The sequence below is a fragment of the Enterobacter sp. 03-F-07-AD-ECC genome (assembly GCF_047530935.1).
In the GTDB taxonomy this organism is placed as follows: Bacteria; Pseudomonadota; Gammaproteobacteria; order Enterobacterales; family Enterobacteriaceae; genus Enterobacter; species Enterobacter cloacae.
The window spans coordinates 1-57,671 of the sequence record NZ_JBLKBZ010000012.1 but is presented as its reverse complement, the minus strand read 5'-3'; the positions used below and the strand labels follow the sequence as shown (position 1 = coordinate 57,671).

54 protein-coding genes (1 of these 54 running past the window's edge) are annotated in these 57,671 nt (G+C 54.5%); 23 read left to right on the top strand and 31 right to left on the bottom strand.

Annotated features, from left to right (window positions below):
- Positions 1-395: the end of a PLP-dependent cysteine synthase family protein gene (locus ACMWKA_RS17315; protein WP_013095867.1), read on the top strand. The gene continues 652 nt to the left of window position 1, outside the view; the window shows 395 of its 1,047 coding nt (coding positions 653-1,047); its start codon lies beyond the left edge, outside the window; the stop codon is at positions 393-395.
- A 41-nt stretch (positions 396-436) separates the two neighbouring features.
- Here ACMWKA_RS17315 and cof read toward each other — a convergent pair whose 3' ends face one another.
- Positions 437-1,255, bottom strand: coding sequence for an HMP-PP phosphatase (cof, locus tag ACMWKA_RS17310; protein WP_038418803.1), 819 nt, complete (start codon positions 1,253-1,255; stop codon positions 437-439).
- Positions 1,256-1,356: 101 nt separating this feature from the next.
- Here cof and ACMWKA_RS17305 point away from each other — a divergent pair, with 101 nt between their 5' ends.
- Positions 1,357-3,057, top strand: a complete 1,701-nt coding sequence (locus ACMWKA_RS17305; protein ID WP_414760454.1) for an SgrR family transcriptional regulator — start codon at positions 1,357-1,359, stop codon at positions 3,055-3,057.
- 66 nt (positions 3,058-3,123) lie between these two features.
- Positions 3,124-3,819: a 7-cyano-7-deazaguanine synthase QueC gene (queC, locus tag ACMWKA_RS17300; protein WP_023621392.1), complete on the top strand. Its 696-nt coding sequence runs from the start codon at positions 3,124-3,126 to the stop codon at positions 3,817-3,819.
- A gap of 2 nt (positions 3,820-3,821) precedes the next feature.
- On the opposite strand, the gene ACMWKA_RS17295 is transcribed toward queC, so the two are convergent.
- The 11 genes from ACMWKA_RS17295 to bolA form a co-directional block, all read right to left on the bottom strand.
- Entirely contained in the window at positions 3,822-4,151 is a 330-nt protein-coding gene (locus ACMWKA_RS17295; protein WP_013095863.1) for an addiction module antidote protein, read from the bottom strand.
- Positions 4,138-4,491 carry a type II toxin-antitoxin system RelE/ParE family toxin gene (locus ACMWKA_RS17290; RefSeq protein WP_020686128.1) on the bottom strand — a complete coding sequence of 118 codons (354 nt, stop codon included), beginning with the start codon at positions 4,489-4,491 and terminating at the stop codon, positions 4,138-4,140. Before ACMWKA_RS17290 ends, ACMWKA_RS17295 begins: the two co-directional genes overlap by 14 nt.
- Before the next feature lie 47 nt (positions 4,492-4,538).
- A complete protein-coding gene (locus ACMWKA_RS17285; protein WP_014830880.1) occupies positions 4,539-4,937 on the bottom strand; it encodes a YbgC/FadM family acyl-CoA thioesterase in 399 nt (132 codons plus the stop codon).
- 99 nt (positions 4,938-5,036) lie between these two features.
- A complete protein-coding gene (locus ACMWKA_RS17280) occupies positions 5,037-5,417 on the bottom strand; it encodes a helix-hairpin-helix domain-containing protein (RefSeq protein WP_108454100.1) in 381 nt (126 codons plus the stop codon).
- Between the two features lie 148 nt (positions 5,418-5,565).
- Entirely contained in the window at positions 5,566-7,437 is a 1,872-nt protein-coding gene (gene ppiD / locus ACMWKA_RS17275; protein WP_414760453.1) for a peptidylprolyl isomerase, read from the bottom strand.
- Positions 7,438-7,649: 212 nt separating this feature from the next.
- Complete coding sequence (gene hupB / locus ACMWKA_RS17270) at positions 7,650-7,922, bottom strand: nucleoid-associated protein HU-beta (protein WP_002444653.1); 273 nt, start codon at positions 7,920-7,922, stop codon at positions 7,650-7,652.
- 210 nt (positions 7,923-8,132) lie between these two features.
- Complete coding sequence (lon, locus tag ACMWKA_RS17265) at positions 8,133-10,487, bottom strand: endopeptidase La (protein ID WP_013095859.1); 2,355 nt, start codon at positions 10,485-10,487, stop codon at positions 8,133-8,135.
- Between the two features lie 184 nt (positions 10,488-10,671).
- Positions 10,672-11,946 carry an ATP-dependent protease ATP-binding subunit ClpX gene (clpX, locus tag ACMWKA_RS17260; RefSeq protein ID WP_414760452.1) on the bottom strand — a complete coding sequence of 425 codons (1,275 nt, stop codon included), beginning with the start codon at positions 11,944-11,946 and terminating at the stop codon, positions 10,672-10,674.
- A 127-nt stretch (positions 11,947-12,073) separates the two neighbouring features.
- Positions 12,074-12,697: an ATP-dependent Clp endopeptidase proteolytic subunit ClpP gene (gene clpP / locus ACMWKA_RS17255; protein WP_013095857.1), complete on the bottom strand. Its 624-nt coding sequence runs from the start codon at positions 12,695-12,697 to the stop codon at positions 12,074-12,076.
- Between the two features lie 258 nt (positions 12,698-12,955).
- A complete protein-coding gene (gene tig / locus ACMWKA_RS17250; RefSeq protein ID WP_013095856.1) occupies positions 12,956-14,254 on the bottom strand; it encodes a trigger factor in 1,299 nt (432 codons plus the stop codon).
- A 330-nt stretch (positions 14,255-14,584) separates the two neighbouring features.
- Complete coding sequence (bolA, locus tag ACMWKA_RS17245) at positions 14,585-14,902, bottom strand: transcriptional regulator BolA (protein WP_013095855.1); 318 nt, start codon at positions 14,900-14,902, stop codon at positions 14,585-14,587.
- Between the two features lie 305 nt (positions 14,903-15,207).
- Between bolA and ACMWKA_RS17240 the strand changes: the two genes are divergently transcribed.
- From ACMWKA_RS17240 to ACMWKA_RS17205, 8 genes are all read left to right on the top strand, one after another.
- Positions 15,208-15,786, top strand: a complete 579-nt coding sequence (locus ACMWKA_RS17240; RefSeq protein WP_013095854.1) for a lipoprotein — start codon at positions 15,208-15,210, stop codon at positions 15,784-15,786.
- A 45-nt stretch (positions 15,787-15,831) separates the two neighbouring features.
- Positions 15,832-17,307 (top strand): muropeptide MFS transporter AmpG, encoded by a 1,476-nt coding sequence (gene ampG / locus ACMWKA_RS17235; protein WP_414760451.1) that lies wholly within the window; start codon positions 15,832-15,834, stop codon positions 17,305-17,307.
- Between the two features lie 479 nt (positions 17,308-17,786).
- On the top strand, positions 17,787-18,734 hold the full coding sequence (gene cyoA, locus ACMWKA_RS17230; RefSeq protein WP_013095851.1) for a cytochrome o ubiquinol oxidase subunit II: 948 nt from the start codon (positions 17,787-17,789) through the stop codon (positions 18,732-18,734).
- A 16-nt stretch (positions 18,735-18,750) separates the two neighbouring features.
- Positions 18,751-20,742, top strand: coding sequence for a cytochrome o ubiquinol oxidase subunit I (cyoB, locus tag ACMWKA_RS17225; protein ID WP_013095850.1), 1,992 nt, complete (start codon positions 18,751-18,753; stop codon positions 20,740-20,742).
- Positions 20,732-21,346: a cytochrome o ubiquinol oxidase subunit III gene (locus ACMWKA_RS17220; protein WP_003859057.1), complete on the top strand. Its 615-nt coding sequence runs from the start codon at positions 20,732-20,734 to the stop codon at positions 21,344-21,346. Before cyoB ends, ACMWKA_RS17220 begins: the two co-directional genes overlap by 11 nt.
- Entirely contained in the window at positions 21,346-21,672 is a 327-nt protein-coding gene (locus ACMWKA_RS17215; protein ID WP_006176899.1) for a cytochrome o ubiquinol oxidase subunit IV, read from the top strand. Before ACMWKA_RS17220 ends, ACMWKA_RS17215 begins: the two co-directional genes overlap by 1 nt.
- A gap of 11 nt (positions 21,673-21,683) precedes the next feature.
- Complete coding sequence (gene cyoE, locus ACMWKA_RS17210) at positions 21,684-22,571, top strand: heme o synthase (RefSeq protein ID WP_013095848.1); 888 nt, start codon at positions 21,684-21,686, stop codon at positions 22,569-22,571.
- Positions 22,572-22,720: 149 nt separating this feature from the next.
- A complete protein-coding gene (locus tag ACMWKA_RS17205; protein ID WP_414760450.1) occupies positions 22,721-24,082 on the top strand; it encodes an MFS transporter in 1,362 nt (453 codons plus the stop codon).
- Positions 24,083-24,114: 32 nt separating this feature from the next.
- Here the strand turns inward: ACMWKA_RS17205 and ACMWKA_RS17200 are convergent, their stop codons facing one another.
- Positions 24,115-24,606, bottom strand: coding sequence for a YajQ family cyclic di-GMP-binding protein (locus ACMWKA_RS17200; RefSeq protein ID WP_008503327.1), 492 nt, complete (start codon positions 24,604-24,606; stop codon positions 24,115-24,117).
- A gap of 128 nt (positions 24,607-24,734) precedes the next feature.
- On the opposite strand from ACMWKA_RS17200, the gene panE reads away from it, so the two are divergent.
- Together panE and yajL are read left to right on the top strand one after the other, a co-directional pair.
- Entirely contained in the window at positions 24,735-25,646 is a 912-nt protein-coding gene (gene panE / locus ACMWKA_RS17195; RefSeq protein ID WP_414760449.1) for a 2-dehydropantoate 2-reductase, read from the top strand.
- Positions 25,609-26,202, top strand: a complete 594-nt coding sequence (gene yajL, locus ACMWKA_RS17190) for a protein deglycase YajL (RefSeq protein WP_013095845.1) — start codon at positions 25,609-25,611, stop codon at positions 26,200-26,202. Before panE ends, yajL begins: the two co-directional genes overlap by 38 nt.
- Positions 26,203-26,334: 132 nt before the next feature.
- Here the strand turns inward: yajL and thiI are convergent, their stop codons facing one another.
- Positions 26,335-27,783, bottom strand: coding sequence for a tRNA uracil 4-sulfurtransferase ThiI (gene thiI, locus ACMWKA_RS17185; RefSeq protein ID WP_013095844.1), 1,449 nt, complete (start codon positions 27,781-27,783; stop codon positions 26,335-26,337).
- A gap of 191 nt (positions 27,784-27,974) precedes the next feature.
- On the opposite strand from thiI, the gene xseB reads away from it, so the two are divergent.
- From xseB to ACMWKA_RS17165, 4 genes are all read left to right on the top strand, one after another.
- Positions 27,975-28,217 carry an exodeoxyribonuclease VII small subunit gene (xseB, locus tag ACMWKA_RS17180; protein ID WP_008503331.1) on the top strand — a complete coding sequence of 81 codons (243 nt, stop codon included), beginning with the start codon at positions 27,975-27,977 and terminating at the stop codon, positions 28,215-28,217.
- On the top strand, positions 28,218-29,117 hold the full coding sequence (gene ispA / locus ACMWKA_RS17175) for a (2E,6E)-farnesyl diphosphate synthase (protein WP_014830869.1): 900 nt from the start codon (positions 28,218-28,220) through the stop codon (positions 29,115-29,117).
- Between the two features lie 24 nt (positions 29,118-29,141).
- On the top strand, positions 29,142-31,004 hold the full coding sequence (gene dxs / locus ACMWKA_RS17170; protein WP_023622252.1) for a 1-deoxy-D-xylulose-5-phosphate synthase: 1,863 nt from the start codon (positions 29,142-29,144) through the stop codon (positions 31,002-31,004).
- 63 nt (positions 31,005-31,067) lie between these two features.
- Positions 31,068-32,042 (top strand): aldo/keto reductase, encoded by a 975-nt coding sequence (locus ACMWKA_RS17165; protein ID WP_097534043.1) that lies wholly within the window; start codon positions 31,068-31,070, stop codon positions 32,040-32,042.
- A 74-nt stretch (positions 32,043-32,116) separates the two neighbouring features.
- Here the strand turns inward: ACMWKA_RS17165 and thiL are convergent, their stop codons facing one another.
- The 5 genes from thiL to nrdR form a co-directional block, all read right to left on the bottom strand.
- Positions 32,117-33,088, bottom strand: a complete 972-nt coding sequence (thiL, locus tag ACMWKA_RS17160) for a thiamine-phosphate kinase (protein WP_013095840.1) — start codon at positions 33,086-33,088, stop codon at positions 32,117-32,119.
- A gap of 77 nt (positions 33,089-33,165) precedes the next feature.
- Positions 33,166-33,585: a transcription antitermination factor NusB gene (nusB, locus tag ACMWKA_RS17155; protein ID WP_006809908.1), complete on the bottom strand. Its 420-nt coding sequence runs from the start codon at positions 33,583-33,585 to the stop codon at positions 33,166-33,168.
- 21 nt (positions 33,586-33,606) lie between these two features.
- Positions 33,607-34,077 (bottom strand): 6,7-dimethyl-8-ribityllumazine synthase, encoded by a 471-nt coding sequence (gene ribE / locus ACMWKA_RS17150; RefSeq protein ID WP_003859098.1) that lies wholly within the window; start codon positions 34,075-34,077, stop codon positions 33,607-33,609.
- 87 nt (positions 34,078-34,164) lie between these two features.
- Positions 34,165-35,268 (bottom strand): bifunctional diaminohydroxyphosphoribosylaminopyrimidine deaminase/5-amino-6-(5-phosphoribosylamino)uracil reductase RibD, encoded by a 1,104-nt coding sequence (gene ribD, locus ACMWKA_RS17145; RefSeq protein WP_028028139.1) that lies wholly within the window; start codon positions 35,266-35,268, stop codon positions 34,165-34,167.
- A 4-nt stretch (positions 35,269-35,272) separates the two neighbouring features.
- Complete coding sequence (gene nrdR / locus ACMWKA_RS17140; protein ID WP_008503337.1) at positions 35,273-35,722, bottom strand: transcriptional regulator NrdR; 450 nt, start codon at positions 35,720-35,722, stop codon at positions 35,273-35,275.
- 152 nt (positions 35,723-35,874) lie between these two features.
- On the opposite strand from nrdR, the gene ACMWKA_RS17135 reads away from it, so the two are divergent.
- Both ACMWKA_RS17135 and ACMWKA_RS17130 read left to right on the top strand, forming a co-directional pair.
- The gene (locus ACMWKA_RS17135; RefSeq protein WP_014830864.1) at positions 35,875-36,414 is read left to right on the top strand and encodes a DUF3251 domain-containing protein; all 540 of its coding nucleotides are present in this window, start codon (positions 35,875-35,877) and stop codon (positions 36,412-36,414) included.
- A gap of 270 nt (positions 36,415-36,684) precedes the next feature.
- Entirely contained in the window at positions 36,685-37,569 is an 885-nt protein-coding gene (locus ACMWKA_RS17130; RefSeq protein ID WP_025756198.1) for a nucleoside-specific channel-forming protein Tsx, read from the top strand.
- Positions 37,570-37,647: 78 nt separating this feature from the next.
- Here ACMWKA_RS17130 and ACMWKA_RS17125 read toward each other — a convergent pair whose 3' ends face one another.
- From ACMWKA_RS17125 to queA, 7 genes are all read right to left on the bottom strand, one after another.
- Positions 37,648-38,328: a helix-turn-helix transcriptional regulator gene (locus ACMWKA_RS17125; protein ID WP_020686374.1), complete on the bottom strand. Its 681-nt coding sequence runs from the start codon at positions 38,326-38,328 to the stop codon at positions 37,648-37,650.
- A gap of 14 nt (positions 38,329-38,342) precedes the next feature.
- Entirely contained in the window at positions 38,343-38,708 is a 366-nt protein-coding gene (locus ACMWKA_RS17120) for a VOC family protein (RefSeq protein ID WP_414760448.1), read from the bottom strand.
- A gap of 138 nt (positions 38,709-38,846) precedes the next feature.
- Positions 38,847-39,818, bottom strand: coding sequence for a protein translocase subunit SecF (secF, locus tag ACMWKA_RS17115; protein WP_013095834.1), 972 nt, complete (start codon positions 39,816-39,818; stop codon positions 38,847-38,849).
- A 10-nt stretch (positions 39,819-39,828) separates the two neighbouring features.
- A complete protein-coding gene (secD, locus tag ACMWKA_RS17110; RefSeq protein ID WP_071830016.1) occupies positions 39,829-41,676 on the bottom strand; it encodes a protein translocase subunit SecD in 1,848 nt (615 codons plus the stop codon).
- Positions 41,677-41,703: 27 nt separating this feature from the next.
- A complete protein-coding gene (gene yajC, locus ACMWKA_RS17105) occupies positions 41,704-42,036 on the bottom strand; it encodes a preprotein translocase subunit YajC (RefSeq protein WP_000007630.1) in 333 nt (110 codons plus the stop codon).
- A 22-nt stretch (positions 42,037-42,058) separates the two neighbouring features.
- A complete protein-coding gene (gene tgt / locus ACMWKA_RS17100) occupies positions 42,059-43,186 on the bottom strand; it encodes a tRNA guanosine(34) transglycosylase Tgt (RefSeq protein WP_013095832.1) in 1,128 nt (375 codons plus the stop codon).
- Between the two features lie 55 nt (positions 43,187-43,241).
- Positions 43,242-44,312, bottom strand: coding sequence for a tRNA preQ1(34) S-adenosylmethionine ribosyltransferase-isomerase QueA (gene queA / locus ACMWKA_RS17095; protein ID WP_048970459.1), 1,071 nt, complete (start codon positions 44,310-44,312; stop codon positions 43,242-43,244).
- A gap of 92 nt (positions 44,313-44,404) precedes the next feature.
- On the opposite strand from queA, the gene acpH reads away from it, so the two are divergent.
- Together acpH and ACMWKA_RS17085 are read left to right on the top strand one after the other, a co-directional pair.
- Positions 44,405-44,986 (top strand): ACP phosphodiesterase, encoded by a 582-nt coding sequence (gene acpH, locus ACMWKA_RS17090; RefSeq protein WP_028028137.1) that lies wholly within the window; start codon positions 44,405-44,407, stop codon positions 44,984-44,986.
- 127 nt (positions 44,987-45,113) lie between these two features.
- A complete protein-coding gene (locus tag ACMWKA_RS17085; protein WP_013095829.1) occupies positions 45,114-45,716 on the top strand; it encodes a peroxiredoxin in 603 nt (200 codons plus the stop codon).
- 55 nt (positions 45,717-45,771) lie between these two features.
- Here ACMWKA_RS17085 and malZ read toward each other — a convergent pair whose 3' ends face one another.
- The 5 genes from malZ to phoB all read right to left on the bottom strand — a co-directional run bounded on the left by malZ (position 45,772) and on the right by phoB (position 52,915).
- A complete protein-coding gene (gene malZ / locus ACMWKA_RS17080; RefSeq protein WP_414760447.1) occupies positions 45,772-47,586 on the bottom strand; it encodes a maltodextrin glucosidase in 1,815 nt (604 codons plus the stop codon).
- Between the two features lie 138 nt (positions 47,587-47,724).
- Positions 47,725-49,098 (bottom strand): proline-specific permease ProY, encoded by a 1,374-nt coding sequence (gene proY / locus ACMWKA_RS17075; protein WP_013095827.1) that lies wholly within the window; start codon positions 49,096-49,098, stop codon positions 47,725-47,727.
- Between the two features lie 81 nt (positions 49,099-49,179).
- Positions 49,180-50,499 carry a branched-chain amino acid transporter carrier protein BrnQ gene (brnQ, locus tag ACMWKA_RS17070; RefSeq protein WP_414760446.1) on the bottom strand — a complete coding sequence of 440 codons (1,320 nt, stop codon included), beginning with the start codon at positions 50,497-50,499 and terminating at the stop codon, positions 49,180-49,182.
- Between the two features lie 409 nt (positions 50,500-50,908).
- Positions 50,909-52,204 carry a phosphate regulon sensor histidine kinase PhoR gene (gene phoR / locus ACMWKA_RS17065; protein ID WP_029883416.1) on the bottom strand — a complete coding sequence of 432 codons (1,296 nt, stop codon included), beginning with the start codon at positions 52,202-52,204 and terminating at the stop codon, positions 50,909-50,911.
- A 21-nt stretch (positions 52,205-52,225) separates the two neighbouring features.
- Positions 52,226-52,915, bottom strand: coding sequence for a phosphate response regulator transcription factor PhoB (gene phoB, locus ACMWKA_RS17060; protein ID WP_010428026.1), 690 nt, complete (start codon positions 52,913-52,915; stop codon positions 52,226-52,228).
- A gap of 186 nt (positions 52,916-53,101) precedes the next feature.
- Between phoB and sbcD the strand changes: the two genes are divergently transcribed.
- A complete protein-coding gene (gene sbcD, locus ACMWKA_RS17055; protein WP_020686366.1) occupies positions 53,102-54,307 on the top strand; it encodes an exonuclease subunit SbcD in 1,206 nt (401 codons plus the stop codon).
- Positions 54,304-57,435 (top strand): exonuclease subunit SbcC, encoded by a 3,132-nt coding sequence (gene sbcC / locus ACMWKA_RS17050; protein ID WP_414760445.1) that lies wholly within the window; start codon positions 54,304-54,306, stop codon positions 57,433-57,435. The genes sbcD and sbcC overlap by 4 nt, the downstream gene beginning before the upstream one ends.
- The last annotated feature ends 236 nt before the right edge of the window (positions 57,436-57,671 follow it).

The following is a 57,671-nucleotide window of genomic DNA, read 5'->3' as shown; positions in this document are numbered from 1 at the left end:
TATTCCTCGACTACTGGCAAAGCCGCAATGCCGACCTGCGCAGTCCGGTGGGCAGTAAAATTGAAGGGATTGGCCGCCCGCGTGTTGAGCCGTCGTTCATTCCTGATGTGGTGGATGAAATGCTCCGCGTACCGGATGCCGCCAGCGTCGCGACGGCGCACTGGCTGGAGACGCAGCTGGGCCGCAAGGTGGGTGCCTCTACCGGTACCAATATGTGGGGCGCGCTGCAGCTGGCAGCACGCATGCGTGAAGAGGGCCGCACGGGCTCTATCGTCACGCTGCTGTGCGACAGCGGGGAGCGCTACCTGGAAACCTATTACAACGCGGAGTGGGTGCAGGCAAACATCGGCGATATTGCGCCGTGGCAAGCGCAAATTGCACAGCTGGTGAAATAAAAAAAAGCCAGACCGAAGTCTGGCTTGCTGGAAGGGTCTCACTATTCGGGGGAATATGGGAGGGTGTTGTTGTCCAGCCAATGTGTTAAAAAATGGGACACCGCTTCATTACGGCAGTGTCCGATAACCGGCAGATGAGGAAGCGCAGAGATCAGCTGCGGCATAGCATTCCCCATAATCAAACCGCGCCCGACGCTGCCCAGCATCTCGCGGTCGTTCATGGCGTCACCAAACGCCATACACTCCTGCAGCGTCAAGCCCAGGTGGTCGCTCAGGACCGCCAGGGCAGAACCTTTGTTACACCCCACCGGCAACACTTCCAGACAATCCACCGCCGAAAAGGTCAGATGGGCCCGGTCGCCTAACGCCTCATTCAACTGAATACGTAAGCGGCAGAGATCGTCGTGATCGCCACAAAAACAGATCTTGGTCACCGCGTGGGCAGGTATGCGGCGCAGATCCATCAGCTGATAACGAAAACCGCTGTAGACATGCGCATGGAGAAGTTGAGGGATTTCACGCCCGGTAAACCAGCCGTTATCGTTAAAGACATGAACGCTGGCCTGGGTATCCCAGGTACTGTGCAGCACGATATCCGCCACTTCCGGGTTGAGATCCTGACGGTGCAGCACCTCCCCTTCGACCGAATGAATTCGTGTTCCGTTGCCGGTAATCAGAAATGCATCCAGGGAAAATGCGCCCAGCAGATGGCGCATCTCCAGCACATGACGGCCAGTGGCAAACGTCAGGGTTACATCACGCTCACGCAGGCGCTTAAGGGTGTTCAGGGTTTTCTCCCCTAAACGGTGATCCGGCATTAACAACGTGCCGTCCATATCAAATGCAGCGAGCCGAGCCATCATAACTCCCGAAATGTGATGCGATTAACTTGTGCATCAGTATTGCGTGAGATATACGGAAGTAATAGTGAATAGATGAGAATTATTGTTCCGGGTTTATTATGCGCCAGCTCAACCGCCTCAAACAGTATCAGCGCCTGTGGCAGCCCTCCGAAGGGGCACCGCAGCAGGTCACCATTGCGGAGCTCGCCAGCCGCTGTTTTTGCAGCGAGCGGCATGTTCGCACCCTGCTGCGTCAGGCGCAGGAGGCTGGCTGGCTGAACTGGCATGCGCAGTCTGGTCGCGGCAAGCGCGGCGAGCTCAGGTTTTATGTCAGCCCGGAATCACTGCGCAATACAATGATGGAAGAAGCGCTGAAGCATGGGCAGCAGCATAACGCCCTGGAGCTGGCCCAGCTTGCGCCGGAAGAGTTGCGGGAGTTGCTGCATCCCTTTTTGGGCGGACAGTGGCAAAACGATACGCCGACGCTGCGCATTCCCTATTACCGCTCGCTGGATGCCCTACAGCCTGGCTTTTTACCCGGCCGGGCGGAGCAGCACCTGGCAGGCCAGGTTTTCTCCGGGCTGACGCGCTTTAACGGTAACAGCAGCGAACCAACAGGCGATCTTGCCCATCACTGGGAAGTCACGGATGGCGGCCTGCGCTGGCATTTTTATATCCGCTCGACCCTGCACTGGCATAATGGCGACAAAATTGAGACAGCGCAGTTGCAGCGGAGCCTGAAGGCCCTGCTTATGCTGCCAGCCCTGCGCAAACTGTTCCAGAGCGTATTAGATATGGAGGTCACTCACCCGCAATGCCTGACGTTTACCCTGCATCAACCGGACTACTGGTTGCCCCATCGTCTGGCGACCTACTGTAGCCGTCTGGCCCACCCTGATCAGCCCATGACGGGCAGCGGCCCTTTCAGGCTGAGCGTGTTTGATTCCGAGCTGGTGCGTCTGGAAAGCCACGAGCAGTACCATCTTAGCCACCCGCTGATCAAGGCGATTGAATACTGGATCACGCCGACGCTATTCGATTACGGACTGGGGACCAGCTGTCGTCATCCGGTGCAGATTGCCATTGGCGAGCCTGATGAACTGGAGAGCCTGCGGCTGGTAAGTAACAGCACCAGCCTGGGCTTCTGTTATCTCACCCTGAAACAGAGCGACCGGATGAGTGAACTGCAGGCTAGACGGCTAATTAATATCATCCATCTCTCAACGCTGCTGCATACGCTCCCGCTGAACGAAGGGTTGATTACCCCAACAGAAGAGCTGCTTCCAGGCATGCCTATTCCCCGGTGGCCGGATTTAACGCACGTTCTTTTACCGGCAGCGTTAACCCTCGTCTACCATTTGCCCGTTGAGTTACACACCATGGCAAACCAGCTAAAACAGTACCTTGCGCAGCAGGGCTGCGAACTGACCGTTATCTTTCACGATGCGAAGACGTGGGACGGGTGTCCGCAGCTTGCCGATGCGGACATGATGATGGGAGACAGGCTGATTGGCGAAGCGCCGGAGTACACACTTGAACAGTGGCTTCGGTGCGATACCCTCTGGCCGCATCTGCTAAGCGCGCCGCAAGTTGCGCATCTGCAAGCCACGCTGGATGCCGTACAGACTCAGGCCGATGAGCAGGCAAGACACGCTGGCCTGAGGGCCATCTTTACCCGGCTGATGGATAATGCGGTGCTGACGCCGCTGTTTAACTACCAGTATCAAATTAGCGCGCCACCGGGGGTAAACGGAATACGACTGAATACCCGTGGCTGGTTTGATTTCACTGAAGCCTGGCTTCCAGCCCCCCGGTCGTGAAGAAGCTGGTCGTCGCCGAAGTCAGACGGTAACATAATGTTTTTACCGTAACTGTCGAGATGATTTATGAAACGTGCCGTCGTCGTGTTCAGCGGAGGACAAGATTCCACTACCTGCCTGGTTCAGGCGCTTCACCAGTACGATGAAGTGCATTGTGTCACTTTCGATTATGGCCAGCGCCATCGCGCTGAAATCGACGTTGCCCGCGAACTGGCGTTGAAACTGGGCGCACGCGCGCATAAGGTGCTGGACGTCACACTGTTAAACGAACTGGCCGTCAGCAGCCTCACCCGCGACAGTATTCCTGTTCCTGATTACACACCTGACGCCAGCGGTATTCCCAATACCTTTGTGCCGGGCCGTAATATTCTTTTTCTGACCCTGACGGCCATTTACGCCTACCAGGTGCAAGCCGAAGCGGTGATCACCGGCGTTTGCGAAACCGACTTCTCCGGTTACCCGGACTGCCGCGACGAGTTTGTAAAAGCGCTTAATCATGCGGTAAATCTGGGGATGGCCAAGGAGACGCGCTTTGAAACGCCGCTAATGTGGCTTGATAAAGCGGAAACCTGGGCACTGGCGGACTACTGGGGCAAGCTGGATCTGGTTCGCAGCGAAACCCTGACCTGCTACAACGGCATTAAGGGCGACGGATGTGGCCAGTGCGCCGCCTGTAACCTGCGTGCCAATGGCTTGAATCACTACCTGGCAGATAAAGCCGGTGTGATGGCCGCGATGCAGAAAAAAACCGGGCTGAAATAGGGTTATTTGACCGTGCTGTCGAACAGTTTTACACCGGCAGCACGCGTGACTTTCATTAGCGTAGTCAACGTTGGATTGCCATTATCAGACAAGGTTCGGTATAGCTGCTGACGGGAAAGACCTGCTTTGGCAGCAATTTCACCTATACCGCCGCGGGATTCGATGACCTGGCGGAGTGCAATGAGATAGGCAGGGATCCCCTGATCCTCATAAATTTCTTCCAGTGCTATTTGCAGGTAAAGTTGAGCATAGGAAGGATTCTCACGAAGCATTTTTACAACCGCATCGTGATGGTTAACAGAACTTGAATAGTGTCGTTTAGAAGTGCTCATCTGTTTTTCCTTTAGATAGATGATCTTTCAAGAAATCTACCGCCTGTTTAACATCTTGTTTTTGACTCTTCTTGTCACCACCGATGAGTAACAACAAGACCCTCTGATGCTCTACGGCAAAATAGATCCTGTAACCGGGACCACTATCAATTCGCATCTCCCAAACACCTTCTCTAAGGTATTTGTAATCACCAAAATTATGCTTTATTGCACGGTTAATACGCATAAGGATCCGTAAAACGGTCTCCGGATCCTTTCTACGCATCCTGGTTATCCACTCCTCAAACGGCACTTTGCCGTCACGGGTCCGATAACGCTCAACAACATAGTCCCTGTCCATTATTCTATCCCTGGAAAAACACTTTGTCTTTTATAAAAGACAAAAAATCACACGATCATCAACTCCAGCTTTTCCCGCAACTCCCCTTCCAGCGGCAGTGCTTTCTGCGTTTTCAGATCGATACAAACGAAGGTGATCAGCGCATCGGCTACCACCTGCCCTTCCGGATCCAGCGTCACGACCTGACTGAGCACGCCGCTCTTCCCGTTTAGCTGTTGTACCTGGCTGGTCACTGTAAGCACATCCCCCAGCACGGCCGGGCGACGGTAGTTGATATTGATGTTGACGACCACGAACGCGATGTTGTGCGCGGTCAGCCATTGGAAGCTTTCGCTGTTTTCCAGCCCATCCCAGCGCGCCTCTTCAAGAAATTCGAGATAGCGGGCGTTATTCACGTGCTGGTAAACATCAAGATGAAAACCGCGTACTTTGATTTTTGTCTGCATAGCGCAATAGCCTTTACTGTTGTTATAGGATAAGAGGTCAAGACTGGTATGACCTCTTTATCCTGGCAAACTTTTGCTGCTGTGCAAGTAAAACTGAAATTACAACGTCAGGTGTGAGAGGTTGCGCTCAACCAGTGAACTGCCCATCCCCGGAACCTGCCTGAGGTCGTCAACCGTTTTAAACGGGCCGTACTCTTCACGGTAGCTGACGATAGCCTGCGCTTTTTTTAGCCCTACGCCGTTCATCACGCGGGCGAGATCTTCAGCCGAGGCCGTATTAATGCTGACGCGTGTACCGTCGTCCTCTGTGCTTTTTCCAGGTTCAGCGGCTTTGGTTTGAGCAGATGCCTGTGCAGCGGGGTCAGTTTTACTCTGTACAGACTGCGTTTTGGCTGCGGGGGCCGCCGCCAGTGCGCCTGCGCTCATTCCGGTGGCGGCAATAGCCAGTGTGATTAGCAGTGCTTTGATTCCACATTTCATGCTGTTATCTCCTTGTTTGTTGACAGCCATGTCACCATAGCCGTCAGCCAAAGGAGGCTCAAATATGCATTTACAGAAATGGAAAAGGCCGCGAAAGCGGCCTTCAGGGTTTGCAGAGCGTTACGAAAATCTGCGAGCAGATACGTAATTATTGCTGCTGAGTGATGGCATCGCCCAGCTTGATTTTGGCTTCTTTACGCAGGTTGCTCATCATCGCTTCGAAAGCAATCTGGGCATTGTTCTGGGTGATACCCTGAACCATTGCTTTCTTTTGCGCTTCTGGCATGGTGCCGGCTTTCACTTCATCCAGCGCCAGCAGAACGACGTTCCCCTGCATGTCGGTTGTTGTCCCGAAGCTCGGTTTGTCTTTCGCTGGCAGGCTCAGACCAAACACAGCCTGGCTGATTGGGTCCTGACCGGTACGGCTCAGCGTTTTCGCGTCACCGAAGCTCAGACCCGCCGCTTTCAGGGCGTCTTCTTTACCGGCTTTCAGGTCAGCCAGGATCTTCTCAGCATCCAGTTTTGCCTGCTGTTCCGCTTTGCTATGTTTAACCTGCGCCACAACCTGATCTTTCACTTCCGCCAGCGGTTTTACCGCTTCAGGCTTGTGCTCGCTCACGCGCAGAACAAACGCACGGTCACCGTCAACGGTAATGATATCGGAGTTGCTGCCCGGCGTACCGTTCTCGCCCACCAGACCACCGTTAAAGATGGCATCCGAAACCGGTTTGAAGTTCAGATCTTCCGGCAGGTTGTCTCGGCCAAACCAGCCGGTCTCAACCGCTTTCACGCCAGCAGCCTGCTCTGCACCGGCCAGAGATTCGTTGTCGTTGCTCGCCGCATCGCTCACTTTCTGCTGCAGGGCATAGTACGCATCGAGCGCTTTTTCCTGCTTCACTTTGGCGGCGATATCATCACGCACCTCAGCCAGTGGTTTGGTTTTAGCGGCTTCGATATCATCCAGACGCGCAACCAGGAAACCAACGGACGATTTAATCACACCCGACAGCTGGCCCTTGTCTTTCAGACCGGCATTTTTCAGCTCATCCGGCGTAGTCGCCGCTTCCAGCCAGCCCATATCGCCGCCATTTTTGGCAGAGATGATGTCGGTGGATTTTGCTTTCGCAACGGTGGCGAAATCTGCGCCTTTGTTCAGCTCATCCAGCACCGCTTTGGCATCGGCTTCGGTTTTGGTCTGAATCACGCTGTAGCGGTTACGCTGCGGCTGAGTGAACTGATCCTGATGCTGATCGTAGTAAGACTGGATTTCTGCATCAGTCGCGGTTTCCTGCAACGCAGCAGCATCCAGCTTGATATAGCTCACGCGGAACTGCTCAGGTGCAACAAAGCTGTTTTTATTCTGCTCGTACCAGGCGTTAACCTCTGCGTCGCTCACCTGCTGCTTCGCCGCGAGCGCATTCACATCAATGGTCGCCTGACGCACAACACGCTGCTGTGCCACCAGGGCTGCCAGTTCGTCAGTTTCACCTTTGAGCATGAAATCAGTACCAACCACCGCATTGATGAGCTGTTGCGTCGTCAGCTGGTTACGCAGCGCCTGCGCGTATTGATCGGCCGTCATGCCCATCTGATTCACAATGCTGTTATAGCGAGCGTTGTCGAACTTGCCGTTAGACTGGAAAGCCTGAGTCGAGAAGATGGCTTTTTTAACCTGCTCATCGCTGATACCCAGCCCCAGTTTTTTGGCATATTGATCGAGGAGCGCTTCGTCAATCAGGCGATTCAGCGTCTGCTGGCGCAGGGTTTTCATGTATCCTTCGTTCGCAGCCAGCTCAGAGAATTGGTCGCCCAGCTGTTGCTGCATACGGTTACGTTCACCGGCAAACGCGTTCTCGAACTGACCGCGGCTGATTTCCTGGCCGTTCACTTTTGCGGCATAGTTTGCGCCACCGCCGATAAGGTAACTGCTCACGCCGGTCAATATGAACGACACGATAATGATACCGAAAATAATCTTGAGCACGAGACTGTTAGCAGCCGTGCGTAAGCTGTCCATCATGGTGTAACAACACTCCGCTGTAGGTGACTGGTTACCTGACGCTAACGGAAAATCCTGACCGTCGCGCGTAAAGGCGTATTGTGACAAGAAAACGGGGCGATTGTCAGCCCACAACTCGCATAAACTCGCACAAATCAGGTCTGGACAAATAAAAAAGGCACATCAAATGATGCGCCCTTGTACTTTTCGGCTTCCCTGAAACGGGAAAGCAATCAGTTTACTGCGTCTTTCAGCGCTTTACCTGCACGGAAACCCGGCACTTTAGCGGCAGCAATGGTGATCTCTTTACCGGTCTGAGGGTTGCGGCCAGTACGGGCAGCACGCTCTTTAACAGCAAAAGTACCGAAGCCTACCAGTGCAACGTCGTCCCCAGCCTGCAGAGATTCAGTAACAGAAGCAATTAATGCATCTAACGCACGTCCAGCTGCAGCTTTAGAAATATCAGCACCAGCAGCAATTTTGTCAATCAGTTGAGATTTATTCACTGTTCTCTTCCTCTCTTTATAATTTATATCGCGCCTGAATCCTTCACAACGCGACCGCGCAGCAGTTATATCAGGCCTGCCATGACCTTACAACACCCGTTGTTGATGGCTGACCTAATCAGCAATCTAAATTAGCTATACAAAAAAAGGCTGGCAAGTGCGAAATGACTTACCAGCCTTGTTTTTATTGACGCTCTTTGCGCGAGGTCACTATTTTGCGGTCACAACCTGCATTCCGGAGGGTTCATTCTGCAATGCGAGAGTAAGAACCTCCTCAATTCGCTTAACAGGATGGATCTGCAGATCGGCAATCACGTTGTCCGGAATCTCTTCCAGATCGCGTTTATTTTCGTAAGGAATCAATACGGTTTTGATCCCACCACGATGTGCCGCCAGCAGTTTTTCTTTTAACCCACCAATTGGCAGAACCTGACCACGCAGGGTAATTTCACCGGTCATTGCGACATCAGCACGCACCGGGTTCCCTGTGAGACAGGAGACCAGCGCGGTACACATCGCGATACCGGCGCTTGGGCCATCTTTCGGCGTTGCCCCTTCCGGGACGTGAACGTGGATGTCACGTTTTTCGTAGAAATCCGGGTTGATCCCCAGTTTCTCCGCACGTGCGCGAACCACAGTCAAGGCCGCCTGGATGGACTCCTGCATGACTTCACCCAAAGAACCGGTGTAGGTCAGCTTACCTTTACCTGGCACACAGGCGGTTTCGATGGTCAGCAGATCGCCGCCCACTTCCGTCCATGCCAGACCGGTGACCTGACCCACGCGGTTTTCGTTGTCCGCACGGCCATAGTCGAAACGCTGAACGCCCAGATAGGCATGCAGATTGTCGCCGTTAATGGTGATGTGCTTCAGGCTCTTATCCAGCAGCAGCTGTTTCACCGCTTTACGGCACAGTTTCGAGATTTCACGCTCAAGGCTACGCACGCCCGCTTCGCGAGTGTAGTAGCGAATGATGCCGATAATCGCGCTGTCCTCGACGGTCAGTTCGTTGGCTTTCAGTGCGTTACGCTCAATCTGTTTCGGCAGCAGATGCTGCTTCGCAATATTCAGCTTCTCGTCTTCGGTATAACCAGACAGACGGATCACTTCCATACGATCCAGCAGCGGAGCCGGAATGTTCATGGAGTTGGAGGTCGCCACGAACATCACATCGCTCAGATCGTAGTCCACTTCCAGGTAGTGATCGCTGAACGCCACGTTCTGTTCTGGATCAAGCACTTCCAGCAGAGCCGAGGCCGGATCGCCACGCATATCCGACGACATTTTGTCGATCTCATCGAGCAGGAACAGTGGGTTTTTAACCCCTACTTTCGCCATCTTCTGGATCAATTTACCCGGCATAGAACCGATGTAGGTACGACGGTGGCCGCGGATTTCCGCTTCGTCGCGTACGCCACCCAGCGCCATACGGATATATTTACGTCCGGTCGCTTTCGCAATGGACTGGCCCAGAGAGGTTTTACCTACCCCTGGCGGTCCAACCAGACAGAGGATTGGGCCTTTCAGTTTGTTTACACGGCTTTGTACCGCAAGGTACTCAAGGATGCGGTCTTTAACACGCTCCAGGCCGTAGTGGTCGGTATCCAGGATCTCCTGCGCCTGACGCAGGTCTTTTTTGACCTTGCTGCGGGCATTCCACGGCACCTGAACCATCCACTCGATGTAGCCACGCACCACCGTCGCTTCAGCCGACATCGGAGACATCATTTTCAGCTTCTGCAGTTCAGCTTCCGCTTTCTCTTTGGCCTCTTTCGGCATTTTTGCCGCGTCGATCTTACGCTTCAGCGCTTCGTTTTCGTCCGGCGCGTCGTCCATCTCGCCGAGTTCTTTCTGAATGGCTTTCATTTGCTCATTCAGATAGTACTCACGCTGCGATTTTTCCATCTGCTTTTTCACGCGGTTGCGAATACGCTTCTCAACCTGCAGCAGATCGATTTCAGACTCCATCATCGCCATCAGATATTCCAGACGTTCGTTAACGTCGGACATCTCCAGCACGGACTGTTTGTCCGCCAGCTTCAGCGGCATATGCGCTGCGATGGTGTCCGCCAGACGTGCGGGATCGTCGATGCTGTTCAGCGACGTCAGCACTTCTGGTGGAATTTTCTTGTTCAGCTTGATATAGCCTTCAAACTGGCTAATCGCGGTGCGCACCAGCACTTCCTGCTCGCGCTCATCAAGCTGAGGCGAATCAAGGTACTCTGCCTTGGCAGAGAAATGTTCGCCATTGTCAGACAGGGTGGTAATACGCGCACGCTGCAGGCCTTCTACCAGCACCTTAACGGTGCCGTCAGGCAGCTTCAGCATCTGCAAAATAGAGGCCACGGTCCCGACGGTGAAAAGATCGTTTACACCCGGCTCATCCGTCGAAGCTTCCTTCTGCGCAACCAACATGATTTTTTTATCATGATCCATGGCGGCTTCGAGGCAACGGATAGATTTTTCCCGCCCTACAAATAAGGGTATGACCATGTGCGGATAAACCACCACATCGCGCAACGGCAATACGGGGATTTCAATGCGTTCAGAACGCTCAGGATTCATAGAGCTCTCTCTTAGTTTAGTGTCCGCCAGGTAAACTGGTCATGTAACAGTGCTTCACACAACCATTAACATGTAATCCAGTATATGGGGATGTTTCCCACACATTCAACGCCATGAATACGGAAAAAGTAAAGGGGAGATAAAATCCCCCCTTTTTGATTAACTGCTTGTATGATTTGGTGAATTATTCGCCAGATGCCTGCTGCGCTTCCGGTTTCCCGTAAATCAGCAGCGGCTTGCTTTGACCACCGATAACGGACTCGTCGATAACCACTTTTTCGACATCTTCCATGGAAGGCAGGTCGTACATGGTATCAAGCAGCGCCGCTTCAACGATGGAACGCAGACCACGGGCACCGGTTTTACGGATCATCGCTTTCTTCGCAATCGCATCCAGCGCTTCATCACGGAATTCCAGCTCAACGCCTTCCAGGTTAAACAGCGCCTGATACTGCTTGGTCAGCGCGTTTTTCGGCTCTTTCAGGATCTGGATCAGGGCTTCTTCACTCAGTTCATTCAGCGTAGCCACAACCGGCAGACGCCCAATGAATTCTGGGATCAGACCAAACTTGATCAGATCTTCTGGTTCAACCTGAGACAGCAGTTCGCCTTCGTTCGCTTTCTCGGATTTGGCCTTCACCGTTGCGCCAAAACCAATGCCGGAGCCGGTTTCAACACGGTGGGAGATAACTTTATCCAGACCGGCGAAAGCACCGCCACAAATGAACAGGATCTTGGAGGTATCAACCTGCAGGAACTCCTGCTGCGGATGTTTACGGCCACCCTGCGGGGGCACTGCGGCAACGGTCCCTTCGATCAGCTTCAGCAATGCCTGCTGTACACCTTCCCCTGATACGTCACGGGTGATAGACGGGTTGTCTGATTTACGGGAGATCTTGTCGATCTCATCGATATAGACGATCCCGCGCTGGGCTTTCTGTATGTCGTAATCGCACTTCTGAAGCAGTTTCTGGATGATGTTTTCCACATCTTCACCCACGTAACCGGCCTCGGTCAGGGTGGTGGCATCCGCCATGGTGAACGGCACATCCAGCAGGCGTGCGAGCGTTTCAGCCAGCAGCGTTTTACCGGAACCGGTTGGGCCGATCAGCAGAATGTTACTTTTACCCAGCTCTACGCCATTGCTGGTATCACCGTTACGCAGGCGTTTGTAGTGGTTATATACCGCTACCGCCAGCACTTTCTTAGCCTGCTCCTGACCGATGACATAGTCGTCCAGATGATGACGAATTTCATGCGGTGTCGGCAGCGCGCTACGCTCGCGGTGAGGCGCTACTTCTTTAATCTCTTCGCGAATGATGTCATTACATAAATCAACACATTCGTCGCAGATATACACGGACGGCCCGGCAATCAGTTTACGCACTTCATGCTGGCTTTTGCCGCAAAAAGAGCAGTACAGCAGTTTGCCCGAACCATCTTTGCGTTTATCTGTCATGAGTCCAAACCTCTTTTTAAGTTCTTTGTGCCGCACATGACGACGCAAATGCCATTTTCAGACGCAAGCTGCTCTCAAGCAGAGTGCCGCTTTACCTTAGTATAGCGGCACACTCGCGTCGCGGGCATCAATTACGATGGGTCAAAATGGAGTCGACTAAGCCGTACTCAACTGCCTCTGAAGCAGAGAGGAAGCGATCGCGCTCGGTATCGCGCTCGATCTGCTCAAGAGATTGACCCGTATGCTGCGCCATAAGTTCATTCATGCGCGCTTTTACTTTCAGAATTTCGCGGGCGTGGATTTCGATATCCGTCGCCTGCCCCTGGTAACCACCCAGCGGCTGGTGAATCATCACGCGGGAATTCGGCAGGCAGAAACGTTTGCCTTTTGCCCCTGCGGTTAACAGGAAGGCACCCATAGATGCTGCCTGACCCATACAGATAGTGCTCACATCAGGCTTGATGAATTGCATGGTGTCATAAATGGACATACCTGCCGTAATCACGCCGCCTGGGGAGTTAATGTACAGGTAAATGTCTTTTTCCGGGTTTTCCGCTTCCAGAAACAGCATCTGCGCCACGATCAGGTTAGCCATGTGGTCTTCCACCTGGCCGGTCAGAAAGATAACGCGTTCCTTGAGAAGACGGGAATAGATATCAAAAGAACGCTCACCACGTGAGGTCTGTTCAATAACCATTGGCACCAGAGCCATATGGGGTGCAAAGTTATCTCGTTCGCCACTGTATGACATTTCCGTCTCCTGGATCAAAATTGAAAACACCTGCTGTACTGATTGTAACCTTACGGACGGATTATCAGCCAGTCTCATTCATCTGATTACACACTTATGGGGTTTACATTGCCCTATTTCAAGCATAACAACCTTTTGTTGTTACGCTAACACCGAAAGGGCGTTTTAGCACCCTTCCTGGGCTATTGGTGCGATAAAAAAAACCCGTTGCCGGAAGGCAACGGGTTTTTGTTCAAACTTTAAACCTTCGGGGCGAAATTACGCCTGCTGGTTCATCAGTTCGTTGAAAGAGGTCGCTTTTTCGGTCACTTTCGCTTTCGCCAGTACCGCTTCAACAGCCTGCTCTTCCAGGGCAACATTGCGCATGTTGTCCATCAGCTCTTTGTTCTTACCGTAGAACTCGATAACTTCTGATGGATCTTCGTATGCAGAAGCCATCTCTTCGATCAGGCCTTTCACACGCTCTTCGTCAGCTTTCAGCTCGTGGGTACGAATCACTTCGCCCAGCAGCAGACCAACAACAACGCGGCGTTTTGCCTGCTCTTCGAACAGCTCGCGTGGCAGTTCCATCGCTTGCTGCTGGTTGCCACCGAAACGCTGTGCAGCCTGACGACGCAGTACGTCGATTTCGCTGTCGATCAGCGCAGCTGGAACGTCGATTTCGTTCGCCTTCACCAGGCCTTCGATAGCCTGAGATTTCACACGGTTACGCACAGCACCGTTCAGCTCGCGTTCCATGTTTTTACGTACTTCGGTACGCAGACCAGCAACAGAACCATCTTCCACGCCGAAACGCTTGATGAATTCTTCAGTCAGTTCTGGCAGTTCGCGCTCTTCCACTTTCTTCAGGTTGATGACGAACTTCGCTGCTTTACCTTTCAGGTTTTCAGCGTGGTACTCTTCAGGGAAGGTCACGTCGATGGTGAACTCTTCGCCCGCTTTGTGGCCTTTGATACCGTCTTCGAAGCCCGGGATCATACGACCCTGACCCATTGCCAGTACGAAGTCAGTCGCTTTGCCGCCTTCGAACTCTTCGCCGTCTACAGAACCGGTGAAGTCGATGGTGACGCGGTCTTCAGCGTCAACAGCGCCTTCTTTCTCTTTCCAGTTAGCCTGCTGCTTACGCAGGGTATCCAGCATGCCGTCAACATCTTCGTCGGTCACGGAAACAATCGGTTTTTCAACTTCGATAGATTCCAGACCTTTCAGCTCTACTTCCGGATACACTTCAAACTCTACAGAGTAGGTGAAGTCTTCGCCCAGTTTGTATTCGCCTGGAACGTAGTTCGGCGCACCGGCCGGATTGATCTTTTCTTTGATGATCGCATCGATAAAGTTGCGGCTCATCAGTTCACCCAGCACATCCTGACGCACGGAAGCGCCATAACGCTGAGCAACAACATTCATTGGTACTTTGCCCTTACGGAAGCCGTCAATACGTACTTTTTTTGCTACGTTGACCAGCTCGCTTTTCACAGCAGTTTCGATGCTGTCAGCAGCGATAGTAATCGTTACACGGCGGCCAAGGCCTTGAGTGGTTTCAACTGAAACTTGCATCTTGTTACCTCAAAAAAATCACAGTGCTCGGTCAACTCTGAATCTGTCTGTTTTACCGGGATGCTCTCTTAGTGCAGATTCACATTCCCTGTCGCCAGAATCATCCCGAAGACATTCAATAAGACGCGGCATTATAGCGGCATCACTTAGGTGAGTCGAGAACGGTTGGGGCATGTTGCTGCGGCTTTTTTCACACTTTAAGGCTATTTTTAGCCTTAAAATCGCACCATCCGCTCAAAACTCAGACAAAACAAAACGGCCCGAAGGCCGTTTTGAGGAAATCTGTAAGCAACATACTGGAAAAACTCCAGCGGTTGCAAATCCGATTTATCAGGCGATGGTGCCTGCACCGCGACAAGGCGGGGATGCAAAAACCGTATCCTGCAAGCCTTCCCACTCCTTAATGGTGTAGGTATGCAATGCCAGCGCATGTACGGTTGTGGAGAGTTCTTCCGTCAAGGTGCTGTAGATCAAGCGGTGTCGGTTCAGGAAACGTTCTCCCGTGAAGCGATCGCTAACCAGAACCACTTTGAAGTGGCTTTCAGAACCTGCCGGCACGTTATGACGATAGCTTTCGTCGACGACTTCGAGGAACACAGGGTTGAACGCTGCCCTTAATTTATCTTCTATCTGCTCACGTATCATCATGAAATTACTCCTCCGACAACGCCAGGATGTCACCCATCCCTTTAAATGTTAGCCGCTTTTACCGGTTCCATTACAACAAGACAACAAATATTTAGCTTTCGTCTTATTTTCTCATTCAAACGAATGAAGTTCACTGTGAGGCTCATACGTTTTGTCACACACAGGTTGAGAAAAAGGGCGAACTGGTCAGTTTTCAGACAAGGCGATGAATTTACATGCGTTGACCACTTCCCCTGGCCGTTAGCGATGTTATGATGGCGGCAATTTTTCTCTCTATATGCTTACGATTCGTTGAGAACCCGAAAATGTTAAAAAAACTCTTCTTTCCGTTGGTAGCCCTCTTTATGCTGGCAGGCTGCGCTACCCCGCCAACAACTATTGATGTCTCACCAAAAATCACGCTGCCTCAGCAAGATCCAAGCCTGATGGGCGTGACCGTGAGCATTAACGGTGCCGATCAGCGTCAGGATCAGGCCCTGGCGAAAGTGACCCGCGACAACCAGCTGGTGACGTTGACCGCTTCCCGTGACCTGCGTTTCCTGCTGCAGGAAGTGCTGGAGAAACAGATGACCTCTCGTGGTTACATGATTGGCCCAAGCGGCGCGGTTGATCTGCAGATCATCGTTAACAACCTGTACGCTGACGTTTCCCAGGGTAACGTGCGCTACAACATCTCCACCAAAGCGGACATCGCCATCATCGCTACCGCGAAGAACGGCAACAAGATGACCAAAAACTATCGTGCCAGCTACTCCGTAGAAGGTGCTTTCCAGGCCTCTAACCAGAACATTGCTAACGCCGTAAACAGCGTGCTGACCGATACCATCGCCGATATGGCGCAGGACACCAGCATTCACGACTTTATCAAGCAAAACGCGCGTTAATCCTGCTGACTGACCCGGTGTTTTACCGGGTCAGTTTTTAAGAACATGGCCAGTCATTACTTACGCATTTTCCAGCAACCCAAATCAGCCATTCTGCTGATCCTTGGCTTTGCCTCCGGTTTACCCCTCGCGCTCACTTCCGGCACGTTGCAGGCCTGGATGACGGTTGAGAATATCGATCTCAAAACCATTGGCTTCTTCTCGCTCGTCGGCCAGGCGTATGTCTTTAAGTTCCTGTGGTCGCCGGTGATGGATCGCTACACCCCGCCGTTCCTGGGCCGTCGTCGTGGCTGGCTGGTAATGACGCAGGTCCTGCTGTTGCTGGCCATTGCCGCCATGGGATTCCTTGAGCCGTCGACACAGCTTCGCTGGATGGCGGGGCTTGCGGTGGTGATCGCCTTCTGTTCCGCGTCACAGGATATCGTGTTTGATGCCTGGAAAACGGACGTGTTACCCGCAGAAGAGCGTGGAGCCGGTGCGGCCATCAGCGTGCTGGGCTATCGCCTCGGCATGCTGGTATCTGGTGGGCTGGCGCTGTGGCTGGCTGACCGCTATCTGGGCTGGCAGGGCATGTACTGGCTGATGGCCGCCCTGCTGATCCCGTGCATTATTGCCACCCTCCTCGCCCCTGAACCGAGCGACGTGATCCCGGTCCCCCGTTCTCTGGAGCAGGCCGTTGCCGAACCGCTGCGTGATTTCTTTGGCCGCAACAATGCCTGGCTGATCCTGCTGCTCATCGTCCTTTATAAGCTGGGTGATGCCTTCGCGATGAGCCTGACCACCACGTTCCTGATCCGCGGCGTCGGGTTCGATGCCGGTGAAGTGGGAGTGGTTAACAAAACCCTCGGGCTGTTTGCCACTATCGTCGGCGCACTTTACGGCGGGGTGTTGATGCAGCGCCTGACCCTGTTCCGGGCGTTGCTGATCTTCGGCATTCTGCAGGGGGCGTCTAACGCGGGTTACTGGCTGCTGTCGATTACCGATAAACATATGATTAGCATGGCGGCAGCAGTGTTCTTTGAGAACCTGTGTGGCGGAATGGGTACCGCGGCGTTTGTCGCCCTGCTGATGACGCTGTGCAACAAGTCGTTTTCTGCAACGCAGTTCGCCCTGCTCTCGGCGCTTTCTGCCGTGGGCCGCGTATATGTGGGGCCGATTGCCGGTTGGTTTGTTGAAGCGCACGGTTGGCCAACGTTTTATCTCTTCTCCGTGGTTGCAGCCGTGCCAGGCATTTTATTGTTGCTGGTCTGCCGCCAGACGCTGGAATATACCCAGCGAACAGAACACTTTATGCCGCGAACGGAATATCAGCGCGCCTACCGTTTTGCGCTACGCCTGTTAATGGTGGGATGTCTGGCGCTGGGGTTATGGCTCGTGGTGCTCATTATCAATGCCACTACCCCCCTGGAGCTTCCTCTTGAAGCCCTTCTCCTTGATGTCGGCGCCCTGCTGGCGGTCGTCGGGATCCTGCTCGGTGGGCTGCTCGATTTTCTGGCTCTGCGTAAAACGCAGACAACCTGAAGATAAAAGCGAAAGGTTATTTCCCGTTGTAATCACCGGCCGAAATTATAACGGTGAAATAACCGACAAACGCTAAAAAAAATATTTGTTGTTTTGTGCGGGATAGGATTCGGAAATTATTGGAGCCATTTCTTTCAGGCTATTTTTCATTAAACGATTCAGCTTGGGAAAGATTGAATTTTCGTCTTTAAATTGTCTTTTTATTGATAATTAATTGTTAATTTTTTGTTTATTTTTAACAATGGTTATACCAATTGCCCCTTTTAGAGTATGCTTGGGGGTCCTTTCGTTATAAAGCCCATGCCATGCGGCTTCGGTCATAAAAACCGACATAATTTGCAACACTTGTGACATGTGCGGCAGAACCCGGTAACACCTTCCTGACACAGGCCTAATGATGTTTACAGTAATGTAACCTTCCCGTAAAATGCCCCCACACTTTAAACGCCACCAGACTCCCGTGGAATTGAGGTCGTTAAATGAGACTCAGGAAATACAATAAAAGTTTGGGATGGTTGTCATTATTCGCAGGCACTGTATTACTCAGTGGCTGCGATTCTGCACTACTTGACCCCAAAGGACAGATTGGACTGGAACAACGTTCACTGATACTGACGGCATTTGGCCTGATGTTGATTGTGGTTATTCCAGCCATTTTGATGGCTGTTGGTTTCGCCTGGAAGTATCGTGCGAGCAATAAAGATGCGAAGTATAGCCCTAACTGGTCACACTCCAATAAAGTGGAAGCTGTGGTCTGGACGGTTCCTATTCTGATCATCCTGTTCCTCGCTGTGCTGACCTGGAAAACCACTCACGCACTTGAGCCAAGCAAACCGCTGGTTCACGATGAAAAACCAATTACCATTGAAGTGGTCTCCATGGACTGGAAATGGTTCTTCATCTATCCAGAGCAGGGCATTGCTACCGTGAATGAAATCGCCTTCCCGGCGAACACTCCGGTTCAGTTCAAAGTGACCTCCAACTCCGTAATGAACTCCTTCTTCATCCCACGTCTGGGTAGCCAGATTTACGCGATGGCCGGTATGCAGACCAACCTGCACCTGATCGCGAATGAAGCAGGCACCTATGATGGTATCTCCGCCAGCTATAGCGGCCCGGGCTTCTCAGGTATGAAGTTCAAAGCTATTGCGACGCCGGACCGTGCCGCTTTCGACCAATGGGTTGCAAAAGCGAAGCAGTCTCCAAACACCATGTCTGACATGGCGGCGTTCGAAAAAGTGGCTGCACCTAGCGAATACAACAAGGTGGAGTACTTCTCTAACGTGAAACCTGATTTGTTCAAAGACGTTATTGGCAAATTTATGGATCACGGCAAGAGCATGGACATGACCCAGCCTGAAGGCGAGCATAGCGCGCATGAAGGTATGGAAGGCATGGACATGAGCCACGCGGAAACCGCTCACTAAGGGGCCGAGGAAGAAAATGTTCGGAAAATTGACACTGGATGCAGTGCCCTACCATGAACCGATTATCATGGTTACGGTGGCTGCCATTATCATCGGTGGCGCGGCCTTACTGGCCTTGATCACTTACTTCGGTAAGTGGAGCTACCTGTGGAACGAGTGGCTGACTTCGGTTGACCACAAAAAACTCGGTATCATGTACTGCATCGTCGGTATCGTCATGTTAATTCGTGGCTTTGCGGATGCGATCATGATGCGTAGCCAGCAGGCACTCGCGTCTGCGGGTGAAGCCGGCTTCCTGCCACCGCACCACTACGACCAGATCTTTACCGCTCACGGCGTTATCATGATCTTCTTCGTGGCGATGCCGCTGGTTATCGGTCTGATGAACGTTGTCGTTCCGCTGCAAATTGGCGCGCGCGACGTTGCGTTCCCGTTCCTGAACAACCTGAGCTTCTGGTTTACGGTTGTCGGCGTTATCCTGGTTAACCTGTCACTGGGCGTGGGCGAATTCGCTCAGACCGGTTGGCTGGCTTACCCACCGCTGTCAGGAATTGAATACAGTCCGGGCGTTGGCGTTGACTACTGGATTTGGGCGCTTCAGCTCTCCGGTGTCGGTACCACCCTGACCGGTATCAACTTCTTCGTGACCATCCTGAAGATGCGTGCACCTGGTATGACCATGTTCAAGATGCCGGTATTTACCTGGGCATCTCTGTGCGCCAACGTACTGATTATCGCATCCTTCCCAATTCTGACCGTCACCATCGCGCTGCTGACCCTGGACCGCTACCTGGGCACCCATTTCTTCACGAATGACATGGGTGGCAACATGATGATGTACATCAACCTGATTTGGGCCTGGGGTCACCCGGAAGTGTACATTCTGGTTCTGCCTGTCTTCGGTGTGTTCTCCGAAATCGCAGCAACCTTCTCGCGTAAACGTCTGTTTGGTTACACCTCTCTGGTGTGGGCAACCGTCTGTATTACCGTTCTGTCGTTCATCGTTTGGCTGCACCACTTCTTTACTATGGGTGCGGGCGCGAACGTAAACGCCTTCTTCGGTATTACCACCATGATTATCGCCATCCCTACCGGGGTGAAGATCTTCAACTGGCTGTTCACCATGTACCAGGGCCGTATCGTGTTCCACTCAGCGATGCTGTGGACCATCGGCTTCATCGTCACCTTCTCCGTAGGTGGGATGACCGGCGTACTGCTGGCGGTACCGGGTGCTGACTTCGTTCTGCACAACAGTCTGTTCCTGATTGCGCACTTCCATAACGTTATCATCGGTGGCGTGGTCTTCGGCTGCTTCGCTGGCGTAACCTACTGGTGGCCAAAAGCGTTCGGCTTCACGCTGAACGAGAAATGGGGTAAACGCGCGTTCTGGTTCTGGATCATTGGCTTCTTCGTAGCATTTATGCCGCTGTACGTGCTGGGCTTCATGGGTATGACCCGTCGTCTGAGCCAGCAGATCGATCCGCAGTTCCACCCAATGCTGATGGTTGCAGCGGGCGGTGCCGCGCTGATTGCCTGCGGTATCCTGTGCCAGCTGATTCAGTACTACGTGTCCATCCGTGACCGTAACCTGAACCGCGACCTGACCGGTGACCCATGGGGTGGCCGTACGCTGGAGTGGGCGACCTCTTCTCCACCTCCGTTCTATAACTTTGCCGTAGTGCCGCACATTCACGAACGTGATGCATTCTGGGAAATGAAAGAAAAAGGTGAAGCGTACAAGCAACCTGACCATTACGAAGAGATCCATATGCCGAAAAACAGCGCAGCGGGCATCGTGATTGCCGCTTTCGCAACGGTATTTGGTTTCGCAATGATCTGGCACATCTGGTGGATGGCGATTGTTGGCTTCGCTGGCATCGTAATCAGCTGGATTGTGAAGAGCTTTGACGAGGACGTGGACTACTACGTACCAGTCCGTGAAGTTGAAAAGCTGGAAAATCAGCATTTCGACGAGATTTCTAAAGCGGGGCTGAAAAATGGCAACTGATACTCTGGCGCACTCGACTGCCCACGCGCATGAACATGCGCACCACGATACAGGACCGACGAAAGTCTTCGGGTTCTGGATCTACCTGATGAGCGACTGCATTCTGTTCTGCTGTCTGTTCGCAACCTATGCCGTTCTGGTGAACGGCACAGCGGGCGGCCCGACCGGCAAGGACATTTTTGAACTGCCGTTCGTTCTGGTTGAAACCGCACTGCTGTTATTCAGCTCCATCACCTACGGCATGGCGGCTATCGCCATGTACAAAAACAACAAGAGCCAGGTTGTCTCCTGGCTGGCGTTGACCTGGTTGTTTGGTGCTGGATTCATCGGGATGGAAATCTATGAATTCCATCACCTGATTATGGAAGGCTTCGGGCCGGATCGTAGTGGCTTCCTGTCTGCGTTCTTCGCGCTGGTCGGTACCCACGGTCTGCACGTGACCTCCGGTCTGATCTGGATGGCGGTTCTGATGTTCCAGATCTCCCGTCGCGGCCTGACCAGCACTAACCGTACCCGTATCATGTGCCTGAGCCTGTTCTGGCACTTCCTGGACGTGGTGTGGATCTGTGTGTTCTCTGTTGTCTATCTGATGGGGGCGATGTAATGAGTCATTCAAACGATCATGGCGCTTCCCACGGTAGCGTAAAAACCTACATGACAGGTTTTATCCTGTCGATCATCCTGACGGTGATCCCGTTCTGGATGGTGATGAGCGGTTCTGCGTCTAAGCCGGTTATTCTGGGTGCAATCCTGGTGACCGCGGTGATTCAGATTCTGGTGCATCTGGTTTGCTTCCTGCACATGAACACCAAGTCCGATGAAGGCTGGAACATGACGGCTTTCATCTTTACCGTGATTATCATCGCTATCCTGGTAGTCGGTTCCATCTGGATTATGTGGAACCTTAACTACAACATGATGGTTCACTAAGAGCGGCGAGTATGTTTAAGCAATACCTGCAAGTAACGAAACCAGGCATCATCTTTGGCAACCTGATCTCCGTGATCGGAGGGTTCCTGCTGGCCTCCAAAGGCAGCATTGATTACACCCTCTTTATCTACACGCTGGTCGGTGTGTCACTGGTTGTTGCGTCCGGTTGTGTATTTAACAACTACATCGACATGGATATCGACAAGAAGATGGAAAGGACCAAAAATCGGGTGCTGGTGAAAGGCCTGATCGCCCCTTCCGTCTCGCTGGTGTACGCCACCTTGCTGGGTATTGCTGGCTTTATGCTGCTGTGGTTTGGTGCTAACCCGCTGGCCTGCTGGCTGGGGGTGATGGGGTTCGTGGTGTATGTGGGCGTTTACAGCCTGTATATGAAGCGTCACTCCGTCTACGGCACGCTGATTGGTTCTCTCTCCGGCGCTGCGCCGCCGGTGATTGGCTACTGCGCCGTCACGAACGAGTTCGACAGCGGTGCGCTGATCCTGCTGGCTATCTTTAGCCTGTGGCAGATGCCGCACTCCTATGCCATCGCGATTTTCCGCTTTAAGGATTATCAGGCAGCGAACATTCCGGTTCTGCCGGTCGTGAAAGGTATTTCCGTTGCCAAGAACCACATCACGCTGTACATCATCGCCTTTGCCGTGGCAACGCTGATGCTCTCGCTGGGGGGTTACGCCGGGTATAAATATCTGGCGGTGGCCGCAGCGGTAAGCGTCTGGTGGCTCGGTATGGCCCTGCGCGGTTACAAAGTGGAAGATGACAAAGTCTGGGCACGCAAACTGTTTGTGTTCTCGATTGTTGCCATCACCTCGCTGTCCGTGATGATGTCCGTGGACTTTATGGTGCCGGATTCGCATAACCTGCTGACTTACGTCTGGTAAGCCACAACAGGTGAATAAAGGGGTGCTTCGGCACCCTTTTTTATTCACTGAATCTATCAATAACGCATGTAATATTTGTTAAATAACCCTTTATTTACCCCGCCCCTTCCCCGCACTACACTATGGCCTGCTTTTGAATTGAGGTGGCAATGAACGATTATAAAATGACACCGGGCGAGCTGCGTGCGACCTGGGGTTTAGGGACTGTTTTCTCGCTACGGATGCTTGGCATGTTTATGGTCCTGCCTGTTCTGACCACATACGGCATGGCATTGCAGGGCGCCAGCGAAGCGCTGATTGGCCTGGCGATTGGTATTTATGGTCTGGCTCAGGCGGTATTCCAGATCCCGTTTGGTCTGCTCTCTGACCGCGTCGGCCGCAAGCCGCTCATTGTCGGTGGTTTGCTGGTTTTTGTGCTCGGTAGCATCATCGCCGCCCTCTCCCACTCCATCTGGGGAATTATTCTTGGCCGCGCCCTGCAGGGCTCCGGCGCGATTGCCGCCGCCGTGATGGCGCTGCTGTCGGATTTAACCCGTGAACAGAACCGTACCAAAGCGATGGCATTTATCGGCGTGAGCTTTGGCGTCACGTTTGCGATTGCGATGGTGCTCGGCCCCATTATTACCCACACGCTTGGCCTGCACGCCCTGTTCTGGATGATTGCCATGCTGGCGACCATCGGTATTGCCTTAACGCTGTGGGTGGTACCGGACAGCAAAAACCACGTCCTCAACCGTGAATCCGGGATGGTCAAAGGCTGCTTTAGCAAGGTACTGGTTGAGCCGCGCCTGTTGAAGCTTAACTTAGGCATTATGTGTCTGCACATTCTGTTGATGTCGACCTTTGTCGCCCTGCCCGGTCAGCTGGCTGCCGCAGGTTTCCCGGCGGCAGAACACTGGAAAATCTATCTGGTGACGATGGTGATTTCGTTCGTCTCGGTGGTACCGTTTATTATCTATGCCGAAGTAAAGCGCAAAATGAAGCGCGTTTTCATCGGCTGTGTGGCGGTATTGCTGATTGCCGAGATCGTGCTCTGGGGCGCTGGCCCCCACTTCTGGGAATTGATTGCCGGTGTGCAGCTCTTCTTCCTGGCGTTTAACCTGATGGAAGCCCTGCTGCCGTCACTAATCAGCAAAGAATCCCCTGCCGGTTATAAAGGCACGGCGATGGGGATTTACTCCACCAGCCAGTTCATCGGCGTGGCCATTGGCGGTGCCCTCGGCGGCTGGGTCGACGGCCTGTTTGATTCCCAAACCGTCTTCCTCGCAGGCGCACTGCTGGCGACGGTCTGGCTGCTGGTTGCCGGTACCATGAAAGAGCCGCGCTACGTCAGTAGCCTGCGGGTAGAAATTCCTGACGACGTTGAGATCAACGATGCGCTGAAACAGCGTCTTGCATCGACAGAGGGCGTGAGTGAAGTGCTTCTCGCGGCAGAAGAGCGCAGCGCGTATGTCAAAATAGACAGTAAGGTGACAAACCGCTTTGAAGTTGAACAGGCGCTGAAAGCCTGAAAAAAAGCCCGGTTAAACCGGGCTTTTTCGTTTTAATCGCGGAAGTTTTTAAACTGGAACGGTTGTCCCAGATCGCCGCCGCGCACCAGCGCCATGACGGACTGCAGATCATCACGGGATTTTCCGGTAACACGAATTTCTTCACCCTGGATCTGTGCCTGAACCTTCAGCTTGCTGTCTTTGATGAGCTTAACGATTTTCTTCTGAACCGCGCTCTCAATGCCCTGCTTCAGTTTGGCTTCAACAAACCAGGTTTTACCGCTGTGCACGAACTCTTCCGGTACATCCAGCGAGGTCCCTTCAATGCCGCGTTTTAACAGCTTGGCACGCAGAATATCGAGCAACTGGTTGACCTGGAAATCAGATTCGCTCAGCACCTTAATGGTCTTATTGGCATCGTTCAGCTCAAACGAGGCTTCAACGCCACGAAAATCGAAACGTGACTCAACTTCGCGGGTTGCGTTTTCTACGCCGTTGCGAACTTCCTGGATATCAACTTCGGAAACAATATCGAAAGATGGCATCTTTTCTTCTCCCTTCATTTTTGTTGCGTTGCATAATACCCGCTACGAGGCATAACTCAACAGAAGCTTAGCTGACGGCGCTATACTTAGGCCGTAACACCTGGCGCAGTTGCAGGTGAGGAGGAACAATGAAAATTACAGTGCTCGGATGCGGAGCCCTTGGTCAGCTCTGGCTGACCGCACTATGCAAGCACGGACACGAAGTTCAGGGCTGGCTGCGCGTACCTCAGCCCTATTGCAGTGTAAACCTGATTGGTGAAGACGGAAGTATCTTTAACGAATCCCTCATCGCGAACGATCCTGATTTCCTGGCGCATAGCGACCTGCTGCTGGTGACGCTCAAAGCGTGGCAAGTTTCAGATGCAGTAAAAGCGCTGGCCGCCCAGCTTCCCTCCACGTCGCCCGTTTTATTGCTGCATAACGGCATGGGGACGATTGATGAACTGAAAAGCATTGTGCAGCCGCTGCTGATGGCCACCACCACGCATGCCGCGCGCCGTGACAGCAATATCATTGTGCATGTGGCCAGCGGCGTCACGCATATTGGACCTGCCCGGGACCAGGATGGCGACTACAGTTATCTGGCAGACACCCTGCAAACGGTGCTTCCGGACGTGGCCTGGCACAACAACATTCGCCCTCAGCTGTGGCGTAAGCTGGCCGTTAACTGTGTGATCAATCCGCTGACGGCGCTGTGGGACTGCCCGAACGGGGAACTGAAGCACCATCCGCAGGAGGTTGCCACCCTCTGTGCCGAGGTCGCCTCGGTGATCGAGCGTGAAGGCTTACACACATCGGCGGATGATTTACGCTATTATGTCGAGCAGGTTATTGATAGTACGGCAGAAAATATCTCATCCATGTTGCAGGATGTTCGGGCGCTACGCCACACGGAAATCGACTACATCACCGGCTATCTGCTAAAACGCGCCCGCGCACACGGTATCACTGTGCCGGAAAACGCCCGCCTGTATGACCTGGTAAAACGTAAGGAGAGTGAATATGAGCGCGTCGGCACTGGTTTGCCTCGCCCCTGGTAGCGAAGAGACAGAAGCGGTCACCACCATCGATATCATGGTGCGTGGCGGCATTCAGGTCACCACCGCCAGCGTCGCCAGCGATGGCAACCTGGCTATTACCTGCTCCCGAGGAGTGAAACTCCTCGCGGATGCGCCACTGGTACAGGTGGCCGACGGGGACTATGACATCATCGTGCTGCCCGGCGGCCTGAAAGGGGCGGAGTATTTTCGCGACAGCACTCTGTTAGTCGAAACCGTCAGACAGTTTCATCTGTCGGGACGTATCGTTGCTGCCATTTGTGCCGCCGCCGGTACCGTGCTGGTTCCGCATAATATCTTTCCCATCGGTAACATGACCGGTTTCCCGGGGCTGAAAGAGACCATCCCGGAAGAGCAGTGGGTGGATAAACGCGTCGTCTGGGATCCGCGCGTCAACCTGCTCACCAGCCAGGGGCCTGGTACCGCGATAGACTTTGGCTTAAAGATTGTTGACCTGCTGGTCGGGCGGGAGAAAGCCTACGAAGTCGCCTCCACGCTGGTGATGGCGGCGGGGATTTATAACTACTATGAAGAGTAGTGCAAAGAAAAGCCGGGTGGCGGTAGGTAAAAGCAAAACGGCAACCTCAGGTTGCCGTTTTTAATGTTTGCACCCTCTCCCCTTGGGAGAGGGTCTGGGTGAGGGCATCAAGCCACACACCCCCGCAAAAAACTACGGACGATACACCTTCACATTCGCAAAGCCCTGCTCACGCAGGTACAGCGCCTGCAGGCGACTCATCACCCCACGCTCACACCACAGCAGGTATGTTTTGCTCTGGTCGAGGTCGCCAAATTTGGTGCTCAGCTTATAGAACGGCAGAGAAACCACTTCCACCCCTTCCACCTGTAGCGGCTTGTCGTCCTGCTCATCAACGGAGCGGATATCCAGAATCGCGTCGTTGGCACCGAAACCGCTCACGGTTTCAACTTCAACCACTTCCTGCTCGGTCTGCTGGGCAATCTCACGGATGTCGATGTTGGAGGCTTCTTCCACCACTTTATCCAGAATGCTGAAATCGAAGTGCTCTTCTTCCGCTTCGATCTTCGCTTTTACCGCTTTGACCGTCGGGCTCTTCGAAATCACGCCGCAGTACTCTGGCATGGTACGGGCAAAATCTTCAGTGCCGATTTCGCGCGCCAGATCGATAATGTGCTCTTTGTCGTGAGAGATCAGCGGACGCAGGATCAGGGTGTCAGAGACATTGTCGATGAGACGCAGGTTGGTCAGCGTCTGGCTGGAAACCTGACCCAGCGCTTCACCGGTGACCAGCGCCTGCACACCATAGCGTTCCGCTACTTTAGAGGCCGCACGGACCATCATACGCTTGAGGACCACGCCCATCTGACCGTCGTCCACTTTCTCCAGGATTTCGCCAACCACTGGCTCGAAGTTGATCGCCACAAAGCGCACGCGGTGCGAGCTGCCAAAGCGATTCCACAGATAGTGTGCCACCTGACGCACGCCGATTTCATGCGCCGCGCCGCCCAGATTAAAGAAGCAGTAATGCACACGGCAGCCGCGACGCATCAGCATGTAGCTGGAGACGCCAGAGTCGAAACCACCGGAAATCAGGGACAGCACATCTTCCTGGGTACCGATTGGGAAGCCGCCGATACCTTCGTAACGCCCTTTCACCAGCAGCAGGCGATCGTTTTCGATCTCCAGGTTCACGGTGACATCCGGGTTGGTCAGACGCACGCGCGCCGTTTCAACATGCTGGTTCAGACCGCCGCCAACGTAACGTTCCACCTCGATAGAGCTGAATTCGTGCTTGCCGCGACGCTTCACGCGCACGCAGAAGGTTTTGCCTTCGATCTGGTCGCGATACTGCACCAGCGCTTTTTCGAAGATGTCATGCAGGGAAGTGAACGGAACATCTTCCACTTCCAGAATATGGTGAATACCCGGAATACGGGTCAGCGCGTCGCGAATGTCCTGACGTTTGTTTTCATCTTTCGCGCGAACTTCAACGTGATCCCAGTGGCGCACCACGGCGAGGGTTTCGTCGTAGTGTTTTAAAACGTTACGAATGTTCCCGGTGAGAATTTTAATAAAGCGCAAACGCACAGATTGGCTTTTGATGGTGATTTCAGGGAACAATTTAATGATAAACTTCATGGCGGCAATGTTTCTTAGGCAAGCGTATTAAGGCTTGTAATGGAAAATAATATTACAGCCCACACCCGTGGCTGCATCCAGGCGCGCAAGTATACCACCATCGCGCCGTTCCTGTGCACATTGCGCGTTATTTGATAATTGCCCCGAGTCCGTTACCATGTCGGGGCTGAGAATATAAGAGTCAATTCACTATGCCGAAGAAGAACGACGCACCGGCCAGTTTTGAAACTGCGCTGAGTGAACTGGAGCAGATCGTCACCCGCCTTGAGAGCGGTGATTTACCGCTGGAAGAGGCGCTCAACGAATTCGAGCGTGGCGTGCAGCTGGCGCGCCAGGGGCAGGTTAAACTGCAGCAGGCCGAGCAGCGTGTGCAGATCCTGCTTTCCGATAGCGAAGACGCTAAGACAACGCCTTTCACACCGGACGCCGAGTAAATGGATTTTGCTAACGAGCTTCAGGCGCGAGTCATACGCGCCAACGACGCCCTGCGCCGTTTTATTGCGCCACAACCTTTTCAGAACACTCCACTGGTTGAAGCCATGCACTATGGTGCACTCTTGGGTGGAAAGCGCCTGCGCCCGTTCCTCGTCTACGCCACAGGCAATATGTTTGGTATCAGCGATACTACGCTGGACGCCCCGGCTGCCGCCGTTGAGTGCATCCATGCCTACTCGCTGATCCACGATGATTTACCGGCGATGGATGATGACGATCTGCGTCGCGGTCAGCCAACCTGCCATATTAAGTTTGGCGAAGCGAATGCCATCCTGGCGGGGGATGCTCTGCAAACGCTGGCATTCTCTATTCTGAGCGATGCGCCGATGGCAGAAGTCAGCGATCGCGACCGTCTGGCAATGGTTTCCGAGCTGGCGATGGCCAGCGGCGTTGCCGGCATGTGCGGTGGGCAAGCGCTGGATCTGGAGGCAGAAGGACGTCAGGTTAATCTGGAACAGCTGGAGCGTATTCACCGGCATAAAACGGGCGCACTCATTCGTGCCGCCGTTCGCCTGGGCGCACTGAGCGCGGGTGAACAGGGGCGCAAAGCCCTGCCGATTCTGGACAGATACGCAGAAAGTATCGGTCTGGCGTTCCAGGTTCAGGATGACATTCTGGATGTGGTGGGCGATACTGCAACATTGGGTAAACGTCAGGGTGCGGATCAGCAGCTTGGCAAAAGTACCTACCCCGCCCTGCTGGGTCTTGAGCAAGCCCAGCGTAAAGCCCGGGATCTGATAGAGGAAGCCCGCCAGTCGCTGAATGAACTGGCCGCGCAGTCTCTCGATACCTCGGCACTGGAAGCGCTAGCGGACTATATAATCCAGCGTGATAAATAAACACACTATCTCGATGAGCCTTTGATGAGTTTTGATATTGCCAAATACCCGACACTGGCGTTAGTTGACTCCACCCAGGAGTTGCGTCTGTTGCCGAAAGAGAACCTGCCGAAGCTGTGCGACGAGCTGCGTCGCTATCTGCTCGACAGCGTAAGCCGTTCCAGCGGACATTTCGCCTCCGGGCTTGGCACGGTCGAGCTGACCGTTGCGCTGCACTACGTCTACAACACCCCGTTCGATCAGCTCATCTGGGACGTGGGCCATCAGGCCTATCCACATAAAATTCTGACGGGTCGTCGCGATCAAATTGGCACGATCCGCCAGAAAGGCGGCCTGCATCCGTTCCCGTGGCGCGGTGAGAGTGAGTACGATGTTTTAAGCGTCGGCCACTCCTCCACCTCCATCTCTGCGGGTATCGGTATTGCCGTGGCCGCCGAAAAAGAGAACAAGCAGCGCCGCACCGTCTGCGTGATCGGCGACGGCGCCATCACCGCCGGGATGGCCTTTGAGGCCATGAACCACGCGGGCGATATCAAGCCGGACATGCTGGTTATCCTGAACGATAACGAAATGTCGATTTCCGAGAACGTCGGCGCGCTGAATAACCATCTGGCACAGCTGCTCTCCGGCAAGCTTTACTCCACGCTGCGCGAAGGCGGCAAGAAAGTCTTCTCTGGCGTACCGCCAATCAAAGAGCTGCTCAAGCGCACCGAAGAACACATCAAAGGCATGGTCGTGCCGGGCACACTCTTTGAAGAGCTGGGCTTTAACTATATCGGCCCGGTTGATGGGCACGACGTGCTGGGGCTGGTCACCACGCTCAAGAACATGCGCGACCTGAAAGGCCCGCAGTTCCTGCACATCATGACGAAGAAAGGCCGTGGTTACGAACCAGCGGAAAAAGATCCGATCACTTTCCACGCGGTACCTAAATTCGATCCGACCAGCGGTTGTTTGCCAAAAAGCAGCGGCGGTATGCCGAGCTATTCCAAAATCTTCGGCGACTGGTTATGTGAAACCGCGGCGAAAGACAACAAGCTGATGGCGATCACCCCGGCTATGCGAGAAGGTTCCGGCATGGTCGAGTTCTCCAAAAAATACCCTGACCAGTATTTTGACGTGGCGATTGCCGAGCAGCACGCAGTCACCTTCGCGGCGGGTCTGGCGATTGGTGGATACAAACCGGTGGTGGCGATCTACTCCACCTTCCTGCAACGCGCCTACGATCAGGTGATCCATGACGTTGCCATCCAGAAGCTGCCGGTGCTGTTTGCTATCGACCGCGCAGGCATCGTGGGTGCTGACGGCCAGACGCACCAGGGTGCATTCGATCTTTCGTTCCTGCGCTGCATCCCGGACATGGTTATCATGACGCCAAGTGACGAAAACGAATGTCGTCAGATGCTGTATACCGGCTATCACTACCAGGATGGTCCAAGCGCGGTTCGCTATCCACGCGGTAACGCGGTGGGCGTTGAGCTGCAACCGCTGGAAAAACTGGCGATAGGTAAAGGTCTGGTGAAACGTCGCGGTGAGAAAGTGGCAATTCTGAACTTTGGTACCCTGATGCCAGAGGCCGCTAAGGTCGCTGAAGCGCTGAATGCCACTCTGGTGGATATGCGCTTTGTGAAACCGCTCGATGAATCCCTGATCCTGGAAATGGCAGAAACCCATGAGGTGCTGGTGACGCTGGAAGAAAATGCCATCATGGGCGGCGCAGGCAGCGGCGTGAACGAGGTGCTGATGGCGAACCGTAAAGCCGTTCCGGTACTGAACCTTGGTCTGCCGGATCACTTCATTCCGCAAGGTACTCAGGACGAAGCCCGCGCGGCAATTGGCCTGGACGCCGCAGGTATTGAAGCCAAAATTCGTAGCTGGCTTGCCTGATCCTTCCCCTTTTCCGCTCCTGCTATGCTTAAACGTATTGTTTAAAAAAGCAGGAGTGGAACCATGCAATACACGACATTAGGAAAAACGGATCTTAACGTTTCCCGACTTTGCCTGGGCTGTATGACCTTTGGCGAGCCTGACCGGGGTAATCACGCCTGGACGCTGCCGGAAGAGAGCAGCCGCCCTATCATCAAACGCGCCATTGAAGGTGGCATTAACTTCTTTGACACCGCCAACAGCTACTCCGACGGCAGCAGTGAAGAGATCGTTGGCCGAGCCCTGCGCGATTTTGCGCGTCGTGATGAAATCGTCGTCGCCACCAAGGTCTATTACCCGGTGGGCGATCTGGCTGAGGGGCTCTCTCGCGCCCAGATCCTGCGTTCCATTGACGACAGCCTTCGACGCCTGAACATGGACTATGTCGACCTGCTGCAAATTCACCGCTGGGATTACAATACTCCCATTGAGGAAACGCTTGAAGCGCTCAACGATGTGGTGAAAGCCGGTAAAGCGCGCTACATCGGCGCATCGTCTATGCACGCGTCGCAGTTTGCCCAGGCGCTGGCTCTGCAGGCGCAACATGGCTGGGCGCGCTTCGTCACCATGCAGGATCACTACAACCTGATCTATCGCGAAGAAGAACGCGAGATGCTACCGCTCTGCTATCAGGAAGGCGTGGCGGTGATCCCGTGGAGCCCGCTGGCACGTGGTCGCCTGACCCGTCCGTGGGGGGAAACCACGGCCCGCCTGGTATCGGATGAAGTAGGAAAAAATCTTTATTCCAGTACAGAAGCCAGCGATGCGTTAATTGCCGAACGGTTAGCCGGGATCGCCGACGATACCGGAGCAACCCGCGCCCAGGTCGCGCTGGCATGGCTGCTGAGTAAACGCGGCGTCGCGGCACCGATTATTGGCACTTCGCGGGAAGAGCAGCTTGATGAACTGCTGAATGCGGTGGATATCACGCTGACGCCGGAGCAGATTGCCGAGCTGGAGACACCGTATCAGCAGCATCCGGTGGTAGGGTTTAAGTAATCCCTCTCCCTAACCCTCAAATACGTAAGCCGGGTAAGGCGAAGCCGCCACCCGGCAGTACAGATCGCACAACATCACCCGAAGTGATCGTACCCTTTCCAGTCCAGCGTAACGGGCGCACCATCTTTCACAAACTTCAGCCCTTCACTCTCCGGCATGATCTGGCCGATACAGGTAAACTTCGCGCCAAGATGCGCTAACGCCACGTCCAGCGTCCCACGGTTGAGCTCAGGCACGGTAAAGCACAGCTCATAATCTTCTCCACCGGAGAGCGCCCAGCGCAGCGCCTGCTCAGGCTCGACGTGTCGAAGCAGCTGCTCTGATAGCGGGAACAGATCCAGGTCAACGCGCGCGCCGACACCGCTGGCCTTCAGAATATGACCGAGGTCTGAGATTAACCCGTCCGAGAGATCGATAGCTGAGCTTGCCCTTTCGCGTAGCGCCTGGCCGTGAAGAATACGCGGCGTTGGCCGCAGATGGCGTTTGACCAGATATGCCGCGTCGTCAGTATCGTTCACGGTTAAGCGATCCTGGAGGATCGCCAGTCCCGCTGCGCTGTCGCCCGGCGTACCGGTGACGTAGATCCAGTCGCCAGGTTTCGCCCCGGAGCGTTTCAGCGCGCGTCCAGCCGGCACATAACCGTGGATCGCGAGCGTCATCGATAGCGGCCCCGCCGTGGTATCGCCGCCAATCAACTGCATGTCGTAGTAGTTAAGCTGCTCAAACAGAGCGTCACTAAAGGCTTCAAGCCAGGGTTCATCGACCTCTGGCAGCGTCAGGGCCAGCGTTAACCACGCCGGATCGGCCCCCATCGCGGCCAGATCGCTCACGTTGACCGCCAGCGCTTTATACGCCAGATCGGCAGGATCGATATCAGGTAAGAAATGGCGCCCGCACACTAAGGTGTCGGTGCTGATTGCCAGCGTCTGTTTTTCGGGAATATTGAGAAGTGCACAGTCATCGCCAATGCCGGTTTCAACATCAAGACGAGAGGTTCTGACACGGTCGAAATAACGGGCAATCAGGGAGAATTCGCCGCATGCCATACGTTATGCCTCAGCAAATAAAAGAAAAAACCGGAGCCGCACTGCCCGTCAGGCAATGCAGAGCTCCGGTTTGCGGATCACTTTTTGTGGGGACGGATCGCAGGTGCTGCTTTATCAAGAACGCCGTTTACAAACTTGTGGCTGTCTTCCGCGCCGAAGGTTTTCGCCAGTTCGATCGCTTCGTTGATGGCCACTTTGTACGGCACATCATCACGTTTAGACAGCTCAAACAGCGCAATGCGCAGCACTGCTTTTTCTACCTGACCCAGCTCTTCGAGCAGACGGGAGAGATAGGGTTTCATCAGACCATCGAGATACGCGCTATTAGTCGCCACTCCCGACAGCAGTTCACGGAAGTACAGAACGTCAACATCTTTCACGTCCTGTTCTGACAGGAACTGGTATTCAACATCAGCGATGTCGTTCTGGGACAACTGCCAGGAGTAAAGTGCCTGAACGGCACATTCACGGGCGCGGCGACGAGCAGCAGGTTTCACGGAATTCCCCTTACAAAAAAATCAGGCCTTGATGGCTTTCAATACATTGATCATTTCAAGCGCGGTGAGTGCAGCTTCTGCACCTTTGTTACCGGCTTTAGTGCCAGCACGTTCGATGGCTTGTTCAATACTTTCGGTGGTCAGCACGCCGAACGCGACAGGAATTTCAGCGTCCTGTGCAACGTGCGCCAGACCATTGCTTGCACCGCCCGCAACGTATTCGAAGTGCGCAGTGCCGCCACGAATAACGGTACCCAGCGCAATCACCGCGTCGTATTTACCGGTTTTCGCCAGCGCACCCGCTGCCAGTGGCAGTTCGTAAGCACCTGGAACCCACACAACGGTAATGTTGTCATCTTTAACCTGGCCGATACGTTTCAGGGCGTCAACCGCACCTTCCAGCAGGCTATCGTTGATGAAGTTGTTGAAACGCGCAATGGTGATGGCGACGCGAGCGTCCGGGGTAGCTACAGCAGCTTCAATAATGTTCATACTCTTCCTTTACGGGTTCATTTGGCCCCGCAGGGGGGCGGATTTTATCATAATACTTTGCGCACTGCTTCCCTATTTCAGGAGCAATTACGCTGTCGTTAAATGGAGGCAAACATCCGGACCCACCGGACGAATCTCGCTAAATTTGAGTTGTGGTGCATCGGCCAGTTTTTCAAGGCCGGGCAGCACAAACAGGCCACGCGCGTCGCTACCCAGCAGTTTAGGCGCAACGTAGACAATCAGTTCATCGACCAGACCTGCCTGGAGCAGTGCGCCTGCCAGCGTCGGGCCGGCTTCCACCCAGATGCTGTTCACCTGCTGCTTACCCAGCAGCATCATCAGCACCACGAGATCCAGATGACCGTTGTGCTCCGGCACCATAATGCTGCGCACGCTTTCCGGCCAGTCGCGTGAATCTTCCTTTGTGCGGGCAATCCAGGTTTCACCGGGCTGCTGCACAATGCGGTGTTCAGGCGTGACGCGGTTCTGGCTATCAATGACAATACGCAGCGGCTGACGCAGGTTTTCCTGCGGATACAGCGCCTGGGTATCGGCATTCAGTTCGTTCCAGCGCACGGTCATGGCCGGATCGTCCGCGAGAACCGTTTCACTGCTGGTGAGGATAGCATGGCTTTGCGCACGCAGACGTTGCACATCGCGCCTTGCCTGCGGCGAGGTGATCCACTGACTTTCGCCGTTCGCCATCGCCGTGCGGCCATCCAGTGAGGCGCCCAGCTTAAGCTGAATATACGGGAACCCGGTACGCATACGTTTCAGGAAGCCTTTGTTAATCGCTTCCGCGTCCTGCATCATCAGGCCGTGGCTAACATCGATCCCTTCCTGCTGCAGACGGTACAGACCACGTCCGGCCACCTGGGGATTAGGATCCTGCATCGCAGCGACAACGCGTGACACTCCCGCCGCAATCAGCGCTTCACAGCATGGCGGTGTGCGCCCGTGATGGCTGCACGGCTCAAGCGTCACGTAGGCCGTAGCTCCGCGCGCTTTTTCACCCGCCATACGCAGGGCATGCACCTCAGCATGGGGCTCGCCCGCGCGGTAGTGGAAACCTTCGCCCACGATCTCGCCATCTTTAACAATGACGCATCCGACGTTGGGGTTAGGATGGGTGGTAAATCGACCGCGCTGCGCCAGCTTCATGGCGCGCGCCATGTACATCTCATCCTGCATGGACTCAATCCTGTAAGCGGGCGATCTCTTCGCCAAACTCTTTGATATCTTCGAAACTGCGGTAGACAGAGGCGAAGCGGATATAGGCAACCTTATCGAGCTTTTTCAACTGCTCCATCACCAGATTGCCGATCATCTTGCTGGGCACTTCACGTTCACCCAGACCACGAAGGTAAGATTTAATGTGGTTTAACGCCATTTCCACGTCATCCGCGCTGACGGGGCGTTTTTCCAGCGCTTTGAGCATTCCGCTGCGCAGCTTCTCTTCGTTAAACGGCTCGCGCACATCGTTACTTTTTACCACGCGCGGCATGACCAGCTCTGCCACCTCAAAGGTCGTGAAACGCTCGTTACATACCAGACACTGCCGACGGCGGCGTACGGAAGACCCTTCGCCCACAAGACGAGAATCGATGACTTTGGTATCCACAGCGGAGCAGAATGGGCAATGCATACGGTATCCCTGTTATCTGGTTAACTGACTTTCATTTTACCCTGAACTGGCCTGACAACAAAGGAAGAGCTTTTTGAGACAAAGGATCTATGTCTGTCGGGATGATGCTGGCTACCATTACGGTGATCCGTTATTTCAAGGAATTAAACGCAATGACAAGACGTTACCTGAAAATTCTGCTGGTGGGGAGCCTCTTCACCCTTAGTGCCTGTGCACAGCAAACCGAAGTCCGCCAGATGAAACAGAGCGTGAATACGCTCAATACGGCAATGGACAAACTGAACAAAGAGACCGTGAAGATCACCCAGCAAAACGCGCTGAATGCAAAATCCACCAGCGGAGTATATTTGCTGCCGGGGGCCAACACCCCTGCCCGTCTCAACAGCCAGGTTGGCACGTTAAAAATGTCGCTGGTGAATGTGGCGGCAAATGCGGATGGTACTCGCGCAACATTACGCATTCAGGGTGAGTCCAACGATCCGCTGCCAGCCTTTAGCGGCACCGTCGAGTGGGGCCAGATCCAGGGCACCACCGAGAATTACCAGGAGGTGAACGTGAAGAATCAGCTCTTCACCGCCCCGGCCAGTGTTTTAGCGCCGAGTGATGTGGATATTCCGCTGCAGTTAAGCGGCCTTACGCCCGATCAGTTAGGCTTTATCCGTATTCACGACATCCAACCCGCCGCGCAGTAATCCCCCTCCTTTTGAGCGGAGTGAAATGTCACTCCGCTAACATTTACATTTCGTATGGATTGGCAACATAAATGATTGCCGCTACAATCCCGGCCGTTTAAAGTACGCAAACGTGAACGCAATCGATTACGCGTGTGAGAGATATGTGAAACAACACATATTTTTGTGAGCAAGGATTCCTATAATAGGCTCCGCAGAAACACGAAATATTTAGAAACGCAATTCGCGCATTTTCACTCCCGGAAGGGAATTTCAATCAGTGGCATGATTATGAAAAAAACATTACTCGCAGCCGGCGCCGTGCTGGCATTGTCCTCCTCTTTCACTGTTAACGCAGCGGAAAACGATAAACCACAATACCTCTCCGACTGGTGGCACCAGAGCGTTAACGTGGTCGGCAGCTACCACACCCGTTTCGGACCTCAGATCCGTAACGATACCTACCTGGAGTACGAAGCGTTCGCCAAGAAAGACTGGTTTGATTTCTACGGCTATATGGATGCACCGGTCTTCTTCGGTGGTAACACCGACGCAAAAGGTATCTGGAACCACGGTTCCCCACTGTTCATGGAGATCGAACCGCGCTTCTCTATTGATAAACTGACTGGTACCAGCCTGGCGTTTGGTCCGTTCAAAGAGTGGTATTTCGCGAACAACTATATCTACGACATGGGCCGTAACAAGTCCGGTCGCCAGAGCACCTGGTATATGGGTCTGGGTACCGACATCGACACGGGCCTGCCAATGAGCCTGTCTCTGAACGTGTACGCTAAGTATCAATGGCAGAACTACGGTGCCGCGAACGAAAACGAGTGGGATGGTTACCGTTTCAAAGTGAAATACTTTGTGCCAATCACCCAGCTGTGGGGCGGCAACCTGAGCTATATCGGCTTCACCAACTTTGACTGGGGTTCCGATCTGGGCGACAACGACTTCCGCGATCTGAACGGTAAGAAAGCGCGCACCAACGACTCCATCGCCTCCAGCCACATCCTGGCGCTGAACTACGATCACTGGCACTACTCTGTTGTTGCGCGTTACTGGCACAACGGTGGACAGTGGAACGACGACGCCAGCCTGAACTTCGGCAACGGCGACTTCAGCGTCCGTTCTACCGGTTGGGGTGGTTACCTGGTAGTGGGTTACAACTTCTAATCGTGTGATTGTTGCCGGGTGGCGCTGACGCTTACCCGGCCTACAAAACCTGTGCGGGCTGCCTCTCCCCGTGACTTGTTACTGCTTCACCTTGCGCAAAAAATCCGCCAGCGATCGGTCTGCACTCTCACTAAAGCGCCTTTCCGTAAGGACAATTTTGAGGCATCTGTCGAGACGGAAACAGCGATAGTCATCGCGCAGTTCACACCATGACGCCAGTAACCAGCGTTCTCCCCAGAAAAACAGCCCCAGCGGCTGAACCTCACGCGTTGAAAATTGCCCCGCTTCGTCACGATAATGCAGCACGAGCACGCGCTGGGCCGAGATCGCCTGATGTATGACATCAAAATCACTGCGGGAGTGGCTTTTCATGCCAAAATCCGGGGCGTAGATCCGCGTCTGTTCTGCCTTTCGGCGGCTCTCTTCGGGCAGGATCGCGAGCACTTTCTCCTGTGCCGACTCCAGTTCGCGCGACAGCGACTCCCCGCCCCAGGTGGTAAGCAGGCGAATAGCCACAATCAGCGCCTCAGACTCCTTGTTTGTCAGCATCAGCGGCGGCAGGTCAAACCCCGACATCAGCCGGTAACCGCTCCCCGCTTCGCCCTCCACCGGCACGCCGGAAAGCGACAGGTCGCGGATATCGCGGTACACCGTGCGCTCAGAAACGCCCAGCCGGTCCGCAAGATGCGCTGCCGTTGTCAGACGTCGGCCCCGCAGGATCTGTACTATCTGAAACAAACGGTCAGCGCGTCGGGTCATTTTTGCTTACGTTCTCAGGCAGGTTGATGAAGGCCGACGCGATTACCTTCGCTGTCGGTAAATAAAGCAATAGTACCATTACCGCGCGGTAACTCCAGCGGGCCAAACACGCACTCGCCGCCCGCAGAGGCAATGCGATCGAGCGTTGCTGTCAGATTGTCAGTATGCAGGTAGATAATGGCCCCCTGCACCGAGGGAATAATCCCCTCAAATTTTGCCAGCGCGCCGCCGGTGGCCGGATCCTCATGCGGGAATACCGCCAGATCGGCGCTGTCCATTTTCTCGCGCCTCAGTGAAACCTGCATCACCGGCTCATAAAATTTGATGGCGCGATCCATATCCGCGACCGGAATTTCAAACCAGTTAATCACACTTTTCATACATCCTCCTGCCTCTTGTTTGGGTTCAACAGGAGTCTACGACAGGGCTCCTGACAGCATACTGTCAGGAGTGTTTGTCAGGAGCAGATAAAAAAATCCCGGTCAACAGACCGGGATTTCGATAACGCGATAAACGTCTTACGGCAGAATAGACGGCTGATCCGCCCCTTCTTTCTCGACTTTCTGCTGGAGCAGGTGCTCGCGCTTCATGCCAAGTTTCAGTGCCAGAGCGGACGCCACGTAGATTGACGACGCGGTACCGATAGACACACCGATCAGCATGGTCAGCGAGAAGCCTTCCAGCACCGGACCACCGAAGAGATACAGCATCAGGATCACCATCAAGGTGGTACCGGATGTGATCAAGGTACGGTGCAGGGTCTGGGTCAACGACACGTTAAAGATTTCGTACGGCGTACCGCGACGGATCTTACGGAAGTTTTCACGAATACGGTCAGATACCACGATACTGTCGTTCAGGGAGTAACCGATAACGGACATCAGGGATGCCACAATTGTCAGGTCAATCTCAATATGGAACAGAGACAGTACGCCCATGGTGATCACCACGTCGTGCGCCAGTGCGATAACCACACCCGCCGCCAGTCGCCACTCAAAGCGGAAACCGACGTACACCAGGATGGAGATCAGCGCCACCAGCAGCGCCATCGCACCGGTTTGCGCCAGGTCCGCACCCACGCTCGGGCCGACGAACTCAATACGCTTAACCGTGGCGTTCTGGCTGGTTGTTTCGTTAATCACGCTAACAACCTTGCTGCCCAGTTCCTGACTGCCGTTGGCATCGTGTACCGGCGGCATACGCACCATGATGTCGCGGCTGCTGCCGAAGTTCTGCAGCAGCGGCTCTTCAAAGCCCGCTTTCTGCAGTGACTGACGCATCTGGTCCATATCGACCGGTTTTTCCAGGGTGATTTCAATCACCGTACCACCGGTGAAATCCAGACCCCAGTTAAAGCCTTTTACGCCCATAACGACGATGGACAGAATCAGCAGTAAACCTGAAATGCCGAAGGCCCAGTAGTCCCAGCGCATAAAGTCCCAGACTTTACGGCCGTGGTTCAATTGTTCAACAGTATATTCCTGTGCCACAACGCACTCCTCAGATAGACAGCTTTTTGACGCGCTTGCCGCCGTACAGCAGGTTCACGATGGCACGGGTGCCGACAATAGCAGTAAACATTGACGTTGCAACACCGATACCGGTGGTAATCGCAAAGCCTTTGATTGCGCCAGTCCCCACTGCATACAGGATAAGAACCTTGATCAGTGTTGTTACGTTCGCATCGAAGATGGAGCTGAACGCGCCTTTATAGCCTTCATCAATCGCCTGCTGAACAGAGCGACCGTTGCTCAACTCTTCTTTGATACGTTCGTTAATCAGTACGTTGGCGTCGACTGCCACCGCAAGGGTCAGAACGATACCCGCAATCCCCGGCATGGTCAGCGTCGCCCCTGGCAGCAGGGACATAATGCCGATGATCAGCACCAGGTTCGCGATCAGCGCGGAGGTGGCAATCAGACCAAACTTCTTATAGAAGAAGATCATGAAGAGGATAGAGACCGCCAGACCGGCCAGACATGCTTCCAGCCCCTGCTGGATGTTTTGCATACCCAGAGTTGGACCAATGGTACGTTCTTCAACAATCTGAATTGGCGCAATCAGCGCACCGGCACGCAGCAGCAGAGAGAGCTGACGCGCTTCGTTCGGGTTGTTGATACCAGTGATACGGAAGCTGTTACCCAGACGAGACTGGATATTGGCGATGTTAATCACCTCTTCCTCTTTCACCAGCACCGCACGGCCGTTAGCGTCTTTCTTACCGCTGTCTTTGTACTCCACGAACAAGGTTGCCATCGGTTTACCGATGTTGTCCTTGGTGAAGTTAGACATGATGTTACCACCCGCGCTGTCCAGCGAGATGTTAACCTGCGGCTGGTTGTACTCGTCCTGGCTGGAGGTGGAGTCGGTGATATGGTCACCGGTCAGGATCACGCGTTTGTACAGCACAACGGGCTGACCTTCGCGGGTCTCTTTCACTTCCGAGTCACCCGGAATACGGCCAGAAGCGGCAGCAGACTGGTCAACGTTGGTGTTCACCAGACGGAATTCCAGCGTTGCAGTGGCGCCCAGAATCTCTTTCGCGCGCGCGGTGTCCTGAATACCCGGCAGTTCTACAACGATACGGTCAGCACCCTGACGCTGCACCAGCGGTTCAGCCACGCCCAGTTGGTTTACACGGTTGCGCAGAATGTTGATGTTCTGCTGAACGGCATATTCACGCGCTTCTTTCAGACGGGCGTCGGTCATTACCGCGCGCAGCTGGTTGCTGCCCTGAGCGGTGATCACCAGGTCACGGTGACGTTGGGTCAGGTAATCTACAGCCTGATCGCGCGCCGCACTGTCGCGGAACGTGATGCTCATACCGTAGTTATCTTCTTTACGAACGGTGGTATACGCGATGCCTTTTTCACGCAGATCGCTGCGCAGGCTATCGATATTCTGTTCCTGCAGTTTGCCCAGCGCGGTATCCATATCCACTTCCATCAGGAAGTGTACGCCGCCACGGAGGTCAAGACCGAGTTTCATTGGCTCTGCGCTCAGCGCAGCCAGCCAACGTGGGGTAGCAGGAGCAAGGTTAAGCGCCACGACGTATTTATCACCCAGCACGCCCATCAGCGCTTCACGAGCGCGGAGCTGCGTGTCGGTGGTGTCGAAGCGAGCAAGAATTGCGCCCTCTTCCAGAGCCACAGACTTAGCGGTAATTTTTTCTTCTTGTAACGTTTTCTGGACCTGGATCAGCGTTTGCTCACTGGCGGCGACACCGCGCGCGCCAGTGATTTGAACAGCCGGATCCTCACCATACAGGTTGGGAAGCGCGTACAGCAGGCCGACGAGAATCACGACGACCAGCATGATGTACTTCCACAAAGGATAACGGTTTAACACGGCAGTTCCCTTTGGGAAAAGTTGGGATTACAGCGCCTTCATGGTGCCTTTCGGCAGAACGGCAGCTACGAAGTCACGTTTGATAACCACTTCAGTGGTGTCGTTCAGGGCGATAGCAATGTAGCCACTTTCAGCCACTTTGGTTACGCGACCGACCAGGCCACCGTTAGTCAGGACTTCATCACCTTTCGCGATGGAGTCCATCAGCTTTTTGTGCTCTTTGGTACGCTTCTGCTGTGGGCGCAGGATCATGAAGTAGAAGATCAGACCGAACACAACCAGCATCAGAATCAGAGACATCGGGCTGCCCTGCGCTGGAGCACCTGTTGCCGCTACCGCATCAGAAATAAAAAAGCTCATTCAAATTCCCTCATTATTAATATTAATCAACGTTCAAAGGTGGAACGGTTCGACCCTGACGTTGGTAAAAATCGGTCACGAAGCTCTCTAATTTACCCTCTTCGATAGCCTTGCGTAAACCAGCCATTAAGCGCTGATAATAGCGAAGGTTATGAATGGTATTGAGACGCGCGCCCAAAATCTCATTGCAACGATCGAGATGATGCAAATACGCGCGAGAATAATTGCGACAGGTGTAGCAATCGCACTCGGCATCGAGCGGACTGGTGTCACTCTTATGCTTCGCGTTACGGATTTTCACCACGCCATCGGTAACAAACAGATGACCGTTACGTGCGTTACGGGTTGGCATGACGCAGTCGAACATATCGATGCCGCGGCGCACACCTTCAACCAGATCTTCTGGCTTACCCACACCCATCAGGTAACGGGGTTTATCCGCCGGGATTTGCGGGCAGACATGTTCCAGAATACGGTGCATGTCTTCCTTCGGCTCACCCACAGCTAAACCGCCGACAGCGTAGCCATCAAAACCTATCTCTACCAGACCTTTAACAGAGATATCGCGTAAATCTTCGTAAACACTGCCCTGGATAATGCCGAACAGCGCATTTTTGTTCTGCAGGGAGTCAAAACGGTCGCGGCTACGCTTCGCCCAGCGCAGCGACATCTCCATGGAACGTTTAGCGTAATCCCAGTCCGCCGGGTATGGCGTACATTCGTCGAAGATCATCACGATGTCAGAGCCGAGATCGTACTGAATCTCCATAGACTTTTCAGGATCGAGGAAAATCGGATCGCCGTTGATCGGGTTACGGAAGTGGACGCCCTCCTCGGTGATCTTGCGAATATCACCCAGGCTGAAGACCTGGAAACCGCCAGAATCGGTCAGGATCGGGCCTTTCCACTGCATGAAGTCATGCAGATCGCCGTGAAGCTTCATGATCTCCTGACCAGGACGCAGCCACAGGTGGAAGGTATTACCGAGGATAATCTGGGCGCCAGTGGCTTCTACTTCTTCCGGCGTCATCCCTTTTACGGTGCCGTAAGTCCCCACAGGCATAAACGCGGGGGTTTCCACCACGCCGCGATCAAACACCAGGCGACCGCGACGCGCGCGGCCATCGGTGGTATCGAGTTCAAATTTCATTTTTATTCCTCTGTGCCAGAAAAACAGTCCAACACATTATTCCGGTGCCGCGGACTTATTCCCCGACACGCTCATTCAAAGCCAGCGGATTGTACGTGATAAACATCGCGTCCCCGTAGCTAAAAAAGCGATATTTTTGTTCTACCGCAGACTTGTATGCCGCCATGGTGTGCTGATACCCCGCAAAGGCGGAGACCAGCATAATCAGCGTTGATTCAGGCAGATGGAAATTGGTCACCAGTGCATCGATGACTTTGTACTGATAGCCCGGATAGATAAAGATCTGCGTATCGCCAAAGAATGGCTCGATCAGATCTTTTTGAGCCGCCTGGGCAGCGCTCTCCAGTGAACGTACGGAGGTGGTGCCTACCGCAACAATGCGGCTGCCGCGCGCTTTTGCCGCCAGAACCGCATCAACAACCTCCTGCGGCACTTCAGCATACTCAGAGTGCATGATGTGATCTTCAATGCTGTCTACCCGCACCGGCTGGAAGGTGCCCGCGCCGACGTGCAGCGTCACAAACGCCATCTCCACGCCTTTTGCGCGTAATTTTTCCAGCAGCGGTTCGTCAAAGTGCAGACCCGCCGTCGGCGCCGCTACCGCGCCAGGCTTCTGGCTGTAGACGGTCTGGTAGAGCTCACGATCGGCCTCTTCATCCGGGCGCTCAATGTACGGCGGCAAAGGCATGTGGCCGATGGCGTTGAGAATATCCAGCACCGTGCGCTCATCGTTGAACTCCACTTCAAACAGCGCGTCGTGGCGCGCGGTCATGGTTGCTTTGATACTCTCGTCATCGCCCAGCAGCAGTTCGGCACCCGGTTTAGGTGCTTTAGAGGCGCGAATATGTGCCAGAATACGTTTATCATCGAGCATACGTTCGACCAGCACTTCAATCTTGCCGCCGCTGGCCTTGCGGCCAAACAGACGCGCCGGGATCACGCGGGTATTGTTAAAGACCAGCAGATCGCCAGGGTTGAGCTTGTCGAGCAGATCGGTGAAAGTACCGTGCGTCAGCTCGCCCGTTGGCCCGTCCAGTGACAGCAAGCGACAGCTACTGCGCTCAGGCATTGGATAGTGAGCAATCAGGGATTCAGGTAGTTCAAAGGAGAAATCGGCGACGCGCATGACGTATACTCGTGACTTAAAAACAGGCGGCATAGTCTAGTGCTCACACCCTTTTGCTGCAACAACTAGCCGCCCCCGGACAAATAAAACGCATGAATTTTCTCGCTCACCTGCACCTCGCTCACCTCGCTGACAGCTCCCTTTCCGGCAATTTGCTGGCCGATTTCGTCCGCGGCAACCCCGCCGAGACCTGGCCCGCTGAGGTTGTCGACGGGATTTTTATGCATCGTCGTATCGATGTCATGACGGATAATCTGCCAGAAGTAACCGAGGCCAAAGCGTGGTTTCGCCCCGAAACGCGCCGCGTTGCGCCAATCTCGCTTGATGTCATGTGGGACCATTTCCTGTCGCGCCACTGGGCGCAGCTGTCGCCGGAGATGCCATTGCCGGATTTTGTGCGTTATGCCCACCAGCAGGTGTCGATCATCCTGCCCGACTCGCCGCCGCGCTTTGTGAATCTGAATAATTACCTGTGGTCGGAACGCTGGCTGGAGCGCTATCGCGAGATGGACTTCATCCAGAATGTGTTAAATGGGATGGCGAGTCGCCGACCGCGTCTGGATGCGCTACGCGATTCATGGCATGACCTGGACGAACATTACGATGCGCTGGAAACGCGTTTCTGGCAGTTTTACCCGCGAATGATGACGCAGGCGAAAAACAAACAGCTCTGACAGAATTCGCATTGATAGGTAAAAGCTGGCGGAACGATTGTCACCACCTCTTTGTCTTATCCAGGAACACTCTCTATACTGGCTCGCGTTGCGTTCCAAATAACCTTAGTATCTACAGGAGAATCATATGGTTCTGGTAACTCGTCCGGCTCCGGATTTTACAGCTGCAGCAGTTCTGGGCAACGGTGAAATCGTTGAAAACTTCAACTTCAAACAGCACACCAACGGTAAAGCGACCGTTCTGTTCTTCTGGCCAATGGACTTCACTTTCGTTTGCCCGTCTGAGCTGATCGCGTTCGACAAACGTTATGAAGAATTCCAGAAGCGTGGCGTAGAAGTGGTTGGCGTCTCCTTCGACTCTGAGTTTGTACACAACGCATGGCGTAACACCCCTGTCGACAAAGGCGGCATCGGTGCGGTGAAATACGCAATGGTTGCGGACATCAAACGCGAAATCCAGCAGGCTTACGGTATCGAACATCCGGACGCTGGCGTTGCGCTGCGTGGCTCCTTCCTGATCGACGCGAACGGCATCGTGCGTCACCAGGTTGTGAACGATCTGCCGCTGGGTCGTAACATCGACGAAATGCTGCGTATGGTTGACGCGCTGCAGTTCCACGAAGAGCACGGTGAAGTGTGCCCGGCTCAGTGGGAAAAAGGTAAAGAAGGTATGTCTGCGTCCCCAGACGGCGTTGCGAAATACCTGTCCGAGAACGTATCCAGCCTGTAATCGGCACGGTTTACGAAAAAGGCCCGCTTATGCGGGCCTTTTTGTTATCACGCCGTCAGCCAAACCAGAAGGAAGCAGAAATCGCCGGCAGGGAGAGGATCCCCTCCTGCACGCTCCCTTTCCCCTCTTTTAGCTGCCACGCGCTCACGTTAAGCAGCGGAGAGTCATCCAGCACCACTTCGCACGCCTCGCCCCGGTTGATGGCTACCAGCACGCGCTGCTGGTTATAGACGCGGACAAACACCACCACGTTGTCGTGGGCATAAACCACCTGACAACCACCGTAGCGCAGCGCCTGGCTCTGCTTACGCAGTTTCGCCAGCCGCTGATACAGGCTGAACAGCACGTTGTCCTGCTTCGCCGGATCCCATGGGAAGGTTTTGCGGCAGAATGGATCGTTGTTCCCGTCCAGCCCCACCTCATCGCCGTAATAGATGCACGGCACGCCCGGCCAGGTAAAGAGCCAGGTCACCGCCAGCGGCAGGCGCGCGACATCCTTACCGAGAAGGGATTTGAATCGCGCGGTGTCATGGCTGTCGAGCTGGTTAAACATCCGTAACTGCTGCTGATGCGAAAGACTGGCGCGGTAGTTATCCATCCATGCCATGCAGGTTTCCGCATCAATATGCTGCGGATCGTAGGAAATATCGGTGTTAGCAAGGAATCCCCACAGCGGGAAGGTAAAACCGCGATAGTTCATTGCCGCATCTTCCGCGTCCGCCTGCAGCCACTGGCGCGCGTCGCCAAAATGTTCGCCAAACACGAACGCCTCCGGCTGCGCGGCTTTTGCTGCACGGGTGATCCCGGCAACGTGCTGAAGGTTATTACGCGCCCCGCCCGCTTCACCGAGCATATGCACCACGTCAAGACGCCAGCCATCCATATTCCATGGCTCACTCAACCAGTGGCGCACAATGCTGTTTTCACCGCCGTAAATCTCGTTCACCAGCGTTGGCGACTGGAAATCCAGCTTCGGCAGGCTCGGATAGCCCAGCCAGTCCAGCGCGCGACCCTCCTCGTTGAAGCTGTACCAGTCGCGCTGGGGTGAATCCGGGTTATGGCACGCCCCGCCCATCGACTGGTTATGACGGTCAAACCACGCGTGTGAGTCGCCGCTGTGGTTGAACACGCCGTCCAGTATCAGACGCATGCCCTCTTTTTGCGTATTTTTACGCAGACGAAGCAGCGCGTCATCACCGCCAAACTGCGGGTCAACGTGGCGATAATCGGCGGTATCGTATTTATGCACGCTCGGTGCTTTAAACACCGGGTTAAGGTACAGCGCCGTCACGCCCAGCTTCTTCAGATAAGGTAGCTTTTCGCTGATGCCGTCAAGATCGCCGCCGTAGAACGTCGAGCCGCCCGCCTGCGCGGTTAACGGCTCATCCCATTCTTTCAGGATAATGTCGTGTCCTGCGGCGTGGTGATAATAGACCTTATCCTGCCCGGCTGTGCGCGTTTCGCTGCGCGCAAAGCGATCCGGGAAGATCTGATAAAAGACCTGATCGTTAACCCACTGCGGGCCAGCGTCCGGGTAATCGACGGCAAACTGCTCCAGCCGCGCCGGAGGAAAACGGCTAAATCCCTGCGGGGTAAACCACAGCTGGCGGTTATTCCAGAGCAGCTTAAAGCTATAGCGTCGGCGCGGCTGGCCGCTGCGCAAGTCGATGTTTGCCCGCCATGCCGTTACGCCAGGCTGCGGCTGGCTGCGCTGCTTGTGCATTTTCAGCGTGGTTTCTTCATTATCGACTTCAGCGCGTAGCGTCACGCGTTCAGGCTGATTTTCCCCCGCCAGCCAGAGCGTAATCACAAGGTTGTCTTTGTTTTGCTTAACAAATGGGGCAACCGGAAGGTGCCAGGCGTTTAACATCACGAATCCCCTTTGATGAAATTGACGTCACCTTGCCACAGGGTGATTAAGGTTAGCTCACCATGACGTGATTTATTGGGGGAGGAGAAAGGAGGAGGAGACAAAATTCCCTCTCCCACAGGGAGAGGGCATAAAATATTACTGCGCCTGCGCCAGCTGACGGTCGCGGCGGCATTTAAACACCCAACCCAACAGCAGCAGCACGATCCACGCACAGCCCACGTAGAGGGAAATACGGGTATCAGGATGGTAGCCAATCAGGCCGATGATAAACACCAGGAAGATCAGCCCAACGACGGTCGTCGCTACCCCGCCTGGCACTTTAAACTTCAGCGCTTTTGCCTCCTCAGGGGACAGACGGCGGCGGAACGCAATCTGTGACAGCAGGATCATGATCCACACCCACACGGTCGCGAAGGTCGCCAGAGAAGCGATCACCAGGAAGACGTTTTCCGGCATGATGTAGTTCAGGTAGACCGACAGCAGCAGCGCAACGGTCATCACCATAACCGTCACCCACGGCGTGCCGCGACGGGAGGTTTTGGCAAAGACCTTTGGCGCACTGCCCTGCTCTGCCATGCCGTGCAGCATGCGGCCCACGCCAAAGACGTCACTGTTGATCGCTGAAAGCGACGCGGTCAGGACCACAAAGTTCAGGATGCTGGCCGCAAAGGCGATGCCCATATGCTGGAAGGTCAGCACAAACGGGCTACCGTTGGTCCCCACCTGGTTCCACGGATAGATAGACATAATGACGAACAGCGTACCCACATAGAACACCAGAATACGCATCGGCACCGAGTTGATGGCGCGTGGAATGGATTTCTCCGGGTCTTTGGCTTCCCCGGCGGTAATCCCGATGATCTCAATCCCGCCGTAGGCGAACATCACCATCTGGAGCGACATCACCATGCCGAGCCAGCCGTTGCTGAAGAAGCCACCGTTGCTCCAGAGGTTATGAATACCGGTTGGCTGGCCGCCGTTACCGATCCCCCAGATGATGATGCCGAAACCGGCCACAATCATGATGATGATGGTGGCAACCTTGAAGAAGGAGAACCAGAATTCCAGTTCACCAAAGACCTTCACGCTCATCAGGTTGACGGCGCAGATAATCAGCACCACGCTCAACACCCAAATCCAGTGCGGAACCGCCGGGAACCAGACGCCCATGTAGATGCCAAAGGCGGTGACGTCGGCAATGGCCACAATCAGAATTTCGAAGCAGTAGGTCCAGCCGGTAATAAACCCGGCCAGCGGGCCTAAATTCTCCTGCGCATAGCGCGAGAATGAACTGGCTGAAGGGTTATGAACCGACATCTCTCCCAGCGCACGCATGATGATATACGCCGCCACGCCGCCGATGATGTAGGCCAGCAGAACGCTTGGACCGGCCATTTTGATGGCATCTGCCGAGCCATAAAAAAGACCGGTACCAATAGCTGAGCCGAGCGCCATAAAGCGAATGTGGCGCGTGCTCAGTCCACGTTTGAGTTTGTTAGTACTTTCCATTTAAATCTTGCCATTCAACACGAAAAAAACAAAAAACCACGGGGCCTTAAGCCCCGTGGTTAAACAGTTTGTTGCCGTTGATTAATGGGCGTTCGATGCGACCTGACGCCCTGCAGCACGGTCCCAGATAATGGCCAGAACCAGTGCAACAACGGTAGGCATCAGCCAGGCCAGACCTTGCTCAGACAGCGGCAGACGCTGTGTCCAGACTGGCAGGATGTGAGCAAACGCTGATGCTTTAATCCCGTCAAGGATACCAAAAATCAGGCTGATAAACATGGCTGGCGCAATAATTCGCGAGGAGTTGTTCCACCACGGACGCGTAAAGCTCAACACCACCAGCACGATACACGGCGGATAGATGGCCGTCAGCACCGGAATGGAGACCTGAATCAGGTGGCTCAGACCGAGGTTAGACACCGCCATGGAGAAGATGCCAAGGATGAATACCAGCGTGCGGTAAGAGAGCGGCAGATATTGCGCAAAGAACTCCGCACAGGCACAGGTCAGACCAACCGCCGTCACCAGACAGGCCAGGAAGATCAGGGCCGCCAGCAGCATGCTGCCCGCACCGCCAAAGGTGTGCTGGACGTAAGCGTGCAGAATTGCCGCACCATTCGCGTTCTGATCGACCAGCGTGGCGCTATCGGAACCCAGGCGGAACAGCGCCAGATAGAGCAGCGTCAGGCCCACACCGGCCATCAGACCAGCCCAGATGGTATAGCGGGTCAGCAGACGCGCTTCGGTCACACCACGGGAACGAGCGGCGTTCACGATAACGATACCAAACACCATCGCGCCCAGCGTATCCATGGTCAGATAGCCGTTCACAAATCCGTTAGAGAAGGCCGCGTTTTGGTAGGCATCCATCGCGCTGCTGATAGGACCCGCAGGCCAGATAATGGCCGCAACCGCCAGCACGATCAGCGCGATAATTTTGAGTGGAGCCAGGAAGTTACCCACGGTATCCAGCAGTTTGCCCGGATAGAGGGAGACCAGAATCACAATAGCGAAGTAAACCAGGCTGTAGATAAACAGCGGCATCGCACCGTCACCGGTCAGTGGCGCAATCCCCACTTCGAAGGAGACTGTCGCGGTACGCGGGGTCGCAAACAGCGGGCCAACGGCCAGATAACACACCGTTGCCAGCAGGACGCCAGCCACTTTACCAATTGGGGTGCTGAGGCTATCAACGCCGCCGCCAACTTTCGCCAGCGCAACCACGGTCAACACCGGCAGGCCCACGGCAGTGATCAGGAAACCAAATGCTGCTGTCCAGACGTGTTCACCCGCCTGTAAGCCAACCATTGGGGGAAAAATGATGTTGCCTGCGCCAACGAACAGCGCAAATGTCATAAAGCCCAGCGCGATGATGTCACGCGATTTTAAGTGATGGGTCATAAAACCTTACTGCCTGTGGATGTGGTGTTGAATATATTGAGATTTTCGCCATCCCCAATGGGACGATACAGCGGAAATTTTGCTCAATTTCAGCGGGATATGCTCCCGTCCTGGCGTGGAGAAGAATAGTTTTTCGATTTACCACGCAAATACAGTCGGTCTGACAGTATCTGGGGGGCAATTTAAACGCTTATAACGTTTAAAGGCAAGGAGGGATCGTAAAACCAGAACAATATACCATCATGAAAATACCAACCAGAATAATTCGCTAATATCATGAAAAAGCCATGGCTAATCATGCGAACAAAAAAGCACCAGCCGTATAAAATTTATTCGCGTTTCGCTTTACTGCAAAGCAAACGGGCCAGCAATAGCTGGCCCGTGGAAAGGTAAAATGACACACCCGCCGTCAGGCGATCTTTTTGGCAATTAATCGTTCCGGTATAACGAAACTGAAACGGGTTCCTTTGCCCAGCGTGCTTTGAATATCGAGGCGGCTTTCATGGTGATTCACCGCGTGCTTCACAATGGCCAGCCCCAGCCCGCTTCCCCCCGTTTGCCGGGAACGGGCTTTATCTACCCGGTAAAACCGCTCGGTCAGACGTGGAAGATGCTCAGGCGCAATGCCCGGCCCGTTATCCTCGACGCTAAACTCGGCCCCCGTTGGTGTCTGCTGCCAGCGCACCATAATATCCGTTCCTTCCGGGGTATGATTAACCGCGTTATAGACCAGGTTAGAGATAGCACTCCGCAGTTCATCCTCGCTCCCGAGCACCTTCAGACTGTTATCGACGTCAAAGGTCAGATGATGTTTTTTATGGCTTAAGGTTTGCGCTTCGCGCTCCACTACCCGCAGCATCATCGGTACGTCGATAGTGTCATTTAAGGCAAGTGTCGGAGCCGCCTCAATCTTCGACAGCGTCAGCAGCTGTTTCACCAGCCCTTCCATACGGTGCGTCTGCTCGCGCATGGTATGCAGCGCCTTCTCACGCGGCGCCCCTTCAAGCGTCTGCTCCTGCATCATCTCCAGATAGCCCTGCAGCACCGTCAGCGGCGTGCGCAGCTCGTGGCTCACGTTGGCGAAGAAGTTGCGTCGTGCCCCTTCCAGCTGGTGCATCTGGGTGACGTCGCGCGCCACCATCAGCCATTGCCGATCGCTGTAGGGCATTACACGTATTTCAAGATGGCGGCCATTGTTGAGCTTCAGATTATGCGGACGCGTGAAATCACGTTTTTTCAGATACTGCGTAAACTCCGGATAACGCAGAAGGTTGAGGATATTCTGGCCATTATCGTCCGGCCAGCGCAGGCCCAGCAGCTGTTGGGCGAGACCGTTACACCAGAAGATTGTCCCCTCTTCCGTGGTCAGAATCACCGCATCCGGCAGCGATTCCGCACCGCTGCGAAAGCGTTTAATCAGGCTTCCCAGCTCGCGACGGCGCTTTTTATTACGCATCTGCATCTGGTGCAGGCCGTAAAGCAGAGGCTCCCAGCTCCCGCTTCCTGGGGGAGGCGTCATACTTCTGTCAACCCACAACCACCAGGAGAGGCGCAGTAAGTTCCAGAAATGCCAGATCAGCAGCCCGGTCACAGACGCCAGCAGAAACCACGGCAGGTATCCAAGAAAGGCCCCCAAAATGAAGGCCGGAATACAACATAAGATCAGTTCAAAGACGAGCCTTTTCCATGACAGACGTTCCAGCACGCGTCACACTCCTGTCATTGTTCAGAAACGGGTAGAAAAACGATAACCCGTGCCGCGGACCGTCTGTACCATGCGATCGTGGCCGCTCAGTTCCAGCGCTTTACGCAGGCGGCGGATATGTACGTCAACCGTCCGGTCTTCGACATACACGTTAGTTCCCCAGACGTTATTCAGCAACTGCTCGCGGCTGTAAACACGCTCCGGGTGAGTCATAAAGAAATGCAGGAGTTTGAATTCGGTAGGCCCCATGTCGAGGGGATTTTCGCCCGTCATAACACGGTGCGAGGTGGGATCAAGGCTCAGGCCCTGCATCTCAATGACCTCTTCCACCGCCATCGGTGAAATACGGCGCATCACAGCTTTAATACGGGCAACCAGCTCTTTCGGTGAGAAGGGTTTGGTAATGTAATCATCCGCGCCGGTCTCAAGGCCGCGCACGCGATCTTCCTCTTCACCGCGCGCGGTAAGCATGACAACGGGGATATCACGGGTCATCGCTTCACGCTTGAGGTGTTTGATAAACTGCAGTCCGGAGCCGCCAGGCAACATCCAGTCAAGCAGGATCAGATCGGGCCAGGGTTCATTCAGCTGGTTCACCGCGCTGTCATAATCTTCCGCTTCGACCGGCTGGAAGCCATTTTGTTCGAGCACGAAGCACACCATTTCACGAATTGGAGCTTCATCTTCTACGACCAGAATACGTCTCGCCATACTTTGCCCTGTCTTATCTTATTTAAGTTACAAGTTTGTAATGCGGCGTCATTATGCGTCAGATTTATGACAGATTTATGAAAAACAGTACCACGTAAAATGGCAAACTGTTGTTTTATTACAGCGGTTATTTTCCAGCTTCTGAAAGTTTATAATCCCCATTCCTTTTTTTGCCACGGATTCGCTATGCGCATATTACACACCTCGGACTGGCATCTGGGTCAAAACTTTTACAGCAAAAGCCGGGCAGCGGAGCATGAAGCGTTCCTGAACTGGCTGCTGGACACGGCCCGATCGCACGAGGTGGACGCGATTATTGTTGCGGGTGACATTTTCGATACCGGTTCGCCGCCAAGCTATGCGCGTGAGCTCTACAACCGCTTCGTGGTAAATCTGCAACAAACCGGCTGTCATCTGGTGATTGTCGCCGGTAACCACGACTCCGTCGCAACGCTGAATGAATCCCGCGATATCCTGGCCTTCCTTAACACGACCGTGGTAGCCAGCGCCGGTCATGCGCCGCAGATCCTGAAAAAACGTGACGGTACACCGGGAGCGGTGCTGTGTCCGGTGCCCTTCCTGCGCCCACGCGATATCGTGCAAAGCCAGGCGGGGATGTCCGGCGGGGAAAAGCAGCAGCATCTGTTGCAGAGCATCACGGACTATTATCACCAGCAACATACGGATGCCTGCGCCCTGCGCGGCGAACAGGCCATTCCGGTGATTGCCACCGGGCATCTTACTACCGTCGGCGCCAGTAAAAGTGACGCGGTGCGTGACATCTATATTGGTACGCTGGACGCCTTCCCGGCGCAAAATTTCCCGCCAGCGGATTATATCGCGCTCGGGCATATTCACCGGGCGCAGGTCATCGGCGGCTGCGAGCACATTCGCTACTGCGGCTCGCCCATTGCGCTCAGTTTTGATGAGACCGGCAAAGCCAAATGTGTGCACCTGGTGAGCTTTAATGAGGGCAAACTCAGCGCCGTGGAGTCGCTGGAGGTTCCCGTCACCCAACCGCTGGCTGTGCTGAAGGGCGATCTGGCGGCGATTACCGCTCAGCTGGAGCAGTGGCGCGGTGTCGAGCAAAATCCGCCCATCTGGCTGGATATTGAAATCACGACCGACGACTACCTGCATGATATGCAGCGTAAAATTCAGGCGTTGACGGAAGATCTGCCCGTCGAGGTCTTACTGGTTCGCCGCAGCCGCGAACAGCGCGAGAAAATTCTGCTGGGTGCACAGCGTGAAACGCTCAGCGAACTGAGGGTGGAAGAGGTATTTGAACGCCGACTGTCGCAGGAAGAGATTGACGACACCACGCGCGCAAGGCTTAACGAGCTGTTCCTTCATACCCTGCACGCGCTCAGCGATGAGGAAGAAAACGCATGAAAATTCTGAGCCTGCGTCTGAAAAACCTCAACTCCCTTAAGGGCGAGTGGAAAATTGACTTTACCGCCGAGCCGTTTGCCAGCAACGGGCTGTTCGCCATTACCGGCGCGACCGGTGCCGGGAAAACGACCCTGCTCGACGCCATCTGTCTGGCCCTTTACCACGAAACGCCGCGTCTGCAAAAAGTCTCCCAGGCACAAAACGACCTGATGACCCGCGATACCGCCGAGTGCCTGGCCGAGGTGGAGTTTGAGGTAAAAGGCATAGCGTATCGTGCGTTCTGGAGCCAGAACCGCGCGCGCAATCAGCCAGATGGAAACCTGCAGGCACCGCGCGTTGAACTGGCGCGTTGTGAAGACGGTAAAATTCTGGCAGATAAAGTGACGGACAAACTGGAGCAAACCGCCGCGCTCACCGGGCTGGATTATAGCCGTTTTACCCGTTCAATGTTGCTCTCCCAGGGGCAGTTTGCCGCCTTCCTCAACGCTAAACCGGGCGATCGCGCCGAACTGCTGGAAGAGCTGACCGGCACCGAGATCTACGGTCAGATCTCAGCGATGGTGTTCGAGAAACATAAGGCCGCCCGTAACGCGCTTGAGATGTGCGAGGCGCAGGCCGCAGGCGTGGTGTTACTGAGCGAAGCGCAACAGCAGCAGTTACAGCAGAGTTTGCAGGCACTTACTGACGAAGAGAAAACCCTGTTGACTCAGCAGCAGAACCAACAGCGCGATTTTCAGTGGCTGACGCGCAACGACGAGCTTATTCGCGAGCAGCAGCGGGTTATGCTCCTGCAACAGCAGGCGCAGCAGGCTCTGACCGACGCCGCGCCTGAGCTGGCCAAGCTCCAGCTTGCGCAGCCCGCCGCCCAGCTTCGCCCCCTGTGGGATAGCCAGCAAGAACAAACCACGCGCCTCGCGCAGACAAAGCAGCGCATTGTCGAAGTAAATACTCGCTTACAGGCCAAAGCCGCGCAGCGCTCACGCATCCGTCATACGGCGCTGCGTACCCATGCGCAACTGCAGAATGACCTTACGATCCAGGCAACATGGCTGGCGGAGCATGAACGTTACCGCGTGTGGGGCCAGGAGATTGCTGGCTGGCGCGCCCATTTTGCGCAGTTGAACCGCGATAAACATCAGATTGCCACGCTTGCAGCCCGTATTGCTGAATTACGTCAGAAGCTCGCCGGGATGCCGGAAAACCCCCTGACGCTGACGGCGGATGACGTGGCAGCGGCAATGGAGCAACAGTCCCGGTCACGTCCTTTACGCCAGCGCCTGACCACGCTTCATGCCCGCTATCAGCCGCTGCAAAAACGGCTGCAAGAGAACGCGGATACCCGGCAAAAAGCGCAGTCCGAGCAGGTAAAACTCAATGAAACGCTGACGCTGCGCCGCCAACAGTACAAAGAAAAAAACCAGCACTATGTCGATTTGAAAGCATTGTGTGAAAGCGAAGCGACGATCAAAAAGCTGGAAAGCTACCGCTCGCAGCTTGAGGCCGGAAAACCCTGCCCACTGTGCGGCTCCAGTGAACATCCCGCCATTGAGACGTATCAGGCGCTTGAGCTCACCGATAACCAGCGGCGCCGGGACGCGCTGGAAAAAGAGGTTGCCGCGCTTAAAGAGGAAGGTCTGCTGGTGCTGGGACAGGTCAATGCCCTGACGCAGCAGATCCAGCGAGCAACAGACGAAGCGCAGGCGCTCTCTCAGGAAGAGCAAGCACTCATTAAAGAGTGGCAGGAGGTCTGTGCAGACCTGAATATCTCGTTGAATATTCAGGAAGATATCGCCCCATGGATGAACGAACAGGAACAGTACGAACGTCAGCTCTATCAGCTCAGCCAGCGCCTGACGCTGCAAAACCAGCTTAACGAACAGCAAGCGCAGGAGCGTCAGTACCAGCAGCAGCTGTCGGCAACGCGTCAGGCACTGGAAAACGCCCTGCTCGCGCTGTCGCTGCATGTTCCTGAAGAGGGGGAAGAGACCGCCTGGCTGTACGCCCGGGAAACGGAATTCAACCTGTGGCAGGAAAAACAGACGCAGTATGCTGCAATTCAGGAGCGCATTAATACCCTGAAACCGCTGCTCGATACGCTTCCGGCAGGCGATGACACCGAGGCAGAACCGGCCATTCCTGAGAACTGGCGCGAGATCCACGACGAATGCCTGTCCCTGCAAAGCCAGCTTGCCACCCTGCAGCAGCAGGAGAGTCTGGAAAGCGAGCGGCTACAGCACGCCACAGCGCAATTTGCCACCGCGCTGGCGGCAAGCTGCTTCGCCGATCGCGAGGCCTTTCTCGCCGCGCTGCTGGATGAGGAGACCATCCGCCATCTTGAACAACGCAAGCAGACGCTGGAGAGCCAGCTTCAGCAGGCAATTGCGCTTAGCGGGCAGGCTGAACAGCTGCTACAGGCCCACCAGCATCAGCGACCGGAAGGGCTGGACGCCGACGCGCAAACCCTGCATGCGCAGCTACAGCAGCTGGCGCAGCAGCTTCGCGAGAACACCACTCATCAGGGGGAGATCCGCCAGCAGCTTAAGCAGGACAGCGATAACCGCCAGCACCAGCTGGCGCTGATGCAGCAAATTGACGAGGCCTCACGTCTGGCCGAGGACTGGGGTTATCTGAATGCGCTGATAGGCTCCAGCACCGGCGACAAGTTCCGTAAATTCGCCCAGGGTCTGACGCTGGATAATCTGGTCTGGCTCGCTAACCAGCAGCTTAACCGCCTGCACGGGCGCTATCTGCTGCAGCGTAAAGTCAGCGACGCACTGGAGCTGGAGGTGGTTGATACCTGGCAGGCCGATGCCGTACGCGATACCCGCACGCTTTCTGGCGGCGAAAGCTTCCTCGTCAGTCTGGCGCTGGCGCTGGCACTTTCCGACCTGGTGAGCCACAAAACGCGAATCGATTCGCTGTTCCTGGATGAAGGTTTCGGCACGCTTGACAGCGAGACGCTGGACACCGCGCTGGATGCGCTCGACGCGCTGAATGCCACCGGGAAAACCATCGGCGTGATAAGCCACGTCGAGGCTATGAAGGAGCGTATTCCGGTGCAAATCAAAGTGAAGAAGATTAATGGACTGGGGTATAGCAGGCTGGATAAGGAGTTTGCGGTGCAGTGAAAGGCGGATCGGCGCGGTCTGGTGCCCTCACCCTGGCCCTCTCCCACAGGGCTGAGGGTTCCCCATAAAATAATGCCTGCACGGAGGACCCCCTCTCCCTTGAGGGAGAGGGCTGGGGTGAGGGGGAACATATGGCTGTAGAGGTAATTCCGTTCACTTTATGTTCCTTGCTACTCTGTAACGGCATGACTTGTGAACGTTCCAGGGCGGCTCAGTCGCCACCACCCTGGCGACCC

Bases quoted from the DNA above. Each gene is read 5' to 3' on its own strand.
- cof (WP_038418803.1), bottom strand. From the start codon at position 1,255: ATGGCTCGGCTCGCTGCATTTGATATGGACGGCACGTTGTTAATGCCG.
- ACMWKA_RS17305 (WP_414760454.1), top strand. From the start codon at position 1,357: ATGCGCCAGCTCAACCGCCTCAAACAGTATCAGCGCCTGTGGCAGCCC.
- queC (WP_023621392.1), top strand. From the start codon at position 3,124: ATGAAACGTGCCGTCGTCGTGTTCAGCGGAGGACAAGATTCCACTACC.
- ACMWKA_RS17295 (WP_013095863.1), bottom strand. From the start codon at position 4,151: ATGAGCACTTCTAAACGACACTATTCAAGTTCTGTTAACCATCACGAT.
- ACMWKA_RS17290 (WP_020686128.1), bottom strand. From the start codon at position 4,491: ATGGACAGGGACTATGTTGTTGAGCGTTATCGGACCCGTGACGGCAAA.
- ACMWKA_RS17285 (WP_014830880.1), bottom strand. From the start codon at position 4,937: ATGCAGACAAAAATCAAAGTACGCGGTTTTCATCTTGATGTTTACCAG.
- ACMWKA_RS17280 (WP_108454100.1), bottom strand. From the start codon at position 5,417: ATGAAATGTGGAATCAAAGCACTGCTAATCACACTGGCTATTGCCGCC.
- ppiD (WP_414760453.1), bottom strand. From the start codon at position 7,437: ATGATGGACAGCTTACGCACGGCTGCTAACAGTCTCGTGCTCAAGATT.
- lon (WP_013095859.1), bottom strand. From the start codon at position 10,487: ATGAATCCTGAGCGTTCTGAACGCATTGAAATCCCCGTATTGCCGTTG.
- clpX (WP_414760452.1), bottom strand. From the start codon at position 11,946: ATGACAGATAAACGCAAAGATGGTTCGGGCAAACTGCTGTACTGCTCT.
- clpP (WP_013095857.1), bottom strand. From the start codon at position 12,697: ATGTCATACAGTGGCGAACGAGATAACTTTGCACCCCATATGGCTCTG.
- tig (WP_013095856.1), bottom strand. From the start codon at position 14,254: ATGCAAGTTTCAGTTGAAACCACTCAAGGCCTTGGCCGCCGTGTAACG.
- bolA (WP_013095855.1), bottom strand. From the start codon at position 14,902: ATGATGATACGTGAGCAGATAGAAGATAAATTAAGGGCAGCGTTCAAC.
- ACMWKA_RS17240 (WP_013095854.1), top strand. From the start codon at position 15,208: ATGTTAAAAAAACTCTTCTTTCCGTTGGTAGCCCTCTTTATGCTGGCA.
- ampG (WP_414760451.1), top strand. From the start codon at position 15,832: ATGGCCAGTCATTACTTACGCATTTTCCAGCAACCCAAATCAGCCATT.
- cyoA (WP_013095851.1), top strand. From the start codon at position 17,787: ATGAGACTCAGGAAATACAATAAAAGTTTGGGATGGTTGTCATTATTC.
- cyoB (WP_013095850.1), top strand. From the start codon at position 18,751: ATGTTCGGAAAATTGACACTGGATGCAGTGCCCTACCATGAACCGATT.
- ACMWKA_RS17220 (WP_003859057.1), top strand. From the start codon at position 20,732: ATGGCAACTGATACTCTGGCGCACTCGACTGCCCACGCGCATGAACAT.
- ACMWKA_RS17215 (WP_006176899.1), top strand. From the start codon at position 21,346: ATGAGTCATTCAAACGATCATGGCGCTTCCCACGGTAGCGTAAAAACC.
- cyoE (WP_013095848.1), top strand. From the start codon at position 21,684: ATGTTTAAGCAATACCTGCAAGTAACGAAACCAGGCATCATCTTTGGC.
- ACMWKA_RS17205 (WP_414760450.1), top strand. From the start codon at position 22,721: ATGAACGATTATAAAATGACACCGGGCGAGCTGCGTGCGACCTGGGGT.
- ACMWKA_RS17200 (WP_008503327.1), bottom strand. From the start codon at position 24,606: ATGCCATCTTTCGATATTGTTTCCGAAGTTGATATCCAGGAAGTTCGC.
- panE (WP_414760449.1), top strand. From the start codon at position 24,735: ATGAAAATTACAGTGCTCGGATGCGGAGCCCTTGGTCAGCTCTGGCTG.
- yajL (WP_013095845.1), top strand. From the start codon at position 25,609: ATGAGCGCGTCGGCACTGGTTTGCCTCGCCCCTGGTAGCGAAGAGACA.
- thiI (WP_013095844.1), bottom strand. From the start codon at position 27,783: ATGAAGTTTATCATTAAATTGTTCCCTGAAATCACCATCAAAAGCCAA.
- xseB (WP_008503331.1), top strand. From the start codon at position 27,975: ATGCCGAAGAAGAACGACGCACCGGCCAGTTTTGAAACTGCGCTGAGT.
- ispA (WP_014830869.1), top strand. From the start codon at position 28,218: ATGGATTTTGCTAACGAGCTTCAGGCGCGAGTCATACGCGCCAACGAC.
- dxs (WP_023622252.1), top strand. From the start codon at position 29,142: ATGAGTTTTGATATTGCCAAATACCCGACACTGGCGTTAGTTGACTCC.
- ACMWKA_RS17165 (WP_097534043.1), top strand. From the start codon at position 31,068: ATGCAATACACGACATTAGGAAAAACGGATCTTAACGTTTCCCGACTT.
- thiL (WP_013095840.1), bottom strand. From the start codon at position 33,088: ATGGCATGCGGCGAATTCTCCCTGATTGCCCGTTATTTCGACCGTGTC.
- ribE (WP_003859098.1), bottom strand. From the start codon at position 34,077: ATGAACATTATTGAAGCTGCTGTAGCTACCCCGGACGCTCGCGTCGCC.
- ribD (WP_028028139.1), bottom strand. From the start codon at position 35,268: ATGCAGGATGAGATGTACATGGCGCGCGCCATGAAGCTGGCGCAGCGC.
- nrdR (WP_008503337.1), bottom strand. From the start codon at position 35,722: ATGCATTGCCCATTCTGCTCCGCTGTGGATACCAAAGTCATCGATTCT.
- ACMWKA_RS17135 (WP_014830864.1), top strand. From the start codon at position 35,875: ATGACAAGACGTTACCTGAAAATTCTGCTGGTGGGGAGCCTCTTCACC.
- ACMWKA_RS17130 (WP_025756198.1), top strand. From the start codon at position 36,685: ATGAAAAAAACATTACTCGCAGCCGGCGCCGTGCTGGCATTGTCCTCC.
- ACMWKA_RS17125 (WP_020686374.1), bottom strand. From the start codon at position 38,328: ATGACCCGACGCGCTGACCGTTTGTTTCAGATAGTACAGATCCTGCGG.
- ACMWKA_RS17120 (WP_414760448.1), bottom strand. From the start codon at position 38,708: ATGAAAAGTGTGATTAACTGGTTTGAAATTCCGGTCGCGGATATGGAT.
- yajC (WP_000007630.1), bottom strand. From the start codon at position 42,036: ATGAGCTTTTTTATTTCTGATGCGGTAGCGGCAACAGGTGCTCCAGCG.
- tgt (WP_013095832.1), bottom strand. From the start codon at position 43,186: ATGAAATTTGAACTCGATACCACCGATGGCCGCGCGCGTCGCGGTCGC.
- queA (WP_048970459.1), bottom strand. From the start codon at position 44,312: ATGCGCGTCGCCGATTTCTCCTTTGAACTACCTGAATCCCTGATTGCT.
- acpH (WP_028028137.1), top strand. From the start codon at position 44,405: ATGAATTTTCTCGCTCACCTGCACCTCGCTCACCTCGCTGACAGCTCC.
- ACMWKA_RS17085 (WP_013095829.1), top strand. From the start codon at position 45,114: ATGGTTCTGGTAACTCGTCCGGCTCCGGATTTTACAGCTGCAGCAGTT.
- malZ (WP_414760447.1), bottom strand. From the start codon at position 47,586: ATGTTAAACGCCTGGCACCTTCCGGTTGCCCCATTTGTTAAGCAAAAC.
- proY (WP_013095827.1), bottom strand. From the start codon at position 49,098: ATGGAAAGTACTAACAAACTCAAACGTGGACTGAGCACGCGCCACATT.
- brnQ (WP_414760446.1), bottom strand. From the start codon at position 50,499: ATGACCCATCACTTAAAATCGCGTGACATCATCGCGCTGGGCTTTATG.
- phoB (WP_010428026.1), bottom strand. From the start codon at position 52,915: ATGGCGAGACGTATTCTGGTCGTAGAAGATGAAGCTCCAATTCGTGAA.
- sbcD (WP_020686366.1), top strand. From the start codon at position 53,102: ATGCGCATATTACACACCTCGGACTGGCATCTGGGTCAAAACTTTTAC.
- sbcC (WP_414760445.1), top strand. From the start codon at position 54,304: ATGAAAATTCTGAGCCTGCGTCTGAAAAACCTCAACTCCCTTAAGGGC.